This window comes from Citrobacter sp. Awk 2 (assembly GCF_028069815.1).
Classification (GTDB): Bacteria; Pseudomonadota; Gammaproteobacteria; order Enterobacterales; family Enterobacteriaceae; genus Citrobacter.
Genome location: NZ_JANEWL010000003.1, coordinates 1 through 57,671, shown reverse-complemented (window position 1 = coordinate 57,671; position 57,671 = coordinate 1). Strand labels below are relative to the sequence as shown.

The following is a 57,671-nucleotide window of genomic DNA, read 5'->3' as shown; positions in this document are numbered from 1 at the left end:
TCATAAAGCGGCGGGTAATACGACGAATCGCTTCCGGCATGGTAGCAGAGAACAGAGCAGTCTGATGACCTTCCGGGATCTGCGCCATAATCGTTTCGACGTCTTCGATGAAGCCCATACGCAGCATTTCATCAGCTTCGTCCAGTACCAGACCGCTCAGTTTGGAGAGGTCCAGAGTACCGCGCTTCAGGTGATCCAGCAGACGGCCCGGCGTACCGACGACGATCTGTGGTCCCTGACGCAGGGCACGTAATTGCACGTCATAACGCTGGCCGCCGTACAGGGCAACCACGTTCACGCCGCGCATGTGTTTAGAGAAATCCGTCATGGCTTCTGCAACCTGAACCGCCAGTTCGCGGGTCGGTGCCAGCACCAGAATCTGAGGTGCCTTCAGCTCAGGATCAAGATTGTTGAGCAGCGGTAAGGAGAACGCTGCAGTTTTGCCGCTACCTGTCTGGGCCATACCCAGAACATCGCGACCGCCCAGCAGATGCGGAATGCACTCTGCCTGGATTGGAGATGGTTTTTCGTAACCCAGATCGTTAAGGGCTTCAAGGATAGGAGCCTTCAGGCCCAGATCTGCAAAAGTGGTTTCGAATTCAGCCATGTAGTACGTGTGCCTCAAAATTAATGGCGGCCAGTCTACATAACTCATCATGAAATTGATCTGCAATTTTCATTGAAAAGTGTGAACCGGCTCAAAGTAGGTGTATTAACGAACAACAACGCCCTCACCCGTGAAGGTGATGGCAATCAAAAAGATTACGGGCTGATGTGTACGTCAGCTATTGCTGGTCCGATTCTGCCAGGTCATCTTGGTCCTGGCCCAGGAGCGATAATTCCAACAATGCGTATCGGTGCTCAACAAAGTTATGAACGTTGTTAGCCACCGCCAGTTTGAACAATGCCGTAGCGTTGTCCAAATCCCCCAGACTTAGGTAGTACTTACCTAAATAGAAGTTGGTTTCACTGAGATGCTCAGCGAGCGAGGTGTTATCCGTTGCGTCCGCCTTCAGGCGTTCCATCAGCGTTGCTTCGCTAATGTTGCCCAGGTAGAACTCGACAATGTTCCATCCCCATTGCTCTTTATCCGATTTTTCGAAACGTTGCTTTAACGCTTCTTTAGCCTGCTTCTCATCGAGCTTCTGCTCGGCGAGATAAAGCCACAGACTGCGGAAAGGATCATTGGGATCGTCTTGATAAAACGCCAGCAGATCATCTTGCGCTAACTTGTCACGACCGCCGTAATACAATGCGATACCGCGATTCAAGTGCGCGTAGTTGTAAGTTGGATCAAGCTCAAGTACAGAATCAAACGCTTCATAGGCAGCATCAAAATTGCCTGCCTGCGTTAAATATATACCTAAGTAATTGAATACTTCAGGCATATCTGGTCGGATAGCCAGCGCTTGTGAAAAATCATTTCGCGCCAGTGCCCTCAGACCGAGACTATCATACAACACTCCGCGCTCATATAAAAGCTGTGCGCGTTCGTCATCGGTTAAAGCCCGACTGGCAAGAATTTGTTCCATACGTGCCAGAATCACTTCCTGCTGCAAAGTCGGTTGCAGTGGTACTGCGAGGACTTCACTCTTACGCCAGGCGGAATTACTGCATCCAGCCAGCGTGAGTGCTGTCGCAACGAAACACCAGCGCAAAAAAGGCTTCATTTCCCACTCCCGAAGACAACGATTGAATGAACGTCCAGGTTCCCCGGTTGCTAACAAGGCATCCTGCCGGGTTAAAGGCCCCCCGCTCTCACGGAGGGCAATGGCAACCTTACTCGCCCTGGCTTGCCGGAGCTTCCGGTTCGCCTGCAGGCTGAGACTGCTCAGTTGCTTCTTTAATGCTCAGACGTACACGGCCCTGGCGATCAACTTCCAGAACTTTGACCGGTACTTCCTGGCCCATCTGCAGGTAATCAGTCACTTTCTCAACGCGCTTGTCAGCGATCTGAGAGATGTGCACCAGACCTTCTTTACCGCCACCGATGGCAACGAATGCGCCAAAGTCAACGATACGGGTCACTTTACCGTTGTAGATACGACCTACTTCGATTTCAGCGGTGATTTCTTCGATGCGACGAATAGCGTATTTCGCTTTCTCGCCGTCAGTCGCAGCAATCTTCACAGTACCATCATCTTCGATTTCAATGGTGGTGCCGGTTTCTTCGGTCAGGGCACGGATAACAGAACCGCCTTTACCGATAACGTCTTTGATCTTGTCCGGGCTGATCTTAATGGTATGGATACGCGGAGCAAATTCAGAGATATCGCCGCGCGGCGCGTTGATCGCCTGTTCCATCACACCCAGGATGTGCAGACGTGCACCTTTAGCCTGGTTCAAAGCGACCTGCATGATCTCTTTGGTGATACCTTCAATTTTGATATCCATCTGCAGTGCAGAGATACCGTCGCGGGAACCCGCCACTTTGAAGTCCATATCGCCGAGGTGGTCTTCGTCGCCCAGGATGTCAGACAGAACAACAAAGTTGTCGCCTTCCTTCACCAGACCCATCGCGATACCCGCAACGGCTGCTTTGATCGGCACGCCTGCGTCCATCAGCGCCAGGGAAGCACCACATACGGAAGCCATGGAAGAAGAACCGTTAGATTCAGTAATTTCAGAAACGACACGAACGGTGTACGGGAATTTATCCAGTTCCGGCATCACTGCCAGTACGCCACGTTTCGCCAGGCGACCGTGACCAATCTCACGACGCTTCGGAGAACCGACCATACCGGTTTCGCCTACACAGTACGGAGGGAAGTTGTAGTGGAACAGGAAGTTGTCGGTACGCTCGCCCATCAGTTCGTCGAGGTTCTGCGCATCACGGGTAGTACCCAGCGTTGCGGTAACCAGCGCCTGAGTTTCACCACGGGTGAACAGTGCGGAACCGTGAGTACGCGGCAGCACGCCAGTACGCACGTCCAGACCACGGATCATGTCTTTTTCGCGGCCATCGATACGCGGCTCGCCGGCCAGTACGCGGCTACGAACAACGTTTTTCTCGATAGCGTGCAGGATTTCACCCAGCTCGTTAGCGTCCAGGGTTTCATCTTCTGCAGTAAGCTGCGCGATGGTTTCAGATTTGATCACGTCAACCTGAGCATAACGCTCTTGTTTGTCAGTGATACGGTAAGCATCGCTCAGGCGCGCTTCTGCCAGTGCAGCAACGCGCGCGTTCAGCGCTTCGTTAACCGCTTCTGGCTGCCAGTCCCAACGTGGTTTGCCCGCTTCTTTAGCCAGCTCGTTGATGGCCTGGATAACAACCTGCTGCTGTTCGTGACCGAACACCACAGCACCCAGCATCTGGTCTTCACTCAGCAGTTCAGCTTCAGATTCAACCATCAGTACGGCAGCTTCGGTACCGGCAACAACCAGATCCAGTTTACTTTCTTTCAGCTCGTCCTGAGTCGGGTTCAGTACATACTGGTCATTGATATAACCAACACGCGCAGCACCGATCGGGCCGTTGAACGGAATACCAGACAGAGACAGCGCAGCGGATGCACCAATCATCGCCACGATATCCGGGTTAACCTGTGGGTTAACGGAAACGACGGTTGCGATAACCTGAACTTCGTTAACGAAGCCTTCCGGGAACAGCGGACGAACCGGGCGGTCAATCAGACGCGCGATCAGGGTTTCGCCTTCGCTTGGACGGCCTTCACGGCGGAAGAAGCTACCTGGGATACGACCAGCAGCGTAGGTACGCTCCTGATAGTTAACGGTCAGCGGGAAAAAGTCCTGGCCTGGTTTCGCTTTTTTCTGGCCAACAACGGTAACGAATACCGCAGTGTCATCCATGCTAACCATAACAGCGGCAGTCGCCTGACGCGCCATCATGCCGGTTTCCAGCGTAACGGTATGCTGACCGTACTGGAATTTACGAACGATCGGATTAAGCAAAATAATATCCTTTCTCTATTTTTTTGACGGCACATTTATGTGCCATCGTTAATACCCGATCTTCTGCGCATCCTCGCGACTAATGACAACCCTAACCCATGCGTATTGGGTAAAGCCTCTCATTAGCCGCGCGAACCTCTGCAACGGAAGATCATTCATAGCAACAATACATTAGTTTCCAGCGAATTGCTGCCATCTGCTGGAAAAAAGGGGCCATGAAGGCCCCCTCTTTCTGAAACTCGAAAGAATTAGCGACGCAGACCCAGACGCTCGATCAGCGCGGTGTAGCGTGCAACATCTTTACGTTTCAGGTAGTCGAGCAGTTTACGACGCTGAGAAACCATGCGCAGCAGACCACGACGGCTGTGGTGATCTTTTTTGTGCTCTGCAAAGTGGCCCTGCAGGTGGTTAATCTGTGCAGTCAACAGAGCAACCTGAACATCGGTAGAACCGGTGTCGTTTGCATCACGACCGAACTCAGAAACGATTTTAGCTGTAGCTTCAGTACTTAGAGACATTTTAAAACTCCAAAGTATTAAGAATGAAAGGATGCCGATCTCTAATTCAGCAATCCCAGTGTATACACTTTATCTTTCAAACTGACTCTGCGTTGGCTGCGTCCGCTCACTTCAGTCACCTACTTGAGTAAGCCCCTGAGGATTCCCAGACTTGCCGCCTTGATGCAGCTCGAAGGATATTGTGTACACGCCGCGCGAACTGTTAAATAATTAACGCGACGTTAAGCGGCAGTATTCTACTCGCAGCGCCTTCTTATCGCAAGACAGAGAGCGCTATGCAGGATATTCAACCACCAGTCGACGGGGGGCAACCCGACCTTCGTCATCCATTTCCCCCATGCCGATAAATTTACCGTCATCGCCTTCTGTCACACGCACCAGCCCTTCCAGTGGAGTGCCTGTCGTACGAACCGGATTACCATTTTTAAAGTAAACCGACGATGTTAAAGGCAGATTAACCACTGGATAATCCGATGCCGGACTGTCCATTGGCATCAGCAATGGATCAAGCAACTGCGCTGACGGAATGTTCTGTTGTTCAGCTTGTTCTACCAGCTCACGCAAATGTTCCAGCGTGACCATACGGTCAACCGGGTATTTGCTGACCGTCAGACGGCGCAGATACGTTACGTGTGCACCGCATCCCAGCTTCTCACCCAGATCGTCAATAATAGTACGAATATAGGTGCCTTTGGAGCAGTGAACTTCCAGCTCCAGTTCATTCCCTTCGTGGCGAATAAACAGCAGTTCATAAACGGTAATTGGGCGCGCTTCACGCGGCACCTCGATGCCTTGACGAGCATATTCGTACAGCTTCTTGCCCTGATATTTCAGCGCCGAGTACATCGATGGAATTTGCTCGATATCCCCGCGGAAAGTCTCCAGCGCACTCGCAAGCTGTTCCTCAGTAAAAGTCACCGGACGTTCCTGCACGATTTGGCCATCAGCATCAGAGGTATCCGTACGCTGACCCAGGCGGGCAATCACACGATAACGTTTGTCAGAGTCCAGCAGGTACTGTGAAAACTTAGTCGCTTCACCGAGGCAGATAGGCAGCATGCCTGTCGCCAGCGGATCCAACGCGCCAGTATGACCGGCACGGTTGGCATTGTAGATGCGCTTTACTTTTTGCAGTACGTCATTGCTGGACATGCCCTGAGGTTTGTCCAGCAGCAAAACACCATGAATGTCGCGACCACGACGACGAGGACGACTCATCAGTCCTCCTTGCTGTCGTCCGCTGGGTTCACACGACGTTCATCGTCATGCTTCACCACGCTGGTCACCAGGTTGGACATGCGCATCCCTTCGACCAGTGAGTTGTCGTAGAAGAAGGTCAGCTCAGGCACGATACGCAGGCGCATCGCTTTCCCCAGAAGAGAGCGGATGAAGCCAGAAGCTTCCTGCAGTGCCTTAATACCATTTTTAACGGCCGCTTCGTCCTGGTCGTTCAGGAACGTCACGAACACTTTGGCATAGGCCAGGTCACGGGACATCTCAACGCCCGATACGGTGGTCATCATACCAACACGCGGGTCTTTGATTTCGCGTTGCAGGATGAGCGCGATCTCTTTCTGCATCTCTTGCGCTACACGCTGCGGGCGACCAAATTCTTTCGCCATAATAAATTCTCCAGACAAAAAAGGGGCATTCAGCCCCTTTTGAAAATAATTCGGTGATTAGGCTGTAGGCCTGATAAGCGTAGCGCCATCAGGCATTACATTGCCGGATGTCGGCGTAAACGCCTTATCCGGCCTACACCCGAACAACCTTAAGCAATTGTACGTTTGATCTCGATGATCTCGAACACTTCGATCATATCGCCAACGCGAACGTCGTTGTAGTTCTTAACGCCGATACCACATTCCATGCCGTTACGGACTTCGTTGACGTCATCTTTGAAGCGGCGCAGGGATTCCAGCTCACCTTCATAGATAACCACGTTGTCGCGCAGAACGCGGATTGGGTTGTGACGCTTAATCGTACCTTCGGTAACCATACAGCCTGCGATGGCACCGAATTTCGGTGATTTGAACACATCACGAACTTCAGCCAGACCGATGATCTGCTGTTTCAGTTCCGGAGACAGCATGCCGCTCATCGCCGCTTTCACTTCGTCGATCAGATGGTAGATGACGGAGTAGTAACGCAGATCCAGGCTTTCAGATTCGATCACTTTACGTGCAGAAGCATCAGCACGGACGTTGAAGCCAACCAGAATCGCGTTGGATGCCGCAGCCAGCGTCGCGTCGGTTTCGGTGATACCACCCACGCCAGAACCGATGATCTTCACTTTGACTTCGTCGGTAGACAGTTTCAGTAAAGAGTCGGAGATCGCTTCTACAGAACCCTGAACGTCAGCCTTCAGTACGATGTTCACTTCGTGAACTTCGCCTTCGGTCATGTTAGCGAACATGTTCTCGAGTTTAGATTTCTGCTGACGGGCCAGTTTAACTTCACGGAATTTGCCCTGACGATACAGCGCAACTTCACGTGCTTTCTTCTCGTCACGAACGACGGTCACTTCATCACCTGCAGCCGGAACACCGGACAGACCCAGGATTTCCACCGGAATGGACGGACCTGCTTCCAGCACTTCCTGGCCCAGTTCGTTACGCATCGCACGAACGCGACCGTATTCGAAGCCACACAGTACGATATCGCCTTTGTTCAGGGTACCCTCGCGAACCAGGACAGTAGCAACCGGACCACGTCCTTTATCCAGGAAGGATTCGATAACCGCACCGCTCGCCATACCTTTACGTACGGCTTTCAGCTCCAGAACCTCGGCCTGCAGCAGGATAGCATCCAGCAGCTCGTCGATACCGGTACCGGCTTTTGCAGAAACGTGAACGAACTGGCTCTCGCCGCCCCACTCTTCCGGCATGATGCCATACTGGGACAGTTCATTTTTAACGCGATCTGGGTCTGCTTCTGGTTTATCGATCTTGTTCACTGCAACCACTACTGGCACACCTGCCGCTTTCGCGTGCTGGATAGCTTCGATGGTCTGCGGCATCACGCCGTCGTCTGCAGCAACAACCAGAACAACGATATCCGTTGCCTGAGCACCACGAGCACGCATAGAGGTAAATGCGGCGTGCCCCGGGGTATCCAGGAAGGTGATCATACCGTTACCTGTTTCAACGTGATACGCACCGATGTGCTGAGTAATGCCGCCTGCTTCGCCTGAGGCCACTTTCGTAGAACGAATGTAATCCAGCAAAGACGTTTTACCGTGGTCAACGTGACCCATGATGGTCACTACCGGTGCACGCGGTTCAGCCGCCGCACCAGTGTCACGGTCGCTCATTACCGCTTCTTCCAGTTCGTTTTCACGACGCAGGATAACTTTGTGGCCCATCTCTTCGGCAACCAGCTGTGCAGTTTCCTGGTCGATAACCTGGTTGATGGTCGCCATGGCACCCAGTTTCATCATCGCTTTGATGACCTGAGAACCTTTAACTGCCATCTTGTTCGCCAGATCGCCAACGGTGATGGTTTCGCCGATCACAACGTCACGGTTAACGGCCTGAGCCGGCTTCTGGAAGCCCTGCTGCAGCGCGGAACCTTTACGCTGTTTACCGCCTTTGCCGCCACGAACCGCTGCACGCGCTTCTTCACGGTCAGCTTTAGATTCGGCGTGTTTATTGCCTTTCTTCGCCGGACGCGCAGCTTTCGCACTGCGAGTACGACCACGACCGCCTTCAACTTCACGATCGTTTTCGTCTTCTGCCTGGCGAGCGTGTTGAGAGGTGGTGACGTGATAATCGCTGGTATCTTCAACAGGTTCAGCGTTATTCACACCATTCTTCTCGTTTTCTTCTGCCATACGACGGGCTTCTTCAGCCACACGGCGCGCTTCTTCTTCAAGCTTGCGACGTGCTTCTTCTTCCGCTTTACGCTTCAGTTCTGCGGCTTCGTTTTCACGGCGGGCTTTTTCGGCCTGGGCGGTTTTTGTCATATCGTCGGTCTGTTGATTGCTCACTTTGTCTTTTTCCGCAGCTTCACGTTTCGCTTTATCAGCGGCTTCACGTTTAGCTTGTTCTGCGGCCTCACGTTCGGCTTTTTGTTGCGCCTCGCGTTTGGCAGCTTCTTCTGCCTCACGACGGGCTTGCTCTTCCGCTTCACGCTGCGCCTGCTCTTCCGCGGCAAGGCGTTCAGCCTCTTGCGGATCGCGTTTCACAAAGGTGCGTGTCTTGCGGACTTCGATTTGTACCGATTTACTTTTTCCACCGGTACCTGGAATATTGAGAGTACTGCGCGTTTTACGCTGCAATGTCAACTTATCCGGCGCTGAGCCATTTTCACGGTTCAGGTGCGCCAGCAAGGTTTGTTTCTCTTGTGCGGACACAGAGTCATCAGCAGACTTAGGGATACCTGCATCAGCAAATTGCTGTACCAGGCGCTCCACGGAAGTCTGTATCTCTGCAGCCAGCGTTTTTACGGTTACATCTGTCATACTGTTCCTTCCTGCTACAGTTTATTACGCTTCGTCGCCGAACCAGCAAATATTACGGGCAGCCATAATCAGCTCACCGGCTTTCTCGTCGGTCAACCCTTCGATATCAGCCAGATCATCAATGCCCTGTTCAGCGAGATCTTCCAGCGTACAAACACCACGGGCAGCCAGTTTGAAGGCCATATCACGATCCAATCCTTCCAGATTCAGCAGATCGTCAGCCGGTTTGTTATCACCGAGGCTTTCTTCCTGGGCCAGTGCCAGAGTGGTCAGTGCGTTTTTAGCACGCTCGCGCAGCGCTTCAACGGTCTGTTCATCAAGGCCGTCAATTTCCAGCAGTTCTTTCATTGGCACGTAGGCCAGTTCTTCCAGCGTCGCAAAACCTTCTTCCACCAGAACTGTCGCGAAATCTTCATCGATATCGAGATATTTGGTGAAGGTATCGATGGCCGCATGTGCTTCAGCCTGATGCTTAGCCTGCAGATCATCAACGGTCATGACGTTGAGTTCCCAACCGCTCAGTTGTGAAGCCAGGCGGACGTTCTGACCATTACGTCCAATCGCCTGAGCCAGGTTACCGGCTTCAACCGCAATATCCATGGTGTGTTTGTCTTCATCCACCACGATAGAAGCGACGTCTGCTGGCGCCATTGCGTTGATCACGAACTGCGCCGGGTTATCATCCCACAGGACAATATCAATACGCTCGCCGCCCAGTTCGGTAGAAACTGCCTGAACACGCGCACCGCGCATACCAACACAGGCACCGACCGGATCGATACGCTTGTCGTTGGTCTTAACGGCGATTTTCGCACGAGAACCCGGATCGCGAGCCGCCGCTTTAATTTCAATCACTTCTTCGCCAATTTCTGGCACTTCAATGCGGAACAGTTCGATCAGCATTTCCGGCTTGGAACGCGTCACAAACAGCTGCGCACCACGCGCTTCCGGGCGCACAGAGTACAGAACACCACGAATACGGTCGCCAGGACGGAAGTTTTCACGCGGCAGCATGTCTTCACGCAGGATCACAGCTTCAGCATTGCTGCCCAGATCCAGGGAAATGTTGTCACGGTTGACTTTCTTCACCACGCCAGTGACGATTTCGCCTTCGTGTTCACGGAATTGATCGACAACCATCGCACGTTCAGCTTCACGTACTTTCTGTACGATAACCTGTTTCGCGGTCTGAGTAGTGATACGGTCAAAGGTGACAGATTCGATCTGATCTTCAACGTATTCACCAACGTTCAGACTTTCGTCTTCAAAGCGCGCTGCTTCCAGCGTAATTTCTTTAGTTGGCTGAGTGACTTCTTCTACGATAACCCAACGACGGAAGGTATCGAAATCACCGCTTTTACGATCGATCTCTACGCGGACATCGATCTCTTGTTCATATTTTTTCTTTGTTGCTGTAGCCAGCGCACTTTCCAGCGCTTCAAAAATTTTCTCGCGTGGCAGCGCTTTCTCGTTGGATACGGCTTCAACAACAGCCAAAATTTCTTTGTTCATCGCGGGCTTTTCACCTCAATCCAGACTGTTAAAAGTGGGGAACCAGGTTCGCCTTCTGGATATTACTCAGCGCGAACACTTCATCTTTACCTTCGACTGTGACCGTGATCATCTCACCGTCCACCGCTTTGATAACGCCCTGCCATTTACGACGGTTTTGTACCGCCATACGAAGAACCAGCGTGACTTCTTCACCCAGGAAACGCACGTAGTGTTCAGCCGTGAACAGAGGACGGTCGAGACCCGGAGAGGAGACTTCCAGGTTGTAGGCAACAGTGATTGGGTCTTCGACATCCATCACCGCGCTTACCTGATGGCTCACATCAGCACAATCATCAACATTGATGCCATCTTCACTATCAATATAGATGCGCAGTGTGGATGTGCGACCGCGAATAAATTCGATGCCGACCAGCTCGTACCCCAAGGCTTCAACTGGCGCTGTAATCATCTCTGTTAATTTTTGCTCTAATGTGGACAAGCCCACCCCCAAGACATAAAAAAAGGGCCTAAAGCCCAGTTATTCTGTAGTCAGATAACAAAAAACCCCGATAAATCGGGGCTTTAGATAACTGAACCCTATAACCGCACCTGCGGTTCGGAGAACCTTCCGAAAGAATTTTTTTCAAATCCAGCTACGAAGGCCTAAGTCTTCACAGTATATTTGAAAAAGAACTCTAAGGGAAAGTGGTTGCGGGGGCCGGATTTGAACCGACGACCTTCGGGTTATGAGCCCGACGAGCTACCAGGCTGCTCCACCCCGCGCCTGAAACGTGGCAAATTTTACTCGTTTTGGGTAAAAAATGCAAATACTGCTGGGATTTGGTACCGAGGACGGGACGTAAAATCTGCGCACAGTATATTGATCCTCTATACGTTATGTCAACCTTGTTACTACTATGCAAATGAATGAATGCTAACCAGCACAAATACGACGGAAGACAGGAAAGATAAATCAGCCATCTACAGCGTTATTTAACGAAATTATCACTAAACTCTTCCTGTCATCCTTAAAAGATGATTAAATGAAAACTCATTTATTTTGCATAAAAATGCAATAAACATAAAAAACCGACCTCTTCACCAGTCTATCAAGCAGGGTTTTATTTTATGACGACGATTCTCAAGCATCTCCCGGTAGGTCAACGTATTGGTATCGCTTTTTCCGGCGGCCTGGACACCAGTGCAGCACTGCTGTGGATGCGACAAAAAGGGGCTGTCCCATATGCATATACTGCGAATTTGGGCCAGCCGGATGAGGATGACTATGACGCTATTCCTCGCCGTGCAATGGAATATGGTGCTGAGAATGCTCGCCTGGTTGATTGCCGCAAGCAGTTGGTTGCCGAAGGGATCGCCGCTATTCAGTGTGGTGCGTTCCACAACACCACCGGCGGACTGACCTATTTCAATACCACCCCACTGGGCCGCGCAGTGACAGGCACTATGTTGGTTGCCGCCATGAAAGAAGATGGCGTAAACATTTGGGGTGACGGTAGTACCTATAAAGGTAACGATATTGAACGTTTCTATCGTTATGGCCTGCTAACCAACGCCGAATTGCAGATTTACAAACCCTGGCTGGATACCGATTTTATCGACGAACTCGGTGGTCGCCATGAGATGTCCGAATTTATGATCGCCTGCGGCTTCGACTACAAGATGTCTGTCGAAAAGGCGTATTCCACTGACTCCAATATGCTCGGCGCGACTCACGAAGCAAAAGATCTGGAATTCCTGAACTCCAGCGTCAAAATCGTTAACCCGATTATGGGCGTTAAGTTCTGGGATGAGAGCGTGAAGATCCCGGCTGAAGAAGTGACCGTACGCTTTGAACAAGGCCATCCGGTTGCGCTGAACGGTAAGACCTTCAGTGACGATGTTGAAATGATGCTGGAAGCCAACCGTATCGGCGGTCGTCATGGTCTGGGTATGAGTGACCAGATTGAAAACCGTATCATTGAAGCAAAAAGCCGCGGTATCTATGAAGCTCCGGGGATGGCACTTCTGCACATCGCTTACGAACGTCTACTGACCGGTATTCATAATGAAGACACCATTGAGCAATATCATTCTCATGGCCGTCAGCTGGGCAAACTGCTGTACCAGGGCCGCTGGTTCGATTCGCAGGCACTGATGCTGCGTGATGGTCTGCAACGTTGGGTCGCCAGCCAGATTACCGGTGAAGTGACGCTGGAGCTGCGCCGCGGCAACGACTACTCCATTCTCAATACCGTGTCCGACAACCTGACCTATAAGGCTGAGCGTCTGACCATGGAGAAAGGCGAGTCAGTATTCTCACCTGACGATCGTATCGGCCAGTTGACCATGCGTAATCTGGATATCACAGATACCCGCGAGAAGCTGTTCGGCTACGCGAAAGCCGGTCTGTTGACCGCCTCTTCAGCGACCGGCCTGCCGCAGGTTGAGAATTTGGAAAACAAGGCGAAGTAAACATTCATCATTTTAAGGCCGCGAAAGCGGCCTTTTTTATGCGCAGAATATAGGGATGCTCTGTAGGCCTGATAAACGTAGCTCAATCTGGCGTTGTAATAATGTCGGATGGCGGCGTAAACGCCTTATCCGACCTACAGACAACCATAAATAACAGACGAAAAAAAAGACGCTTTGCAGCGTCTTTTCTTTGGAATATTGGTACTGAGGATGGGACTCGAACCCACAAGCCCGTTAGGGCACTACCACCTCAAGGTAGCGTGTCTACCAATTCCACCACCTCAGCACAGATACAACTATTAATGTGGGATATCGCTGGTCGGCTGAGCCGGAGCAGCTGGCTGAGTTTGCTCGGTTTTCGCCGGTGCACTCAGATTTTCCCACTCACTTCCTTTATTGGTCTTATTGCTGTTCATGTTACCCAGCACCAGACTGATAATGAAGAACAGAGTCCCTAACACAGCTGTCATACGGGTCATGAAGTTACCAGAACCACTTGAACCAAACAGTGTACCAGAAGCGCCTGCGCCAAAAGAGGCTCCCATATCAGCGCCTTTACCTTGCTGCAGCATGATCAAGCCAACAAGGCCAATTGCTACAATAAGGAAAACTACCAAAAGAGCTTCGTGCATAATCAACCTGTTCCTTGCGGAGTTGCCGCGTACCAATGCTTCGACCAATAAAGCGGGAATTTCAACTGTTTCCCACTGAAGCGGGTGTGAATACTAACCAAAGCGAATAACCTTCGCAAGGGCAATTTGTTAGCATTGTATCAAGTGCGGAAAAAATCGCCACATCAATCAAAAACGCAGCAACTTATCCCAGCATCGCTGCATTACTGACCGCTGATCGTCAAGGTTTGCCCAAACAACAATAGGGATTTCACAAATCAGATCCGAATTTTCTGGCCAACAGTGAATGATTTCCTGATTTACCAACTCCTCAGCCACCATTGATTCGGGTAACCATGCCATTCCCATATGGCGCAGTACCATTTCTCGTATTGTTTCGCTTAGCCCAGTCTCAAATACTTTTTTCAACCGTGGGCGCACTCGTTGTTCTGCCGGATCAATAATACGTCTGACAAAGGTGTAGTCGCTGTAGCATAACCAGGGGATCGGGGTATGCGGATCATCCAGTCTGTCTGCGAGTTGCGCAGAAATCACCGGGATAAAACGCTCATATCGCCATAAAGAACGCTTCAGCCCTCCGGCAATCTCCAGCCCCGGTTGTGAAGAGGGTAAATCGTACGTCACCAGCATATCAATTTGCCGGTTTATCAGGGCATTAAAGTGATTATCAATCCCCTGAATGCTGGCATTTACCGTGAAGTTTAATTGCGGTTCACTCTGGCGCAGATAGTTGATCATATCAGGCAGGATATTGACTGACAGCGTATGCAGACTCACCATCACCAACGTATTGTCCGTCGCTGGCATCATCGCACACAGGTCATGGCGCGCCTCCGTGAGTGTGCTGAGGACTTGCCGGGCATAAGGTTCAAAACGTTCGCCATAACAGGTTAGCGTAACGGGCGTCGTGGTGCGGTCAAACAACGGGACCCCCAACATCTCTTCCAGCGCCTTTATACGTCGGCTTAACGCGGGCTGGGTGATATGCCGCTGTATCGCTGCCTGAGAGTAATTCCCATACTGACTCAACGCCAGAAAATCTTCTAACCACTTCGAATCCACGTCTCATTCCCCATCATGCCATAACCGTATCCACCGATAACAAATCGGCAATAGTCACAGTTATAGTAATGGCTTTAATGTGGACATCATAACAACAATATTCCGTTTCACCTGCCGACTCTCACCCTCGACGTTTGACAGGACCGATATGTTTACTTTACTGACCAATGCCCGCGTATTTTCCCCAGAGGATTTAGGCCTCTGCTCCCTGCTCATACATGCCGATCGCATTGTGGCTGTTGAAAAAGATATTGCACTCTTTGATGGCGTCAAAGAAGTCATCGATTGCCGCGGTAAGTGGGTAATTCCCGGAATTATCGATCAGCATGTCCATCTTACCGGCGGCGGCGGTGAAGCCGGCTTTGCCAGCCGGACGCCAGCCGTCAAACTGCGCGATCTGATTCAGGCTGGTATTACGACGGTCGTCGGCGTGCTGGGCACTGATGCGATATCCCGCTCCCCGAAAGATCTGTACGCCAAAATGCAGTCTCTCAACCTGGAGGGCCTGCGTGCGTATATGCATACCGGAGCCTACGCGGTACCCAGCCCGACAATTACACAATCTATTCGCGATGATATGGCATTTATCCCGGCAATCCTGGGTGTCAAAATCGCACTCGCCGATCACCGTGGCTCCTACCCCTCTTTCCAGGAGTTATTAAGAATAATCAGTGACATCCGCGTATCCTCACTTCTGGCCGGAAAAAAAGGGCTGCTGCACGTACACCTGGGCAATCTACCGGAAGGGATGTCACAGCTGATGGAACTGTGTGATGCCGGTATTCCGATTCACCACATTTCGCCGACGCATGTTGCGAGGACAGAGGCATTGTTCGAACAGGCTATCGCTTTCGCACATCGCGGTGGCCATATCGACGTAACATCTGGCGGCAGCCGATTTATGCCCCAGGAACAAGCGATTCTCCACGCGCTGGAATCACAGGTTCCTGCAGATCGCATCACCATTAGTTCTGATGGTAATGGCAGCGTGCCGCGCTTTAATGCGCAAGGCATCGTAGAAGGATTAAGCGCCGCGCCGGTAGCCGGCAACCTCAACCTGTTGCCTCGCCTGATTGATGTCGGTATTCCAGTGCCTCAGGCGATCGCGATGTTGACGGCGAACGTTGCACGCTCACTGGGTATTTCTGGCGGCGTACTTTGCGCAGGAGAACGTGCTGATATTTGCGTGCTCAATGACGACCTCTCCCTGGCCCACTTGTTTGCCGCCGGAAAACCGTTGCTGCGTGATGGTGAGTGTCTGGTCACCGGCAACTTTGAGTGAGGAGTTGAGAATGTCATTATTACTGGCGCTGGTCGCCATTATTTTTGCCGGGCGTCTGATCCTGAAAAAGTATCACCCTCAGTCGGTGTTGCTCTTAACCGGGATCGTACTCCTGCTTATCGCGCATTTTAGCGGGATGGCTACTCTCAGTAGCCTGGTAAAAAAAAGCACCGGATTTGGTCCCTTTGACGCCTTTGAGTTTATTCGCGATACCCTGAGCGTGCGTCTTGGCGGTCTTGGACTACAAATCATGCTGATAGGTGGCTTTGCCACCTATATGTCGGCTATTGGCGCAAGTCAGGTGCTGGTGCGCGTCACATCCCGCCCCTTGCAACGTCTGAACTCCCCTTATCTACTGCTCGGGCTGGCCCTGCTGCTGGGCCAATTTCTGTCGCTGTTTATCAGTAGCGCCACCGGACTGGGTCTGCTTTTGATGGCAACACTTTACCCCCTGCTGACCCGTCTTGGCTGCAGCCGCGCCGCCGTCGCTGCGGTTATCGCCAGTACCTGTGCCGTTGAATTTGGCCCGGGCTCCGGGAACTCGGTTCTCGCCGCCAAAACGGCAGGTATCGAGGTAGTTAACTATTTTGTTCAGGATCAGTTACCGATTGTCGTTCCGGTTATTCTTTTCATCGCTCTGCTTCATATCGTTGTACAACGCTTTTTCGATCGCCGGGAGAGTGGTGACAATGCCGCGCAGCAAATGCAGACATTAACCTCAACCGAAGAAGCCGAAGCGCCGGTTGCCTGGCTGTTCCTGCCAATGTTACCGCTGGTTTTAATGTTGGCGTGCAGTGATTTGCTGTTCAGCTCACTCAAAATTACGCTGGATACCGCCGTACTGATAAGCCTGGCCATTACTCTGATATGCGAATATTGCCGCCATCGTAAAGCTCGCGAAGTGATGGCTGGCGTACAAAAAGTTTTCGACAGTATGGGCAGTGTGTTTGCCACGGTAGTCACGCTGATTATCGCCGGTGAAGTTTTCTCCGCCGGTCTGAAAGCGATTGGCGCGGTTGATGCGCTGCTGTCACTCTCAGGAGAATTTGGCCTCAGCGCAGCGTCCATAATCTTGCTGATGACGCTAATCACCTTTGCGATTTCAGCGTTGATGGGCTCCGGGAATGCAGCATTTTTCTCCTTCGCCCCGATGGTGCCGGATATCAGCCGCCATATTGGCAGCGACGTGGCGGTTATGATGCTGCCGATTCAGATTTCAGCGGGCATTGGACGGACGTTGTCGCCTATTGCCGGCGTGATTATCGCCATCGCCGGGATCGCAGGTGTATCACCGGTGGATATCGTTAAACGCACCGCAATTCCGATGCTGGGAGGATGGTTGCTGATGATTGCACTGACATTCGCCCGATCCGGGCACTTGTTGGCGGTTCTCCCGTGGCTGGCCGTCCTCGTCCTATTGATGATCAGTGGCTACTTCTGGCAGCGCCGACGTAAACAACCGCTTGCAGTACAGTAAAAAAAAGCCGGAGTCTCTCAGACTCCGGCTTTTGCACTTATGGATAGGGTTAAACGGCTTTCACTGCATCCGCAATGCGGTGCGCAAACTCCGTAACCTGTGCTTCGTCTTCACCTTCAACCATCACACGGATTAATGGCTCAGTGCCCGACTTACGCAGCAGTACGCGTCCACGGTTACCCAGTGCCGCTTCAACCTCTGCCATCACCGCTTTCACGCTTTCATGTTCCAGCGGATCGCCACTGCCTGCGGTGTAACGTACGTTAACCAGCAGTTGCGGGAACATTTTCATGCCGCTGCACAGATCGTGCAAACTCATATGGTTACGCACCATCGCTGCCAATACCTGCAGACCCGCCACAATACCGTCGCCCGTGGTCGTTTTATCCAGCAGGATCACATGACCTGAGTTTTCCGCACCAATACGCCAGCCTTTTTCCTGCATTTTTTCCAGCACATAACGGTCGCCTACTTTCGCACGGGCAAACGGAATGCCCAGTTGTTTCAGCGCCAGCTCCAGTCCCATGTTGCTCATCAAAGTACCCACCGCGCCACCGCGCAGTTGCCCCTGGCGCAGCGCTTCACGAGCGATGATGTACATGATCTGGTCGCCGTCGACTTTATTACCTTCGTGATCAACCATAATGACGCGGTCGCCGTCACCGTCCAGCGCAATCCCCAAATCGGCTTTTTCCGCGATGACGCGCGCCTGCAGCGCACGAACATCGGTCGCGCCGACTTCTTCATTGATGTTTACACCGTTTGGCTCACAGCCAATCGCAATGACGTTAGCACCCAGCTCGCGCAGTACATTTGGCGCAATGTGGTACGTTGCACCGTTAGCGCAGTCCACCACAATTTTAAGCTCGTTCAGGCTCAGTTCATTCGGGAATGTGCCTTTGCAGAACTCAATATAGCGCCCGGCAGCATCGACAATACGACTGGCTTTACCCAGCTCAGCCGAATCCACGCAGGTGATTGCTTTTTCCATCTCCGCTTCAATGGCTTCTTCAACTGCATCCGGCAGTTTGGTTCCGTCGATGGAGAAGAATTTAATCCCGTTGTCATAAAATGGGTTGTGCGAAGCGGAGATAACAATCCCGGCTTCAGCACGGAAAGCACGCGTCAGATAAGCGACGGCAGGTGTTGGCATGGGGCCTGTGAAAGAAGCTGACAACCCCGCGGCAGCCAGGCCCGCTTCCAGCGCAGATTCCAGCATATAGCCGGAAATACGTGTATCTTTACCGATAATGATTTTACGTGAACCATGACGTGCCAGCACTTTTCCTGCCGCCCAACCCAGCTTGAGCACAAAGTCAGGGGTGATTGGAGCGTCGCCTACACGACCACGAATCCCATCGGTGCCAAAATATTTACGATTACTCATAGCGTTTGTTTTCCTTTGCAGACAATGTGGCTTCCACCACACGCATCGCTTCTACGGTTTCTTTGACGTCATGGACACGAATAATCTGCGCCCCTTGCATTGCGGCAATGACCGCGCATGCAAGGCTGCCGCTCAAACGCTCAGATGGACCCACATTGAGCAATTGGCCAACCATTGATTTTCGTGACATCCCTACCAGCAGCGGCAGATTAAAATGATGAAATTCCGCCAGACGTGCCAGCAATGTGTAGTTGTGAGTAAGATTTTTACCGAATCCGAATCCTGGGTCGAGTAGCAATTTATCTTTTGTGATTCCGGCCCGTTCACAACGTGCTATTTGCTCAACAAAGTAACGATTTACCTCAGCAAATACATCCTCATACTTCGGCGCTTCCTGCATAGTTTTCGGCTGTCCCTGCATGTGCATCAGGCAAACCGGCAATCCAGTTTCTGCCGCAGCTTCCAGCGCGCCCGGCTCCGAGAGCGAACGTATATCGTTAATGATATGCGCCCCTACTCTGGCGCACTCACGAATAACCTCTGGTTTTGAGGTATCTACCGAAATCCACACTTCAAAACGTTGCGCAATTGCCTCAACAACCGGGATTACACGCTGCAGTTCTTCCTCCACGCTCACATCGGCCGCGCCCGGTCGCGTAGACTCACCACCCACATCAATGATAGTCGCCCCTGCGTTAATCATCAGATTTGCGTGTTTTACCGCCTCAACCAGGGAGTTGTGCGCTCCACCATCAGAAAAAGAGTCTGGTGTGACGTTTAAAATCCCCATGACGTGGGGATGGCTGAGATCCAGCGAAGATCCCTGAGCAAAGAGTTTCATAGTGTTATCCCTGGTATATACCTATCGTCTTTCAAGCTGCATCTGCGTTAGCTTTATTCGGCCTTGGGCCTCACCCCTTCGGGGCCAGCGCAAGCGCTGGCCCCAGTCACGTGACTGGGGATTCCCTGCGTCGCCGCTTTGATGCAACTCGGAATTCCTTGGGTATAAGTTGATAAATAAAAAAACCCCGGAGCAAGCCCCAGGGTTTTCAATTAAAACATGGTCATCAGATTACGATAACTTATTTGTCGCCTAACTGCTCTGACATGTTGCCCGGGTTCGGCGTACGTGGCTCTTCAGCCGGACGCGGAGCACTCGGGGTGCCATTGTTGCCAGAGTTGTTAGATGAACCAGACTCTTCCCAACCCGCTGGCGGACGTACATCGCGGCGAGCCATCAGATCATCAATCTGCGGTGCATCGATGGTCTCATATTTCATGAGCGCATCTTTCATCGAGTGCAGAATGTCCAGGTTGTCGTTCAACAGACGGCGAGCACGGTCATAGTTGCGTTCAATCAGCAATTTCACTTCCTGATCGATAATACGCGCGGTTTCATCGGACATATGTTTAGCTTTCGCCACAGAACGACCGAGGAACACTTCGCCTTCTTCTTCCGCGTACAGCAACGGCCCCAGTTTGTCTGAGAAGCCCCACTGAGTGACCATGTTACGCGCCAGGTTCGTCGCGACTTTAATGTCGTTGGACGCACCGGTAGAAACATGTTCAGCACCGTAGATGATCTCTTCTGCCAGACGACCGCCGTACAGCGTGGAGATCTGACTTTCCAGTTTCTGACGACTGGCGCTAATTGCGTCGCCTTCAGGCAGGAAGAAGGTGACACCCAGCGCACGACCGCGCGGAATAATCGTCACTTTGTGCACCGGATCGTGCTCCGGTACCAGGCGACCGATAATCGCGTGGCCAGCTTCGTGGTACGCGGTGGATTCTTTCTGCGCTTCCGTCATCACCATGGAGCGACGTTCCGCACCCATCATGATTTTGTCTTTCGCTTTCTCGAACTCAACCATCGATACAACACGCTTGTTGCCACGCGCTGCAAACAGTGCCGCTTCGTTCACCAGGTTCGCCAGGTCCGCACCTGAGAAACCAGGCGTACCACGAGCAATGATTGCCGCATCGATATCCGGAGACAGCGGTACGCGACGCATATGCACTTTCAGAATCTGTTCACGACCGCGAACGTCCGGCAGACCAACAACAACCTGACGGTCAAAACGGCCTGGACGCAGCAGCGCAGGGTCAAGAACGTCAGGGCGGTTAGTTGCCGCGATAACGATAATACCTTCGTTACCTTCGAAGCCGTCCATCTCAACCAGCATCTGGTTCAGCGTCTGTTCACGTTCATCGTGACCGCCACCCAGACCAGCGCCACGCTGGCGACCTACGGCGTCGATTTCATCGATGAAGATGATGCACGGTGCCGCTTTCTTGGCTTGTTCGAACATGTCACGCACACGAGATGCGCCCACACCGACGAACATTTCCACGAAATCAGAACCGGAAATTGTGAAGAATGGAACCTTCGCTTCACCTGCGATAGCTTTTGCCAGCAGGGTTTTACCTGTACCCGGAGGACCAACCATCAGGACGCCTTTCGGGATCTTACCGCCCAGTTTCTGGAAACGGCTCGGTTCGCGCAGGTATTCAACCAGTTCAGCGACCTCTTCTTTCGCTTCGTCACAACCCGCGACATCAGCAAAAGTGGTTTTGATCTGATCTTCGGTCAACATGCGCGCTTTGCTCTTACCGAACGACATGGCACCTTTGCCACCACCGCCCTGCATTTGACGCATAAAGAAGATCCAGACACCAATCAGCAGCAGCATTGGGAACCAGGAAATGAAGATAGAAGCCAGCAGGCTCGGCTCTTCAGGCGGCTCGCCAACAACCTTGACGTTTTTGGTCAGCAGGTTATCAAGCAGCTTCGGATCGTTAACCGGAATGTAGGTCGTGTAACGGTTACTATCTTTCTTGGTAACGTTAATCTCACGTCCGTTGATACGCGCTTCACGAACCTGGTCCTGATTGACCTCTTGCAGGAAGGTAGAGTAATCAACCTTACGGCCATTAGACTCGCTGGGCCCAAAGCTCTGGAATACTGACATCAGCACAACGGCAATGACCAGCCAGAGTATTAGGTTTTTCGCCATGTCACTCAAGGGATTAACCTCATATTACAACTGTGTTAAAAACAGCGTCAGGATACTCTATATCCAGTGTCTTTCAAACTTTCGTTTGAAATCTACCGGTTATGGTTTACGCCCGGTCGCTACAATGTACACTTCACGCGAACGGGCGCGAGAAGAGTCCGGCTTACGAACTTTGACCTTCGTAAACAGGGAGCGAATGTCTCTTAGATACTCATCGAAGCCTTCGCCCTGGAACACCTTCACTACAAAACTACCACCTGGTGCTAATACATCACGAGCCATTCCAAGTGCCAGTTCAACCAGATACATGGCCCGGGGAATATCCACCGCCGGTGTTCCACACATATTTGGCGCCATATCAGACATGACAACTTGTACTTTACTGTCACCTACACGCTCAAGTAACGCTTTCAGGACTAATTCATCACGAAAGTCGCCCTGAAGGAAGTCCACACCAACGATTGGATCCATAGGTAAAAGATCGCAAGCGATAATGCGGCCGCTGTTTCCGATCTGCGTAACCGCATATTGCGACCAGCCACCGGGTGCAGCGCCGAGGTCAACAATCGTCATCCCCGGTTTAAAAATTTTGTCACTTTGCTGTATTTCATCAAGTTTAAACCAGGCGCGGGAACGTAACCCCTTTTTCTGTGCCTGTTGAACATATTTATCGCTAAAGTGTTCCTGAAGCCAGCGACTCGAGCTGGCAGAACGCTTTTTACCTGTCATTTCACTTTCCCATCGGGCAGTTCATCGTAACCAATGGTGTAAATATCTACACAGCTATTTGGCGATATATGGGAGATGGCGGTAGAATGACCCGTTTTCAATCCCAACGTAAGCAAAAATATACGATGAATCTGAGTACTAAACAAAAACAGCACCTGAAAGGTCTGGCACATCCGCTCAAGCCTGTAGTTATGCTTGGCAATAATGGTTTGACCGAAGGGGTACTGGCCGAGATTGAACAAGCGTTAGAGCACCATGAGCTTATCAAGGTGAAAATCGCCTCGGAAGATCGCGATACTAAAACCTTGATCGTGGAAGCTATCGTACGCGAAACCGGCGCCTGTAATGTACAGGTCATCGGCAAAACGCTGGTACTGTATCGCCCGACTAAAGAACGTAAAATCTCGCTGCCACGCTAAGAATATCCCAAAGTTGAACACGAAGTTTGTGTAAAACGCGGGAATTTCCGCTAGCAGGAGAGCAAAATGCCACGCTCTCTTCGTTGATAAAAGGCCGCTATGCGGCCTTTTTCCTTTCTTTACAATACATCAACATCTTACAGATACACTAAATAATTCGAGCACAGCCAACGCGTATGCAACGTGAACCAGGATGTGTGTATTGGGAAATTCTTACAGGTATTCGACCTTCGTCACTTCATACTCAACTTCACCGCCCGGCGTTTTGATAACCACCACATCATCCTGCTCTTTACCAATCAGGCCACGAGCAATAGGTGAGTTCACCGAAATCAGGTTTTGTTTAAAATCGGCCTCATCATCGCCCACAATGCGCCAGGTCTGCTCTTCATCGTTATCAAGATTCAGAACGGTAACCGTCGCACCGAACACAACGCGGCCGTTATTTGGCATTTTAGTGACGTCAATAACCTGCGCGTTAGACAGTTTGGCTTCAATATCTTTAATGCGACCTTCGCAGAATCCCTGCTGTTCACGAGCCGCGTGATACTCCGCGTTCTCTTTCAGGTCACCGTGTTCACGCGCTTCCGCGATCGCGGCAATAATTTCAGGGCGACGCACAGATTTGAGAAAATCCAGTTCTTCGCGCAGTTTTTCAGCACCGCGTAAGGTCATCGGGATAGCTTGCATTTGTTATACCTCTTGAACATTCCTGTAGGGGGTGGTTGTCCTCACCCCGGCTGCTAAGCCCACCCTGGCATACGCCATGCCAGAGTCAGAAGCAAAAAAATACCGACCCGGGGCACGAGGTCCCAGGTCAGCTACAATTCTCTATTTGATGTTCATTTTACCCTGGAGTTCCCTATGGGTCATCGTTTACTTTTTAGGGCGTTGCGCCGTAGTATGACGGCCTGTTTCCAGGTTGTTAGCGCGAGATTATGCGATTTCCCAGATTTGCCATTGGATTAACTGCCAGTATAGCGTTCAGCGTTCAGGCTGCGAATGTCGACGAGTACATCAACCAGCTTCCTGCCGGGGCCAACCTCGCCCTTATGGTACAGAAGGTTGGCGCGCCTGCGCCCACGATTGATTACCATAGCCAGCAGATGGCGCTCCCAGCCAGTACCCAGAAAGTGATCACCGCTCTGGCGGCATTGATTCAACTCGGACCTGATTTCCGTTTCACCACGACGCTTGAGACAAAAGGCAACGTAGAAAATGGGATATTGAAAGGTGACTTAGTTGCGAGATTTGGTGCCGATCCGACGTTAAAACGTCAGGATATTCGCAATATGGTAGCAACTCTGAAAAAATCAGGGGTGACGCAAATTGCCGGAAATGTCCTGATAGACACCTCCATTTTTGCCAGCCATGATAAAGCGCCCGGCTGGCCCTGGAACGACATGACGCAATGTTTTAGCGCTCCGCCAGCAGCGGCGATTGTCGACCGAAATTGCTTCTCTGTATCGCTCTACAGCGCACAAAAAGCCAACGATTTGGCGTATATTCGCGTGGCCTCTTACTACCCGGTGACCATGTTCAGCCAGGTTCGCACCCTCGCACGTGGTTCTGCGGAAGCGCAATATTGTGAACTGGACGTGGTACCCGGTGATTTGAACCGCTTTACGCTGACCGGGTGTCTGCCGCAGCGCGCCGAACCGTTGCCACTGGCGTTTGCTATTCAGGACGGTGCCAGCTATGCCGGAGCCATTCTTAAAGATGAGCTAAAACAAGCGGGTATTACCTACAGCGGTACGCTGCTGCGTCAGACTCAGGTCAACGAGCCGGGTACCGTCGTCGCCAGCAAACAATCAGCACCATTGCATGATCTGCTTAAGATTATGCTGAAAAAATCAGACAACATGATTGCCGACACCGTTTTTCGCATGATTGGCCATGCGCGATTTAACGTACCTGGCACCTGGCGGGCAGGTTCAGATGCCGTACGTCAGATCCTGCGTCAGCAGGCGGGCGTCGATATCGGCAACACGATTATTGCCGATGGCTCTGGCCTCTCTCGCCATAACCTGATTGCCCCCGCCACCATGATGCAGGTGCTGCAATACATCGCGCAGCATGACAATGAGCTCAACTTTATCACGATGCTGCCACTGGCTGGCCACGATGGCTCCCTGCAATACCGTGCAGGCCTGCATCAGGCTGGTGTTGATGGCAAGGTTTCCGCGAAAACAGGCTCACTGCAAGGGGTATATAACCTCGCGGGGTTCATCACCACCGCCAGCGGGCAACGCATGGCCTTCGTGCAGTACCTGTCTGGCTATGCGGTAGAGCCTGCAGACCAGCGCAACCGCCGTATTCCACTGGTACGCTTCGAGAGTCGGTTGTACAAAGATATATATCAGAATAACTGAGTGCATTATTGCCGGATGGCGACGCTAACGCGTCTTATCCGGCCTACAGCGCACCCTGGAAACAAAAACCCCGGCAACATGGCCGGGGTTTTTATTGGGATTAACGCTTGTAAATGAACTCAACGCCTTCTTCGTCGTCTTCGTCCCAATCATCATCCCAGTCATCTTCCGCTTCGTCTTCGACTTCAGCGAGCTGCTGACGGTGATAATCATCCCACATGAACTCAACTTTCTCCGGCTGTTTCGCTTCTTCAGCCTGAACGATTGGGTTCTCAATGATAAAGGTCATCACATCCCAGCAAAGATCCTTCACACCCAGCTGGCTGGCGGCAGAGATCAGGTAATATTTACCTTCCCAGCCCAGCGCTTCAGCGATAGTTTTCGCTTTTTCTTCCGCTTCAGCTTTGTCCATCAAATCAATTTTGTTGAACACTAACCAGCGCGGTTTAGACGCCAGATCCTGACTGTATTTTTCCAGTTCGCCAATAATGATACGGGCGTTTTCTACCGGATCGGAACCGTCAATCGGATCGATATCAATGAGATGCAGCAGCACGCGGCAACGTTCCAGATGCTTCAGGAAGCGGATACCAAGACCTGCGCCTTCAGCCGCGCCTTCAATCAGACCTGGGATGTCAGCAACCACGAAGCTCTTTTCGTTGTCCATACGCACAACGCCGAGGCTCGGTACCAGCGTGGTGAACGGATAATCCGCCACTTTCGGTTTCGCCGCAGATACCGCGCGGATAAACGTCGATTTACCGGCGTTTGGCATACCCAGCATACCGACATCGGCTAACAGCATCAGTTCCAGCATCAGGTCACGCTTATCGCCCGGTGTACCCATCGTTTTCTGACGCGGTGTACGGTTAACCGAGGATTTGAAACGGGTGTTGCCCAGACCGTGCCAGCCGCCTTTAGCGACCATCAGACGCTGACCGTGTTTGGTCATGTCGCCCATCGTTTCGCCCGTACCCTGGTCGATAACGCGTGTCCCTACTGGCACTTTGATGGTAACGTCTTTACCACGCTTGCCGGTGCAATCACGGCTTGCGCCATTCTGACCACGCTCCGCACGGAATGATTTTTCAAAACGGTAATCGATCAGCGTGTTCAGGTTTTCGTCGGCTTCCAGCCAGACGTCACCGCCATCACCACCGTCACCACCGTCCGGACCGCCTTTCGGGATGTATTTTTCGCGGCGGAAGCTGACACAACCGTTACCGCCATCGCCTGCAACGACCAGAATCGATGCTTCATCAACAAACTTCATTTTACTCTCCGTAAATCATTCGCCTGAGCGGGGTTGCGAAACCACCGTTTCATGCTTACGTAAACCGCCCCAAATTCGATGACCAATGGCGGAATACATCGCGCCCGCAACCACGATAAACGCACCGAGATAACCTAAAAGGTTTAGCATCGGTCTGGCGAAGAAATCGGGCCAGGCCAGTGATAATAAATCTGAAAATAACAACGTAAACAGCGGTGTGAGCGTAATTATGGCGCTCACCTGTGCCGCCTGCCAGCGAGCCATTGCTTCCGCAAGGGCACCGTATCCTACCAGTGTATTCAGGCCGCAGAACACGAGGCAGGCAAGCTGCCAGTCGCTGAGTTGCGCTATTACACCGGGTTTAGCCAGCGGCAACAACGCTATCGTACATAAAGTGTACAGTAAAAACAGGATCTGCGGTGATGCCAGGCGGCGCAATAACACCTTTTGCGCGACCCCATAACACACCCAAACCGTCGCGGCACCGACACCAAAGATCACGCCCCAGGTGTAATCGGTCAGCCGGGTAAAAATTTCGATCAGACTGGTATTAAAAAACAACACCAATCCGCTCAGAAGCATAATAGCGCCAATAATCTGCGTGCCGCGCATCTTCTCCTTCAGGATAAAGACGCTGGCGATCATCATGCCAACAGGTGACAGTTGACCGATAACCTGCGAAGCCGTTGGGCTCAAATATTGCAAAGACGAACTAAACAGAATGAAGTTACCGAACAGTCCACCCGTGGCAATAGCCAACAGCACCAGCCAACGCGCTTTGCGAAAAATACGCAATGGAGGGAGCTTTTTTTTAACCGCAAGAATAGCGCCAAGGCCAATGCTTGCCATTAAAAAACGGTAGAACACGACGGTAGGAGGTTCCATCACCTCCAGCACTTGCTTCATCGCTATTGGTAAAGCCCCCCAACAGACAGCTGTCGTGAGTGCTAAAAGAATACCAATACCTGCCTGCTGCTTCATGCCGTATTCCCTGCAAGGGCTCGTTTCCGGGTTATCACGGCGCGACGAGCATATTTACCGGTCGTCGAATGTAAAAAGCCCCGCAACGTGTTGCGGGGCTTTTATCCGTTACCGGGACGCGAAAAACTTATTCAGCAACAATGCTGATGAATTTACGGTTTTTCGGGCCTTTCACTTCAAATTTCACTTTACCGTCTGCTTTAGCAAACAGAGTGTGGTCTTTGCCGCAACCAACGTTGGAGCCAGCGTGGAATTTAGTACCACGTTGACGAACGATGATGCTACCAGCCAGAACTGTTTCACCGCCGAAGCGTTTTACGCCCAGACGTTTAGCTTCTGAATCGCGACCGTTACGAGTCGAGCCGCCAGCCTTTTTATGTGCCATTTAATCTGCTCCCCTTAACTTAAGCGCTGATGCCAGTGATTTTCACATCAGTGAACCACTGACGATGGCCCTGCTGCTTACGGTAGTGTTTACGACGACGAAACTTAACAATTTTAACTTTCTCGCCACGACCGTGAGCAACGACTTCAGCTTTGATAACGCCGCCATCAACGAAAGGAACGCCGATTTTGACTTCTTCACCGTTTGCGATCATCAGAACTTCAGCGAATTCAACAGATTCGCCAGTTGCGATGTCCAGCTTTTCCAGGCGAACGGTCTGACCTTCGCTTACTCGGTGTTGTTTACCACCACTTTGGAAAACCGCGTACATAAAAAACTCCGCTTCCGCGCACACCTTTTTGATGATTCAGAGTGCGCTATAAATATTCACAATAGGGCGCGAATATTACGCAAAACGCGAGCCTTTGACAAGTGCTACCGTCAATACATGAAGAAAAAAAACACAACGTGTACCGTAACGTTTATCTGCGGCGTTTTTTCAGTACAATCAGCATATATTTCTAACCCTAAACCCGACGTTACCTTCTCAAATAGTGAGGTAATCGGGGCGAGAAGCCCGGCTTTTGCGATGAATTTAGAAAAAATCAATGAGTTAACCGCGCAAGATATGGCGGGGGTCAATGCGACAATCCTTGAACAGCTCAATTCCGACGTCCAGTTGATCAATCAATTGGGGTACTACATCGTGAGCGGCGGCGGAAAACGCATTCGCCCAATGATCGCCGTACTCGCGGCGCGTGCCGTTGGTTATCAGGAAAATGCCCACGTCACGATCGCTGCCTTAATCGAGTTTATCCACACCGCAACCCTGCTTCATGACGATGTTGTGGATGAATCCGATATGCGCCGTGGGAAAGCCACGGCAAACGCAGCGTTTGGTAATGCTGCCAGCGTTCTGGTCGGCGATTTTATCTATACCCGTGCCTTTCAGATGATGACCAGCCTCGGCTCCCTGAAAGTGCTGGAAGTGATGTCTAAAGCGGTCAACGTCATTGCTGAAGGCGAAGTCCTGCAGTTAATGAACGTCAACGACCCGGATATCACCGAAGAAAACTATATGCGTGTTATCTACAGCAAGACGGCTCGTCTGTTTGAAGCCGCGGCCCAATGCTCAGGTATCCTTGCAGGTTGTAGCGATGAGCAAGAGAAAGGCTTACAGGATTATGGCCGCTATCTCGGAACAGCTTTCCAGCTTATCGACGATTTACTGGATTACAGCGCAGATGGCGAGCAGTTGGGTAAAAACGTGGGTGATGACCTCAACGAAGGTAAACCTACGCTACCGCTGCTGCATGCGATGCGCCACGGCACTCCTGAGCAGGCGCAAATGATTCGCCAGGCGATTGAGCAAGGTAATGGTCGCCACCTTCTGGAGCCGGTTCTGGAAGCGATGAACGCTTGCGGGTCACTGGAATGGACTCGTCAGCGCGCCGAAGAAGAAGCTGATAAAGCCATCGCGGCACTTCAGGTACTTCCAGATACTCCGTGGAAAGAAGCCCTGATTGGCCTGGCGCATATCGCCGTACAGCGCGACCGTTAATTTCCCTCATCTCACTTCCCAGCACCCCGTGCAGTACATGGGGTGCTCTTATAAATTCCAATAAGATCTACAAAACAGAAAATCCACTCGCATAATCTTGGCATATTCTGAATATACAAGCACTTTAAGAGAACATTTTAGAACATTCGTTCTCGAGGCGTATAGTAACTCCACAGGCTGATTGTGAAACCGTAACTGGTTAACCAAAGGAGATGTGGAACTATGGAAAGCAAATTCATTGACTGGCATCCGGCTGACATCATCGCGGGGCTACGTAAGAAAGGTACGTCAATGGCCGCTGAGTCACGTAAGAATGGCTTAAGTTCATCAACGCTGGCAAATGCGTTAACCCGACCGTGGCCGAAAGGTGAATTGATTATCGCGAAAGCACTGGGAACAGACCCGTGGGTAATTTGGCCGTCACGCTACCATGACGCCAGGACGCATGAATTCATCGACAGAACGCGAATGATGAGAGTACGGAAAGAAAAAGAGAGTCTTGAGTAACGGTACAGCAGTAACCCCCGGATCAACGATCCTGGGGGTTACAAAACGCGTTGGCGATTACTCGCCTTTAATGCGCTCAATGTTTGCGCCCAGCGCACGCAATTTATCCTCGATGCGCTCATAACCGCGATCGATGTGATAAATACGGTCAACGACCGTTGTGCCTTCAGCGATACATCCCGCTAACACCAAACTTGCTGACGCACGCAGATCGGTCGCCATTACCTGTGCACCGGAGAGCGTTTCAACGCCGTGACAAATCACAGTATTGCTTTCGATTTCCGCGTGGGCACCCATACGGCTCAGTTCAGGCACGTGCATAAAGCGATTCTCAAACACGGTTTCCGTAATGAAGCCGGTACCTTCGGCGACCAGGTTCAACAGTGTGAACTGGGCCTGCATGTCAGTCGGGAAAGCCGGATGTGGCGCAGTGCGCACATTCACTGCTTTAGGACGTTTGCCGTGCATGTCGAGGCTAATCCAGTCTTCACCGACTTCGATATCCGCACCGGCATCACGCAGCTTCGCCAGAACGGCATCCAGTGTGTCTGGTTGTGCATTACGGCAGATAATTTTGCCGCGAGAAATCGCCGCCGCCACCAGGAACGTCCCGGTTTCAATACGGTCTGGCAGAACGCGATACACACCGCCACCGAGACGTTCAACGCCTTCAATGGTGATACGATCGGTACCCTGCCCGGTGATCTTCGCACCCAGCGCAATCAGGAAATTAGCGGTATCCACAATTTCCGGTTCGCGAGCGGCGTTTTCGATGATGGTGGTGCCTTCTGCAAGCGTTGCCGCGCACATAATGGTAACCGTTGCACCGACACTCACTTTGTCCATGACAATGTGTGCGCCTTTCAGTCGTCCCTCAACGGACGCCTTCACATAGCCTTCTTCCAGCTTGATGGTAGCACCTAACTGCTCCAGACCGGTAATATGCAGGTCAACCGGGCGCGCGCCGATAGTACAGCCGCCCGGCAGAGATACCTGACCCTGACCAAAACGAGCGACCAGTGGCCCCAATGCCCAGATAGACGCACGCATGGTTTTCACCAGATCGTACGGTGCACAGAAGACGTTAACGTCACGCGCATCAATGTGCACAGACCCATTACGCTCGACTTTCGCCCCCAACTGGCTCAGCAGCTTCATGGAGGTATCTACGTCCTTCAGTTTTGGGACGTTTTGAATTTCTACAGGTTCTTCAGCCAGCAGCGCCGCAAAAAGGATCGGCAGTGCGGCGTTTTTAGCGCCTGAAATAGTGACTTCGCCCTGGAGCTTGGTTGGCCCCTGAACACGGAATTTATCCATTATTCTGTTCTCTGTTAAGAATTCATCTTCGCTACCGGCATATCACCCGTAGCTCAAAAACCATTAAGTTTGCGATCGCGCGCCCATTCCGCTGGGGTAAACGCTTTAATCGATACAGCATGAATGCGGTTATCCGCAATATACTCCATCAATGGGCCATAGACCGATTGCTGCTTCTTGACCCGGCTCATGCCGTCAAACATCTCACCCACGGCAATAACCTGAAAGTGACTGCCGTCACCAGAAACGTGGACTTCCTGGAGGGAGAGTGCGTTCATCAGCACGCTCTGAATTTCATTATTTTCCATGGGCTCTTCATTCGTCAGATAGTGAAAACAGCCCAACATCTTAGAGCAAAGTGGCGCTGTCATAAATAAGCAAAAAGCCTCGCTGATAAATCAGACAAGGCTTTGGTGGCAGATCCCCTTCAGGAGTTTTGCCGGATGGCGGCACAAGGCCTTATCCAGCCTGGAAAAATTAACGCGGAAGGACGTCGTCAGGCAAATTGTAAAGCTGTGCCAGGGTATAAACCTTATCGTTAACACCGGTAAGCGAAACGCGATTCCCCTGTTGCTTGCCCTGGTCAACCAGGTGCAACAGCAATGCCAGACCACCGGTATCAACCCGGGAAACCTGGCTCAGATCGATGCAGGTTACCCCTTTCATCGCCTCAACGCGTGCATCCCATAACGGATTTAACACGTCCTGATCCAGCTCTCCCGCGAGCATCAGCTTGTCACCTTCACGCGTCCAGGTGAGTGACTGCGTCATTATTTCTTCTCTTCCAGAGTAATTTTCTGCTGAGAGATAGATTTCAGCTGTGCAGTCAGGCCATCAATACCTTTCGTGCGCAGCAGGTCGCTCCACTCATTCTGTTTAGTCGTGATCATACTGACGCCTTCGGCAATCATGTCATATGCCTGCCAGTTACCGGTCTGGGAGTTCTTACGCCACTGGAAATCCAGGCGCACTGGAGGACGACCGTTTGGATCGATAATCGTCACGCGGATCGGCACAATCGTCGCATCACCCAGCGGCTGTTCCGGCGCGATCTGATAGGTCTGACCGTGGTACATTGCCAGCGCCTGACCGTAGGCTTGCTTCAGGTATTCACGAAACGCGGCGAAATAAGCGTCACGCTGCGCAGGCGTAGCTTCTTTGTAGTAGCGCCCTAATACCAGCGCCCCCGCATATTTCACTTGCACATACGGCAGCAGTTCCTGATCGACAACATCACGCAGATAATCCGGGTTAGAACGGATCTTCGGCTGTTCGTTTTTCAAACGATCGAACGTTTTCTGCGCCGCCTCATTCATCAGTTTATACGGATTCGTCTGGTCCGCTGCGGTTGCCACGCTAAGTGGGGCAATGACCAGCATAGCCACCATCATCAATCGTTTAAACATACGTCGATTCTCCTGAGATTATTTCGTTGCGCCCGCAGGCGTAGTGGCTTCATTATTGCCTTCAGTTGCGGCTGGCGCATCGCCAGAATTCTTATTGTCATCACCTTTACTGTTACTGTTGTAGAGGAATTGACCAATCATGTCTTCCAGCACCATCGCGGATTTCGTGTCCTGAATCGTACTGCCATCTTTGAGGATAGACGTTCCCAGCTCAGGATCTTCAAAACCCACGTTTAATGCCAGATACTGCTCACCCAGCAGACCAGAGGTGCGGATGCTCAGCGAGCTGGTGTCCGGGATATGGTTAAAGCGCGATTCGATGTCCAACGTTACGCGTGGCAGGTATGTTTTGGGATCTAACGAGATATCCGAAACTCGCCCCACAACAACCCCACCAATCCGCACGGGAGAGCGCTCTCTCAGGCCGCCGATATTATCAAAGGTCGCATAAACCGTGTAGGTTGGTTCAGTACGCATGGAGGTCACATTAGCCGCTTTCAGGCAGACAAATAGCGCCGCCAGCAGCGCAACCAGCAGGAATACCCCGACCCAAATTTCATTTTTTTTCGTTTGCATGAACTCAATTCCCAAACATCAGTGCGGTCAGCACAAAATCCAGCCCCAGAACGGCAAGAGATGCGTGCACAACGGTGCGTGTTGTAGCCCGGCTAATACCGGCTGAGGTCGGAATCGCATCATAACCATTGAACAATGCGATCCATGTGACCGTAATGGCGAACACCACGCTCTTAATCAAACAGTTGACCAGATCCAGACGCCAGTCGACGGCATTTTGCATAGCCGACCAGAAAAAGCCTGCATCAATCCCCTTCCAGCTAACGCCGACCAGCGAGCCACCCCAAATCCCCACCGCGACAAAAATAATCGTCAGCAGCGGCAATGAAATGACACCCGCCCAAAAACGCGGAGAGACCACTCGACGCAGAGGATCAACCGCCATCATTTCCAGGCTGGAAAGCTGCTCGGTTGCCCGCATCAGGCCGATTTCCGCGGTTAACGCCGATCCGGCTCGCCCGGCGAACAGCAGCGCCGCAACAACCGGCCCCAGTTCTCGCAGCAAGGACAGCGCCACCAGCATACCGAGACTGGTTTCTGCGCTGTAGGTTGTCAGGACCAGGTATCCCTGCAATCCCAGCACCATCCCGATGAACACGCCAGAAACAATAATGATCAGCATCGACAGGACACCGACATTATAGAGCTGGCGGATCAGCAGCGGCGCATGTTTGCGAAACTCCGGCTTGCCGACTACCGCATTGAACAACATTAATCCGGCTCGCCCGAACGTCCTGAGGGTTTTTATCCCTCGATGTCCGAGTGATGCCAGCGCATTTAACAACATGGGTGGCTTAACTCCCTGTTTTGAGTAAATCGGTGTGGTAATCGCCCGCCGGGTAGCGGAACGGAACCGGCCCATCGGCAATACCATCGAGGAACTGACGCACGCGCGGATCGGCATTTTCTTGTAGTGCCTGAGCACTACCGTAGGCCACTATCTTTTTGTCCGCCATAATATAGGCGTAATCCGCAATACTCAGTACCTCTGGCACATCGTGAGAGACCACCACGCAGGTGACGCCCAGCGCGTTATTCAGCTCTGAAATCAGCTTCACCAGCACGCCCATGGTGATAGGATCCTGCCCGACGAACGGTTCATCAAACATGATGAGATCTGGCTCCAGCGCAATGGCGCGTGCTAATGCCGCACGTCGCGCCATCCCACCGGATAATTCAGAAGGCATGAGTTTTGCCGCACCACGCAGGCCGACAGCTTCCAGTTTCATCATCACCGTGCTCTTGAGCAACGCCTTGGGCAGCGTCGTATGCTCACGCAGTGGATAAGCGACGTTGTCAAACACGTTCATGTCGGTAAACAGCGCCCCGGACTGAAACAGCATACTCATGCGCTTACGCACGGTGTACAAACGTGAACGAGACATGGCTGGGACGTTTTCGCCGTCAAACAGGATTTCGCCCTTATCTGGCGGGATCTGCCCGCCAATCAGACGTAACAGCGTCGTTTTGCCGATGCCTGATGGCCCCATGATCGCCGTCACCTTACCGCGCGGCACCGTCAGGGAAATATTATCAAAGATGCAGCGGTCACCTCGGGAAAAGCTGACATCGCGCATATCGACTAGATTCGCCACAGACTGACCCATTGATTCATCCTTTACTATTGCCTCGTTGATCGAAGAGTTGGCGCTCAATTTAGCCCTGAACTCGACATATTTACAGATTATTGCCTGTCCTGGTTAGCGAAAGCTGGCATTTGTTTTACTTTTTAGCCGCATAAAGTCAAAATTAAGAATTCGTTACGGCTTCCAGAAGATCCTTCACGTGGACCGGCGAGTATACCTGAAGAAAGGACTTTAGATGCTTTTAGCGACGGCACTGTTAATAATTGGTTTACTTCTGGTGGTCTACGGTGCCGACCGTCTGGTATTTGCTGCATCCATTTTATGCCGCACCTTCGGTATCCCCCCCATCATTATTGGAATGACGGTCGTCAGCATCGGCACATCCCTACCTGAGATTATTGTCTCTGTTGCAGCATCAATGAATGGGCAGCTCGATTTAGCCGTCGGTACCGCCATCGGCTCCAACATCACCAATATTCTTCTTATTTTAGGCCTGTCAGCACTCATTCATCCTTTTACCGTGCATTCCGATGTTCTGCGTCGTGAATTACCGTTAATGTTGCTGGTAAGCATTTTGGCCGCGTCCGTGCTGTATGACGGGCAGTTAAGCCGCAGTGATGGCCTCTTTCTTCTGCTTCTGGCCGTGCTATGGCTGCTATTCATTGTTAAAATCGCCCGTCTGGCAGAACGCCAGGGCAATGACAGCCTGACCCGGGAGCAAGTAGCGGAACTGCCTCGCGAAGGCGGATTGCCTGTCGCATTTTTATGGTTGGGGATAGCGCTGATCATCATGCCAATGGCAACGCGTATGGTGGTTGATAACGCCACTGTACTGGCAAATTACTTTGCCATGAGCGAACTCACCATCGGGCTGACGGTGGTCGCCATTGGTACCAGCCTGCCAGAACTGGCAACCGCCATTGCAGGTTTGCGTAAAGGTGAAAACGATATTGCCGTTGGTAACATCATCGGCGCGAACATTTTTAATATAGTTATCGTTCTTGGGTTACCTGCACTGATTACACCGGGCGAGGTCAACCCGATGGCCTTCATCCGTGACTATAGCGTCATGCTGCTGGTGAGCGTTATTTTTGCATTACTCTGCTGGCGACGTCCGCGCCAGATTGGTCGTGGCGCGGGGGCGCTTCTGACCAGCGGTTTTATCATATGGCTGGCGATGCTGTATTGGTTATCGCCACTTCTCGTTGGATAACTGGAAACGCATTATGTCGCACTTAGAGTTGCAACCGGGTTTTGACTTTCAGCAAGCAGGCAAGGAAGTCCTGACAATTGAACGTGAAGGCCTGGCGGAGCTTGATCAGTACATCAACCAGAACTTTACCCTCGCCTGTGAAAAGATTTTCAGTTGCCCGGGTAAAGTCGTGGTGATGGGAATGGGAAAATCAGGGCATATCGGGCGCAAGATGGCCGCCACGTTTGCCAGTACCGGCACGCCCTCATTTTTTGTGCATCCTGGCGAAGCCGCACACGGCGATCTGGGTATGGTGTCACCGCAGGACGTCGTGATTGCCATTTCTAACTCAGGTGAATCTAATGAGATTGCAGCGTTAATTCCGGTGTTAAAACGCCTGCACGTCCCCCTTATTTGCATGACGGGTCGTCCGGAAAGCAGTATGGCGCGTGCAGCAGATGTCCATCTGTGTGTTAAAGTGCCCAAAGAAGCCTGCCCATTAGGTCTGGCACCGACCAGCAGTACGACCGCAACGCTGGTCATGGGCGATGCGCTTGCCGTTGCGTTACTCAAAGCACGCGGCTTCACCGCAGAAGATTTTGCGTTATCTCATCCTGGTGGCGCACTGGGGCGTAAGCTTTTGTTGCGCGTAAACGATATTATGCATACGGGAGACGAAATCCCGCATGTGACTAAAAGCGCCAGTCTGCGTGATGCCTTACTGGAGATCACGCGGAAAAATCTCGGCATGACCGTCATTTGCGATGACGCGATGAAGATTGACGGCATCTTTACGGATGGCGATTTACGTCGTGTCTTCGATATGGGCGTTGATGTACGCCAGTTAGGCATTGCCGATGTGATGACCCCTGGGGGCATTCGCGTGCGTCCAGGGATTCTTGCCGTTGATGCCCTGAACTTAATGCAGTCCCGCCATATCACCTCGGTAATGGTTGCTGATGGCGACCAGTTACTGGGTGTGTTACATATGCATGATCTGCTGCGTGCAGGTGTAGTGTAAGAAACTCAAGGATAAAGAAAATGAGTAAAGCAGGTGCGTCGCTTGCGACCTGTTATGGACCCGTCAGCACTGACGTCATCACCAGGGCAGAAAACATCCGTCTGCTGATCCTTGATGTGGATGGCGTGCTGTCTGATGGTCTGATTTATATGGGCAACAACGGTGAAGAGCTGAAGGCGTTTAACGTCCGCGATGGCTACGGAATTCGCTGCGCGCTCACTTCCGGTATTGAGGTTGCCATTATTACCGGACGAAAGGCTAAACTTGTAGAAGATCGCTGTGCCACATTAGGGATCACACATCTGTATCAGGGGCAGTCGGACAAACTGGTTGCCTTTGGCGATCTGCTTAGCAAACTGGCAATCGCGCCTGAGAATGTGGCGTATGTCGGCGATGACCTGATCGACTGGCCGGTGATGGCAAAAGTGGGATTAAGCGTCGCGGTAGCGGATGCTCATCCGTTGCTGATCCCGCGGGCCGATTACGTCACCCGTATCGACGGGGGGCGCGGCGCAGTGCGCGAAGTCTGCGACTTATTACTCCTGGCGCAGGGCAAACTGGATGAGGCCAAAGGGCAATCGATATGAGCAAAACCAGACGTTGGGTTATCATTCTACTGTCGCTGGCTGTCCTTGTGATGATTGGTATTAACCTGGCAGACAAAGACGACACCGCCCAGGTTGTCGTTAATAACAACGAGCCAACCTATAAGAGCGAGCATACCGACACCGTCGTGTACAGCCCTGAGGGCGCGCTGAGCTATCATTTGATCGCGCAACACGTTGAATATTATTCAGATCAAGCAGTTTCGTGGTTCACCCAACCGGTGTTAACCACGTTTGATAAGGACAAAGTACCGACCTGGTCGATCAAGGCCGATAAGGCCAAGTTGACCAACGATCGGATGCTGTACCTGTATGGCCATGTTGAGGTTAACGCGCTGGTGCCTGACTCTCAACTACGCAGAATTACTACCGATAACGCGCAGATCAACCTTGTGACGCAAGATGTCACTTCCGATGATCTGGTCACGTTGTATGGAACAACATTTAACTCCAGCGGACTGAAGATGCGCGGCAACTTACGCAGCAAGAACGCCGAGCTGATTGAAAAGGTTAGAACCTCATATGAAATCCAAAACAAACAAACTCAGCCTTAATCTTGTGCTTGCCAGCTCACTTCTGGCCACCAGCATTCCGGCATTTGCCGTCACTGGCGATACCGAGCAACCGATTCACATTGAATCGGACCAGCAGTCTCTGGATATGCAGGGCAACGTGGTGACGTTTACCGGCAATGTCATCGTGACTCAGGGCACGATCAAAATTAATGCCGATAAGGTCGTCGTCACGCGTCCGGGCGGTGAAGACGGTAAAGAAGTGATTGATGGATATGGCAATCCGGCGACCTTTTACCAGATGCAGGACAATGGTAAACCGGTTAAAGGCCACGCCTCACAGATGCACTATGAGCTGGCAAAAGATTTCGTCGTCCTTACCGGTAAGGCTTATCTGGAACAGCTCGATAGCAACATCACGGGCGATAAGATCACCTATCTGGTAAAAGAACAGAAAATGCAGGCCTTCAGTGAGAAAGGCAAACGCGTCACCACCGTTCTGGTTCCGTCGCAATTGCAGGACAAAAACAAGACCAAGGCTCCGGCAGAGAAAAAAGGTAACTGATTCGTTATGGCAACATTAACTGCAAAGAATCTTGCAAAAGCCTACAAAGGCCGTCGTGTGGTGGAAGATGTCAGCCTGACCGTCAACTCCGGGGAGATCGTCGGTCTGCTCGGTCCTAACGGTGCGGGCAAAACCACAACCTTTTACATGGTAGTCGGCATTGTGCCGCGCGATGCTGGCAACATTATCATTGATGACGAAGATATCAGTCTGTTACCTCTGCATGCGCGTGCCCGTCGCGGTATCGGGTACTTACCGCAGGAAGCCTCTATTTTTCGTCGCCTGAGTGTATTTGATAACCTGATGGCGGTTCTGCAAATTCGTGACGATCTTTCCAGCGAGCAGCGTGAAGATCGCGCCAATGAGCTGATGGAAGAATTCCATATCGAACATCTGCGTGACAGCCTTGGACAGGCACTCTCCGGTGGGGAACGCCGCCGTGTGGAGATCGCCCGCGCACTGGCAGCTAATCCCAAATTTATCCTGTTGGATGAACCCTTTGCCGGTGTTGACCCGATTTCCGTCATTGACATCAAACGTATTATTGAACACCTGCGCGACAGCGGGCTTGGCGTGCTGATTACCGACCATAACGTGCGCGAAACGCTGGCTGTTTGTGAGCGCGCCTACATTGTGAGCCAGGGACACCTGATCGCACACGGTACGCCGACAGAAATCCTGCAGGACGAGCACGTTAAACGCGTATACCTTGGGGAAGACTTCAGACTCTGATAGGGTAGTAGACTTCACGTCACCGCAGGAGACAACAACTCTGAACATGAAGCAAGGTTTGCAACTCAGGCTTAGCCAACAACTGGCGATGACGCCTCAGCTACAACAGGCTATCCGTCTGTTGCAGTTGTCCACGCTGGAACTTCAGCAAGAACTTCAGCAAGCGCTGGAAAGTAACCCACTGCTCGAGCAAACCGATCTTCACGACGAAATTGATACCCAGGAAAAGCAGGATAGCGAATCCCTCGATACGGCTGACGCACTCGAACAAAAAGAGATGCCGGAAGAGCTACCGCTGGATGCCAGTTGGGATGAGATTTACACCGCAGGTACGCCGTCTGGCACCAGCGGGGATTACATCGACGACGAACTGCCTGTGTATCAGGGTGAAACCACGCAATCGCTGCAAGATTACCTGATGTGGCAGGTGGAACTGACGCCATTCTCAGATACCGATCGTGCTATTGCCACGTCAATTGTGGATGCAGTCGACGAAACGGGCTATCTCACCGTCACGCTGGACGACATACTCGACAGCATGGGCGATGACGACGTCGGTATCGATGAAGTCGAAGCCGTGCTTAAACGCGTTCAGCGTTTTGATCCCGTGGGTGTGGCAGCAAAAGATCTCCGCGATTGCTTACTGATCCAGCTTTCGCAGTTTGACAAAGCCACTTCATGGTTGGAAGAAGCACGTCTGATCATCAGCGATCACCTTGATCTGCTCGCCAACCACGACTTCCGCACCCTGATGCGCGTAACCCGACTGAAAGAAGATGTGCTGAAAGAAGCCGTCAATCTTATCCAGTCGCTTGACCCAAGACCTGGACAATCTATCCAGACCGGTGAACCAGAGTACGTCATCCCGGATGTGCTGGTGCGTAAGCATAACGATCGCTGGGTAGTCGAACTCAACAGTGACAGCATTCCGCGTTTACAGATCAACCAACACTACGCCGCCCTGTGCAATAACGCGCGCAATGATGCTGACAGCCAGTTCATTCGTAGCAACCTTCAGGATGCAAAATGGCTGATTAAAAGTCTGGAAAGCCGCAATGACACGCTATTGCGCGTTAGCCGCTGTATCGTTGAGCAACAGCAAGCCTTCTTTGAGCAAGGCGAAGAGTATATGAAACCGATGGTGCTGGCCGATATCGCCCAGGCCGTCGAAATGCATGAATCGACCATTTCCCGAGTGACCACGCAAAAGTATCTGCACAGTCCGCGCGGCATTTTTGAATTGAAGTATTTCTTCTCCAGTCACGTCAACACTGAAGGCGGAGGCGAAGCCTCTTCTACAGCTATCCGCGCACTGGTGAAGAAATTAATTGCGGCCGAGAACCCTGCGAAACCGCTGAGTGACAGCAAGTTAACCTCTATGCTGTCAGAACAAGGTATCATGGTGGCGCGCCGCACCGTTGCGAAGTACCGAGAGTCTTTATCCATTCCGCCGTCTAACCAGCGCAAACAGCTGGTTTGACCCAACCGATAAGGAAGACACTATGCAGCTCAACATCACTGGAAATAACGTCGAAATCACTGAGGCCCTGCGCGACTTTGTCACCACAAAGTTCGCCAAGCTTGAACAATATTTCGACCGGATTAATCAGGTCTATATTGTGTTGAAAGTGGAGAAGGTCACACATATCTCGGATGCAACACTGCATGTGAACGGTGGCGAAATTCATGCCAGCGCGGAAGGTCAGGATATGTACGCCGCCATTGACGGTTTAATTGATAAACTGGCTCGGCAGTTAACAAAACATAAAGATAAACTGAAACAGCACTAACTTGTCCGGGCAGTTAGCGGGTGCAGGACGGCCTGTTGTGCAGCACAACGGGCCATTTGTACAGTTAGCGCTTAGGTGAAATTATGACAAATAACGATACGACTCTACAACTGAGCAATGTTCTTAACCAGGAATGTACGCGCGCGGCCGTTCACTGCCAAAGCAAGAAACGCGCACTGGAAATCATCAGTGAACTGGCGGCAAAACAACTCAGCTTGCCTCCTCAGGTGGTATTTGAAGCCATTCTGACGCGTGAAAAAATGGGCAGTACCGGTATTGGCAATGGTATTGCCATTCCGCATGGAAAGCTGGAAGAAGACACCCTGCGTGCGGTTGGTGTATTTGTTCAACTTGAAACGCCAATCGCGTTCGATGCCATTGATAATCAGCCAGTCGATCTGCTTTTCGCCCTGCTGGTCCCGGCGGACCAAACCAAGACGCATTTGCATACGTTGTCACTGGTCGCAAAACGTCTGGCAGATAAAACCATCTGTCGTCGCCTGCGCGCCGCGCAGAGTGACCAGGAGTTGTATCAAATCATCACTGACACCGAAGGTGGACAGGATGAAGCATAACAACCCAATGGCATCCTTTTCTGTCGTTGTGAGGAGAAACAGTACATGGTACTGATGATCGTCAGCGGTCGTTCAGGGTCAGGTAAGTCTGTCGCCCTGCGCGCGCTGGAAGATATGGGTTTTTACTGCGTGGATAACCTTCCCGTCGTGTTGTTGCCCGAACTGGCTCGAACCCTCGCCGATCGCCAGATATCTGCGGCTGTCAGCATTGATGTGCGCAACATGCCCGAGTCCCCGGAGATTTTTGAGCAGGCCATGAGTAACCTGCCTGAAGGCTTCTCACCGCAACTGCTGTTCCTTGATGCCGACCGTAACACGCTGATTCGCCGCTACAGCGATACGCGCCGTTTACACCCGCTGTCCAGCAAGAACTTGTCCCTGGAAAGCGCTATCGATAAAGAAAGCGATTTACTGGAGCCGTTGCGTTCGCGCGCTGACCTGATCGTAGACACCTCTGAAATGTCTGTGCACGAGCTGGCGGAAATGTTACGTACCCGACTGCTGGGCAAACGTGAACGTGAATTAACGATGGTATTTGAGTCCTTTGGCTTTAAACACGGAATCCCTATTGATGCGGATTACGTCTTTGATGTCCGCTTCCTGCCTAACCCGCACTGGGATCCAAAGCTACGCCCGATGACCGGTCTGGACAGGCCCGTCGCGGCCTTCCTCGACAGACACACAGAAGTACACAATTTTATCTACCAGACTCGCAGCTATCTTGAGCTATGGTTACCCATGCTGGAGACCAACAACCGCAGCTACCTCACTGTAGCCATCGGCTGTACCGGCGGGAAACACCGTTCGGTGTATATTGCAGAGCAACTGGCAGACTACTTCCGCTCACGCGGTAAAAACGTGCAGTCACGCCATCGTACGTTGGAAAAACGCAAATCATGACCGTGAAGCAAACTGTTGAAATCACGAATAAGCTGGGCATGCATGCCCGGCCGGCAATGAAACTGTTTGAGCTAATGCAGGGTTTTGAAGCAGAAGTTCTGCTGCGTAATGATGAAGGAACGGAAGCCGAGGCAAACAGCGTTATCGCTCTGCTGATGCTGGATTCCGCCAAAGGACGCCAGATAGAAGTTGAAGCCACGGGTCCGCAGGAAGTTGAGGCCCTGGCCGCGGTAATTGCCCTGTTTAACTCGGGATTTGACGAGGATTAGTGAAGTGCCTGATGCGCTACGCTTATCAGGCCTACACGGCAATGACCTACTCCAGTAGGCCGGATAAGGCGTTTACGCCGCATCCGGCGATAACCCCGTTAATACAGCTTATTTTCACGCATAAACGACTCACCGCCCAGCTGGCGCATTTGGCGCATGATCCACGCCTGACGACTGCGCACATAGCCGGAAGGCGCACTCGCCTTAAAACGTAACGGATTGGGCAGAACCGCCGCCAGCAATGCCGCTTCAGACGGGCTAAGACGGCTGGCGGGTTTATGGAAATAGCGCTGTGATGCAGCCTCTACACCGAATACTCCATCACCAAACTCCGCAATATTCAAATAAACCGTCAGGATGCGCTTCTTGCTCCAGACTGTTTCTATCCCCAGCGTTAACCCGGCCTCGAGCCCTTTGCGCACCCAGCTACGCCCATCCCACAAAAAGAGGTTTTTTGCCGTTTGTTGCGATAACGTCGAGGCACCCCGAATACGGTTTTCATTACGTTCGTTATGCGCCAACGCTTTCTCTATCGCAGAGACATCAAATCCCCAGTGGTCGGGAAATTTCTGGTCCTCAGCGGCAATGACCGCCAGCCCCATCCATGGTGATATCTCATCCATACTGACCCAGTCAGAATGCGCCACATAACCGAAATCACCCTGTATCCAGGCGCCAAGCTGCCGCTCAATCATGACCGCCGAGAAAGGAACGGGCATCACGCTGAAGAGCGCTATACCCCCGCCCCAGAACACGGCGAGGACAATAACTGCCCGCAGAAATAGACGTCGCAGAAAGGCGGTAGCCCCTTTTCTCATTCAGCCAGTACCAGAACACGTGAGACCAGTTTGTCGATCCCACTCGCCGCCTGGGCGATATCCTGCGCCAGCATGTAAGCAGGCGTGGTGACAACTTTATTATCTTCATCAACCACAATGTCATCGACCGGGCAAGGCACATGTTCAGCACCCATCTCTTCCAGCACTTCCGCTGTATCGATGTCAGTGCCAATGGTCAGACGCAGCGGGAAGTCAAAAATCTTGGGTAACATAGCAGGAGCAATACACATGAATCCCAGGGGTTTTCTGGCCTGATGCAGCGCCTTCGCCAGCGCGGCTAAGTCGCTATCAACCCGGCATTCACTGCCCTGGCTGGCAAAATTGCTCAGATTTTTTGCTGCGCCAAACCCGCCCGGCACAATTAGCGCATCCAGCTCCGTTGCAACCGCCTGGGCCAGGGGGCGAATATCACCACGCGTAATACGCGCAGCTTCAATCAGGACATTGCGCGTTTCCGGCATCGGCTCGCCCGTCAGATGATTAATCACATCCGCCTGCTGTTTATCTGGCGCAAAGCAGATAGCCTGAGCGCCATTGCGGGCAATAGCCAGCAGCGTGAGTACGGCTTCGTGGATTTCTGTACCGTCATACACGCCACATCCGCTGAGCACTACGCCAACTTTTTTCATCGTGATACTCCTTTCGCAACTGACTGAAGCATATTAATAATTCTGATTAGAATGCCACGCTTCACACATTTAACTGATTCATGTAACAAATTATTTAAGATTTGCTATCTTAACTGCGTGCGGCCTGAAAATTAGGGCTGCGCCCTTGTAAACAATGATAATAATTTACGGCGCAGCCACGATTTCCCTGGTGTTGGCGCAGTATTCGCGCACCCCGGTCAAGCCGGGGTCATTTTTTTTCCACGCTCGCAACCCAGGCTCTTAATACCGCCACGTCGTGCTGCCACTCCTGCTTCATCTCTTCAATCCATTCAGCCACGTTATCTTCCCAGGCAGGAAGGTCGGGTGATTGAATTTGCTGCCCCAACTGTTGCAGGTGCCGCAGACCGACAGATCCAGCCGCACCTTTAATTTTATGACCTTCCTCAACCACGCCTTTTTTATCACGGGCAGTCAGATTAGACTCCAGCACGCTCAAATATCCCGGCATCATTTTCTCAAACACCGCCAGACCGTCGGTGATCAACTTCGGCCCGACCAGTTCGAGGTATTGTTCCAACATGGGAATATCTAACAGCGCTTGCGATTTACTGCTTTCTTCAGATGTCACAGTGCTCTCCTCTTCGTTTCGGGTATCCCAGTATTTTTTGATCATGGCGGTTAACGCCGGAACTGACAGCGGCTTACTCAGCACGTCGTCCATTCCTGCATCCAGATATTCTTTTTTATCTTTCAGTACGTTGGCGGTGAGAGCCACCAGCGGTGGGAGATCCTCGCGCGCATATTTTTGGGTCAGCTCGCGGGAGATATCGAGCCCTGTCATATCCGGTAGCTGAATATCCAGCAGCACCAGGTCATATTCACCCGGTTTGAACATATCCAGCGCGGCTTGCCCGGTCATCGCGACATCCACGCTATTGCCCAGTTTTTCCAGCACCGAACGTGCTACGATGACGTTCAGTTCAATGTCTTCCACCAGCAGCACATTCAGGGCGGGTAACGGCATTTCATCGTCTTCAAAAGCATCTTCAATCTCTTCCGCCACGGCAGGAGCATGCACGGTTAGCGTAAAGATGGAGCCTTTTCCGGCCTGGCTGGAAACCGTAATATCACCGCCCATATTTTTCGCCAGACGCTTCGATACGGCCAGTCCAATCCCGGTTCCCGTTGCCGGTTTACCACCATGGCTGTCCTTCACCTGATAGTACATGGCGAAGATTTTATCCTGCTCATCCTGTGGAATACCGATCCCGGAATCCTCCACTTCAAAATGCAGTATGTCTCCCTCGTCATAGCGCGCCCGCACGGTCACCTGCCCTTGCTGGGTAAATTTCACGGCATTGCTGATCAGATTCCACAGAATTTGACGCAGACGCGTTCCGTCTGTGATGACCTTATGTGGCAGCGGTAGCGTCGGCTCAAGAACAAAGCGCAATCCTTTTTGTTGCGCCTGCAAGCCGGAGAGGTTTTCCAGATCCGCCATAAAGCTGGTGAAATCGATTGGCTGGTTATCGAGCTGGACTTTGCGCCGCTCCATCTTATCCATATCGATAATATCGTTGAAAATGTTCCCCAACGTCACGGCGGAAACATGGATAGTTTTGAGATATTTTTCCTGCTCAGCGGTTAAATCTGTATCCAACAGGATCCGACTTAAACCGACGATACCGTTAAGCGGCGTACGCAGCTCGTGGCTGATCGTAGAGATAAAGGTGGTCTTGTCACGGCTGGCGCGCTCAAGAGCGTCCTGATAGCGCTTACGCTCGGTAATATCACGACCAAAGCCCATCAGACCGTGTCGCTTCCCGACGCGGTCGTAGTAAGGCACTTTACGTATCTCAAAGCAGGCTTTGCGCCCGTCCGGATAGTCGAGCCATTGCTCATAGGTCAGCGAAACGTTATGGCGGAATACCTTCTCGTCGGTTTCAATAACTTTTTCCGCCGCTTCTGGCGAATACACATCAGCCGGTTTTAGATTCACCAGTTGCTTTTCGCTCTTACCGGTCAGCAGCTCCATAGCACGGTTACAGCCGGAAAACTCTTTATCTTCATTGCGATAAAAAACCAGATCCGGTGAAGCATCAAGGAAAGAACGTAAAAATGAAGATTGCTGCTCAAGCTGGATCTGCGCTTCTTCACGCTCTTTGATTTCGACCTTCAGTTGTTCAAACGTCTCCTGCCGCTCCGCTTCCGCCTTTTCACGTTCGACAATCTCCTGATTGAGTTGGGCGATATTATCCTTCAACTGCACGTTGAGCTTGAGATCGCGCTCGCGCATCTCTTCCAGCTTCTGTACCAGTCGTGAAAGGCGTTGCCGGGACTCCTCCAGTTGTTCAACCACCACCGACAAGAAGTAGACGGCCCACGGGGTAATTAACAGGCCAAAAAAGATAGAACGGATGACATCAATGCTTTCTACCTGGCCATGCAGCACCATAGTGACAGCCATCTGCACCACAATTGCCAACACAACCAAAGCCAGCGCCAACAGCAGCGAAAAGCGCACCAGACCTAACTTCATCATTAGGTCGACATAGTATTGCGCCAGCATACGAATTTGCTTCATAGAGGGTTCCTTCACGACAACTTGGCACAATAATACTCAATTCTCAGCGTGACGTTTAAGATTGTGCAAGAAATGCGGGGGTTATCGGTGAAATGACTGGGGAGTGGTTCATCATAGGCCTGATAAGCCAGGCACCATCAGGCAAGCAGGCGCAGATTGCCGGATGTCGCTTCGCTAATCCGGCCTACGACCTACAGAAGGTTAGTTCCCCGGCTGAATCCACGGCGTACCCAGCGCCGAGCCTTGCACGCCGTGCTCGTTAAGGTACTTATCCAGTTCGACCATCCCGGTCCAGCGGTTTTCACACCATAGCGGTGCCAACAGCGTTGGGCGGCGCGCGCTGGCGGAAATACGGTGATAAATCACCTCGGGTGGCGTATGGCGAATCATCTCACCTGCTGTGACCGTGTACGCATCCAGTTCGATGCCGTGCAACCGTCCGGCCTCCCAGGCTTTCGCCATCGTACTGCCCTTCACGATATGCAGCGGATGCAGCTTAATACCGTCGACGCCTGTCTCGACCACACGTTCCATCGTTTGCAGGCATTCCGCTTGCCCTTCTCCCGGCAAACCGACAATAAGGTGTGAACATACTTTCAGCCCACGCTCCCGTGCCAGTTGGGTGGTACGTTGATAGCAGGCAAAATCATGCCCACGATTAATGCGATGCAGCGTCTTGTCATGGGCCGTTTGCAAACCCAGTTCCAGCCACACTTCGTAGCCCTGATCCTTGTACTCGCATAGCAGATCGAGCACAGCATCCGGCACACAGTCAGGGCGCGTGCCAACACACAGCCCGACGATGCTGGCCTGACTAACCGCCTGTTGGTACATCGAACGCAGCACCTGTACTTCCGCAAAGGTACTGGTGTATGCCTGAAAATAGGCCAGATAGCGCTTCGCGCGATTCACTAATTGCGCCTGATGCTCAAGTTGTTCAGCGATAGAATGATGCTGCTGCGCTTCGTCAGCAAAGGAGGCAACATTACAGAAGGTACATCCGCCACGTCCAATGGTGCCATCGCGATTTGGGCAGCTAAACCCGCCGTGTAGCGTGAGTTTATGAACCTTTTGCCCATAACGGCGAGAAAGATCCCCACCAAACATATTGACTAATTTCTGTAACTGCATAATCTGATAGACCGCGCCTTGAAAAGAGGCCAAAGCCTGCCATTTTTTGCCCCAGTCGGCGATGACCTGGATCAATCGCCCTGGCGAGCCTTTATTCATTGAATAATCATTCAAAATAATCGAAATTTCATTCAATCAAAAAGTCATTATTTTTCCTTATATCTCGCTATTTTTTTTATCTTCTGATGGCTCTCATATAAAAACAGTATCTTTAAGACGCCGAAAGTCTACAAACCAGCATAAAATACCAAATATTGAGATAAACAAAGGGAGGACGGGAGATAACCGGCCTTTCTGACAGTGAGACAGATCACACTTCACCAGCGATCTCACTCAGGTTAAATCAATGTAAAAACACCTTTATTTTCAATGCTTTCATAAAGTTAATCGCCCTATAGCACATTTTTGCATAAATAAGATTGCCATTTGACCTGTGTGTGGATTCCCGATAACTTGGAAATCCGCTGGAAGCTTTCTGGATGAGCAGCCTGCTCATCATATTTATGCAGTAATTGAGATTCCCTCTGAAGCAAGTCCTCAAACTTGTTTGACCTATGCGAAAAGGATAAAGAGGGCGAATGCGAGGTGAGCGAATGAAACGCAAACCCCGTCGCCATGCTCTTGGTGTGCCCGCGCGCAAACGGTATCGGAGAGGTGTCCCGCAGAGCCTGGGGAGGTTCACTGATATGTTGTACGATAAATCCCTTGAGAAGGATAACTGTGGTTTCGGCCTGATCGCCCACATAGAAGGCGAACCTAGCCACAAGGTAGTGCGTACCGCCATACACGCGCTGGCCCGTATGCAGCACCGTGGCGCAATTCTTGCCGATGGCAAAACCGGCGATGGTTGCGGCTTGCTGTTACAAAAACCTGACCGCTTTTTCCGCATTGTTGCGCAAGAGCGCGGCTGGCGTTTAGCTAAAAACTACGCCGTTGGCATGATCTTTTTAAATAAAGACCCTGAACTGGCGGCGGCATCTCGTCGCATTGTTGAAGAAGAATTACAGCAGGAGACTCTGTCGATCGTAGGCTGGCGCGACGTGCCAACCAACGAAGGAGTTCTCGGTGAAATCGCCCTTTCCTCCCTGCCTCGTATTGAGCAAATTTTTGTCAACGCCCCTGCGGGCTGGCGTCCACGCGATATGGAACGCCGCCTGTTCATCGCACGCCGTCGTATCGAAAAACGCCTCCAGAACGATAAAGACTTCTACATCTGTAGCTTGTCTAATCTGGTTAATATCTATAAAGGTCTGTGTATGCCGGCAGATTTGCCGCGCTTTTACCTGGACCTCGCGGACCTGCGCCTGGAGTCGGCCATCTGCCTGTTCCACCAACGCTTCTCCACCAACACCGTGCCGCGCTGGCCGCTGGCACAACCGTTCCGCTACCTGGCACACAACGGTGAAATCAACACCATCACCGGCAACCGCCAGTGGGCACGCGCACGTACCTATAAATTCCAGACGCCGCTGATCCCTGACCTGCACGACGCCGCGCCGTTCGTCAACGAAACCGGCTCCGATTCAAGTTCTATGGATAACATGCTGGAACTGCTGCTGGCGGGGGGCATGGACATCATCCGTGCTATGCGCCTGCTGGTACCGCCAGCCTGGCAGAACAACCCGGATATGGACCCGGAACTGCGCGCGTTCTTTGATTTTAACTCCATGCACATGGAACCATGGGACGGTCCGGCAGGTATTGTCATGTCAGACGGTCGCTTCGCCGCCTGTAACCTTGACCGTAACGGCCTGCGCCCGGCGCGCTATGTCATCACCAAAGACAAACTCATCACCTGCGCTTCTGAGGTTGGGATCTGGGATTATCAGCCGGATGAAGTGGTCGAGAAAGGTCGCGTCGGCCCGGGCGAACTGATGGTTATCGATACCCGCAGCGGACGCATTCTGCATTCAGCCGAAACTGATGACGATCTGAAAAGCCGCCACCCGTATAAAGAGTGGATGGAGAAGAACGTCCGCCGACTGGTGCCGTTTGAAGATCTGCCAGACGATCAGGTCGGCAGCCGCGAACTGGACGATGATACCCTCGCCAGCTACCAGAAGCAGTTTAACTACAGCGCCGAAGAGCTGGACTCCGTCATTCGGGTCCTGGGAGAGAACGGCCAGGAAGCCGTTGGGTCAATGGGTGATGACACCCCGTTTGCCGTGCTCTCCAGCCAACCACGCATTATTTATGACTACTTCCGTCAGCAGTTCGCGCAGGTCACAAACCCGCCTATCGACCCGCTGCGTGAAGCGCACGTGATGTCGCTGGCCACCAGCATCGGTCGTGAGATGAACGTCTTTTGCGAAGCAGAAGGCCAGGCACACCGCCTGAGCTTCAAATCGCCGATTCTGCTGTACTCCGATTTCACCCAGCTCACCACCATGAAAGAAGAGCACTATCGCGCCGACCGGCTGGATATCACCTTCGACGTGACGGAAACCACGCTGGAAGAAACGGTCAAAGCCCTGTGCGATAAAGCCGAACAGATGGTACGTAACGGTACGGTACTGTTGGTGCTCTCTGACCGTAATATCGCGAAAAACCGCTTACCGGTTCCTGCCCCCATGGCTGTCGGGGCGGTACAAACCCGTCTGGTAGAACAAAACCTGCGTTGCGATGCCAACATCATCGTCGAAACCGCAAGCGCCCGCGATCCCCACCATTTTGCTGTGCTGCTGGGCTTTGGCGCGACGGCTATTTATCCGTATCTCGCCTATGAAACGTTGGGACGTCTGATCGATACCCAGGCGATCGCCAAAGATTACCGGACCGTGATGCAGAACTACCGTAACGGCATCAACAAAGGTCTGTACAAAATCATGTCCAAAATGGGCATTTCGACCATCGCCTCTTACCGTTGCTCCAAGCTGTTCGAAGCCGTTGGCCTCCACGACGATGTCGTTGCGCTGTGTTTCCAGGGCGTGGTTAGCCGCATCAGTGGTGCAGGTTTTACTGACTTCCAGCAGGATCTGCTAAACCTCTCCAAACATGCCTGGCTGGCACGCAAACCCATTAGCCAGGGCGGGCTGCTGAAGTACGTTCATGGCGGTGAGTATCACGCCTACAACCCTGACGTAGTGCGCACACTGCAACAGGCGGTACAAAGTGGCGAATATAGCGACTATCAGGAATATGCCAAGCTGGTGAATGAGCGCCCGGCAGCCACGCTGCGCGATCTGCTGGCGATCACACCTGGTGATGAAGCCGTAAGCATTGACGAGGTAGAACCCGCAACCGAGCTGTTTAAACGCTTTGATACTGCCGCCATGTCTATCGGCGCATTAAGCCCGGAAGCACATGAGGCGCTGGCGGAAGCGATGAACAGCATCGGCGGTAACTCCAACTCCGGCGAAGGTGGTGAAGATCCGGCGCGCTATGGCACGAATAAAGTGTCACGCATTAAGCAGGTCGCATCCGGTCGCTTTGGTGTGACCCCGGCATACCTGGTCAACGCCGATGTTATCCAGATTAAAGTCGCTCAGGGTGCGAAACCGGGTGAAGGGGGTCAGTTGCCAGGTGACAAAGTGACGCCGTACATAGCGAAGCTTCGCTATTCCGTACCTGGCGTGACGCTGATCTCCCCGCCGCCGCACCACGATATTTACTCTATCGAGGACTTAGCGCAGCTGATTTTCGACCTGAAACAGGTCAATCCGAAAGCAATGATTTCCGTGAAGCTGGTTTCCGAACCCGGCGTCGGCACTATTGCCACTGGCGTGGCGAAAGCCTACGCGGATCTGATCACCATCGCGGGCTACGATGGCGGCACCGGCGCAAGCCCGCTGTCATCGGTGAAATACGCGGGTTGTCCGTGGGAGCTGGGCCTGGTGGAAACTCAACAGGCACTGGTCGCTAATGGCCTGCGTCACAAGATTCGTCTGCAGGTCGATGGCGGTCTGAAAACCGGTGTCGACATCATCAAAGCGGCCATCCTCGGCGCAGAAAGTTTTGGCTTCGGCACCGGCCCAATGGTCGCGCTGGGCTGTAAATACCTGCGTATTTGCCACCTGAACAACTGCGCAACCGGTGTGGCAACGCAGGACGACAAACTGCGTAAGAATCACTATCACGGCCTGCCGTTCAAAGTGACAAACTACTTTGAATTTATTGCCCGTGAAGTTCGCGAGCTGATGGCACAGCTGGGCGTGAAGCGTCTGGTGGATCTGATTGGCCGCACCGACCTGCTGAAAGAGCTGGAAGGATTTACCGCCAAACAGCAGAAGCTGGAACTGTCTCGCTTGCTGGAAACCGCCGAGCCACATCCCGGAAAAGCGCTGTTCTGCACCGAGAACAACCCGCCGTTTGATAACGGTGTGCTGAACGCGCAGTTACTGCAACAGGCAAAACCATTTGTCGATGAGCGCCAGAGCAAAACCTTCTGGTTTGATATTCGCAACACCGACCGTTCAGTTGGCGCGTCGTTATCAGGTTATATTGCCCAGACACACGGCGATCAGGGCCTGGCGTCTGACCCGATCAAAGCGCACTTCAGCGGTACCGCAGGCCAGAGCTTCGGCGTATGGAATGCGGGTGGCGTAGAACTGTATCTGACCGGCGATGCCAACGACTATGTCGGCAAAGGCATGGCGGGCGGTTTGCTGGCGGTGCGCCCTCCGGTCGGTTCTGCCTTTCCGAGTCATAAAGCGAGCATCATCGGTAACACCTGCCTGTATGGTGCCACCGGTGGTCGTCTGTTCGCCGCAGGTCGCGCGGGTGAGCGCTTTGCTGTGCGTAACTCGGGTGCGATTACCGTGGTAGAAGGCATTGGTGATAACGGCTGTGAATATATGACCGGCGGCATCGTCTGTATTCTTGGGAAAACTGGCGTTAACTTCGGTGCAGGTATGACAGGCGGCTTTGCCTACGTGCTGGACGAAGACGGCGAATTCCGCAAACGCGTGAATCCGGAACTGGTTGAAGTATTGAACGTGGACTCTTTGGCTATCCACGAAGAGCATCTGCGCGGTTTAATTACCGAACACGTACAGCATACCGGCTCTTCGCACGGCGAAGAGATTCTGGCGAACTGGCCAGCGTTCTCAGCGAAATTCGCGCTGGTAAAACCAAAGTCCAGTGATGTGAAAGCACTGTTGGGTCACCGTAGTCGTAGCGCAGCTGAGCTGCGTGTGCAGGCGCAGTAAGGGGTAGCAGCAATGAGTCAGAACGTATACCAATTTATCGACCTGCAGCGCGTTGATCCGCCAAAGAAACCGCTGAAGATCCGTAAGATCGAGTTTATCGAAATTTACGAGCCATTTTCAGAAGGTCAGGCTAAGGCACAGGCAGACCGCTGCCTGTCCTGCGGTAACCCGTACTGTGAGTGGAAATGCCCGGTACATAACTACATCCCGAACTGGCTGAAGCTGGCTAACGAAGGGCGTATCTTTGAAGCAGCAGAGCTGTCTCACCAGACCAACACGCTGCCGGAAGTGTGCGGCCGTGTCTGTCCGCAGGACAGGCTGTGCGAAGGTTCATGTACGCTGAATGACGAATTCGGCGCAGTGACCATCGGCAATATCGAGCGCTATATCAACGATAAAGCCTTCGAAATGGGTTGGCGTCCGGATATGACCGGCGTTCGTCAGACAGACAAACGTGTCGCCATTATTGGTGCGGGTCCGGCAGGTCTGGCCTGTGCGGATGTGCTAACCCGTAACGGCGTGAAGGCCGTTGTGTTTGATCGCCACCCGGAAATTGGGGGTCTGCTGACCTTCGGCATCCCGGCTTTCAAACTGGAAAAAGAGGTGATGACCCGCCGTCGTGAAATTTTCACCGGCATGGGCATCGAGTTCAAACTCAACGTCGAAGTGGGCCGTGACGTGCAGCTCGAAGCGTTACTGAAGGATTATGACGCCGTGTTCCTGGGCGTCGGCACCTATCAGTCAATGCGTGGTGGGCTGGAAAACGAAGATGCTGATGGCGTCTTTGATGCCCTGCCGTTCCTGATCGCCAATACCAAACAGTTGATGGGCTTTGGCGAAAGCAGCGACGAGCCATACATCAGCATGGAAGGTAAACGCGTTGTCGTACTGGGTGGTGGTGACACCGCGATGGACTGCGTGCGAACCTCCGTTCGTCAGGGTGCGTCACACGTTATCTGCGCCTATCGCCGCGATGAAGAGAATATGCCGGGTTCGAAACGCGAAGTTAAAAACGCGCGTGAAGAAGGCGTTGAATTCCAGTTCAACGTCCAGCCTTTAGGTGTTGAGGTGAATGCTAACGGCAAAGTGTGTGGTGTGAAAATGGCGCGCACTGAGATGGGCGAGCCGGATGCGAAAGGTCGCCGTCGCGCGGAGATCGTCGCCGGTTCCGAGCATATAGTACCGGCTGATGCCGTCGTACTGGCGTTTGGCTTCCGCCCGCACAGCATGGAATGGCTGGCTAAGCACAGCGTTGAGCTTGATTCGCAGGGGCGTATTATTGCTCCGGAACGCAGCGATAACGCCTTCCAGACCAGCAACCCGAAAATCTTCGCCGGTGGCGACATCGTGCGTGGTTCAGACCTGGTTGTCACAGCCATTGCCGAAGGCCGTAAAGCGGCTGACGGGATCCTGAATTACCTGGAAGTGTAAGTCAGCCTCTTCAGGCATCTCATCTGCCCTGGTGGATGAGATGCCAAATTCCTGCCGTAATACCGCCAAACCTGCCGAATAAGCCAGCCTGACAACACGTTTTGTAAACAAGGCAAATAGCCTTAACACCCGAAACACATAAATATCATGAATAATAACCATGTAAAAATCAGACGTAAACGTTTGCTTTATTCTGAGAAGTGTTTATGATGCGGCGGATTTTTTGGGCAAAATTCAAGGAGGCGTTGTGTCGCAGGACAACAATTATAGCCAGGGCCCTGTCCCTCTGGCAGCGCGGAAAGGCGTGATACCACTGACGTTTGTGATGTTGGGGTTAACATTCTTTTCAGCCAGTATGTGGACCGGAGGCACACTCGGTACCGGTCTTTCCTATAATGATTTTTTCCTGGCAGTTCTCTTCGGTAATCTCCTCCTCGGTATTTACACTGCATTTCTCGGTTATATTGGCGCAAAAACAGGTCTCTCTACCCACCTCCTCGCACGTTACTCATTTGGCATAAAAGGTTCGTGGCTTCCCTCAATGCTATTAGGTGGCACACAGGTAGGCTGGTTTGGCGTCGGCGTGGCAATGTTCGCCATCCCGGTGGGTAAAGCGACGGGTATTGACGTCAATATCCTGATTGCAGTTTCCGGTCTGCTGATGACCATGACCATCTTCTTTGGTATCTCGGCACTCACCATTTTGTCCATCATCGCCGTTCCCGCTATCGTCATTCTTGGCAGCTACTCTGTCTGGCTGGCAGTGAGCGATGTAGGGGGGTTGGATCATTTAAAAGCAATTGTGCCGCAGACACCGCTGAATTTTTCCACGGCACTGGCGTTGGTCGTCGGATCGTTTGTCAGCGCAGGCACCTTAACCGCCGACTTCGTCCGCTTCGGGCGAAATGCCAAAGGCGCAGTGTTGATTGCCATGGTGGCTTTTTTCCTTGGCAACTCGTTGATGTTTATCTTCGGCGCCGCCGGAGCCGCCGCGGTAGGACAGGCAGATATCTCAGATGTGATGATCGCGCAAGGGCTGCTGCTACCCGCAATTGTCGTACTCGGCCTGAATATCTGGACAACCAATGACAACGCGCTGTACGCCTCCGGTCTGGGCTTTGCTAACATTACCGGCCTTTCCAGCCGCACGTTGTCCGTGGCCAACGGCATTATTGGAACACTGTGCGCATTATGGCTTTACAATAACTTTGTTGGCTGGCTGACATTCCTGTCGTCGGCGATCCCTCCTATTGGCGGAGTGATTATTGCCGATTATCTGTTAAACCACCGCCGGTACACCAACTTCAACACAGCACAGTTTATTCCCGTCAACTGGATAGCTATTCTGTCCGTCGCGCTGGGAATCGCCGCCGGACACTACATCCCTGGTATTGTGCCGGTCAACGCCGTACTTGGCGGCGTATTCAGCTATATCCTGCTGAATCCCCTTTTCAATCGTAGCCTTGCAAAATCCCCAGAGGTCAGTCATGCAGAATAACACCATCACCCTAACTCAAACCCGTCTGCAGGGGCGTGAAGGATTGTGGCAAATCACGATTGAAAACGGGCGTTTTAGCCGTATTGATCCCCAGGAAACAGCAGCTGCGCCACAGGGCGAGGTGCTTGATGCTGAAGGCGGGCTGGCCATTCCCCCTTTCGTTGAACCACACATCCACCTGGACACAACGCAAACTGCAGGGGAGCCCAGCTGGAACCAGTCGGGTACGCTGTTTGAAGGTATTGAGCGCTGGGCCGAACGCAAGGCGATGCTCACCCACGAAGACGTGAAAACCCGCGCCATGCAGACCCTCAAGTGGCAGGTGGCCAACGGCATCCAGTATGTCCGAACTCACGTAGACGTTTCCGACCCTACGCTCACGGCGCTGAAAGCCATGCTGGAGGTGAAGCAGGAAGTGGCACCGTGGGTGGAGCTGCAGATTGTAGCGTTCCCACAGGAAGGTATTCTTTCTTATCCCAACGGCGAAGCGCTATTAGAAGAGGCTGTGCGTTTGGGTGCCGACGTCATTGGCGCAATCCCTCACTTTGAATTCACGCGTGAATATGGCGTTGAGTCGCTGCACAAAACTTTCGCCCTGGCGCAGAAGTATGACCGACTTATCGATGTGCACTGTGACGAGATTGATGATGAGCAATCGCGCTTTGTTGAAACCGTCGCGGCGCTGGCGCATCGTGATGGCATGGGAGCGCGCGTGACAGCCAGCCACACCACGGCGATGCATTCCTATAACGGCGCATATGCTTCCCGCCTTTTCCGTCTGTTGAAAATGTCAGGTATTAACTTCGTTGCGAATCCGCTGGTGAATATTCACCTGCAGGGACGATTTGACACCTATCCTAAGCGCCGTGGCATCACCCGCGTCAAAGAGATGCTGGAAGCGGACATCAATGTTTGCTTTGGGCATGATGACGTTTTTGACCCGTGGTACCCGTTGGGAACCGCGAATATGCTGCAAGTTCTGCATATGGGATTACACGTGTGTCAGTTGATGGGGTACGGACAAATCAACGATGGGCTAAATCTCATCACCACCCACAGCGCGAAAACCCTGCACTTACAGGACTACGGTTTGAGTATTGGGAACTCCGCTAACCTGGTGATTTTACCTGCTGAAAATGGGTTTGATGCGGTTCGTCGCCAGACACCTGCACGTTATTCCATCCGTCATGGGCGGGTTATTGCCGAGACGGTGCCAAGCCAGACAACACTCCACCTGGCGCAGCCAGAAGCGGTAACGTTTAAGCGCTAGATTTTCTTTTCGGACATGGCCGCAGACTCACAGCCTGCGGCAAAAACGTATGGCGAAATATTTTCTGTCAGGCTGCTAATCTGCAACACATCTGTTCAAGTTCTCCCTCAACCATTTTCGACAGTTTTTTACGCGCCAGCGGGCGGCTGCGTAATGGATATGCTCATACAGATGA

The 57,671-nt window shown here is 52.2% G+C and carries 54 protein-coding genes, 2 tRNA genes and 1 pseudogene (1 of these 57 running past the window's edge); 22 read left to right on the top strand and 35 right to left on the bottom strand.

Going from position 1 to position 57,671, the window contains the following annotated elements; genetic code table 11:
• The 11 genes from NNO02_RS01805 to NNO02_RS01755 all read right to left on the bottom strand — a co-directional run.
• Nucleotides 1–607: the beginning of a DEAD/DEAH family ATP-dependent RNA helicase gene (locus NNO02_RS01805; protein ID WP_137382414.1), read on the bottom strand. It extends 1,322 nt beyond the left edge of the window; the window shows 607 of its 1,929 coding nt (coding positions 1–607); it begins with the start codon at nt 605–607; its stop codon lies off the left edge, out of view.
• Nucleotides 600–680: a protein YrbN gene (yrbN, locus tag NNO02_RS01800; protein WP_010723222.1), complete on the bottom strand. Its 81-nt coding sequence runs from the start codon at nt 678–680 to the stop codon at nt 600–602. The genes NNO02_RS01805 and yrbN overlap by 8 nt, the downstream gene beginning before the upstream one ends.
• A 105-nt stretch (nt 681–785) precedes the next feature.
• Complete coding sequence (nlpI, locus tag NNO02_RS01795) at nt 786–1,670, bottom strand: lipoprotein NlpI (RefSeq protein ID WP_003024982.1); 885 nt, start codon at nt 1,668–1,670, stop codon at nt 786–788.
• A 109-nt stretch (nt 1,671–1,779) separates the two neighbouring features.
• On the bottom strand, nt 1,780–3,912 hold the full coding sequence (gene pnp, locus NNO02_RS01790; RefSeq protein WP_271440738.1) for a polyribonucleotide nucleotidyltransferase: 2,133 nt from the start codon (nt 3,910–3,912) through the stop codon (nt 1,780–1,782).
• 248 nt (nt 3,913–4,160) lie between these two features.
• Nucleotides 4,161–4,430, bottom strand: coding sequence for a 30S ribosomal protein S15 (gene rpsO / locus NNO02_RS01785; protein WP_000059465.1), 270 nt, complete (start codon nt 4,428–4,430; stop codon nt 4,161–4,163).
• A gap of 273 nt (nt 4,431–4,703) precedes the next feature.
• Nucleotides 4,704–5,648: a tRNA pseudouridine(55) synthase TruB gene (truB, locus tag NNO02_RS01780; RefSeq protein ID WP_271454102.1), complete on the bottom strand. Its 945-nt coding sequence runs from the start codon at nt 5,646–5,648 to the stop codon at nt 4,704–4,706.
• Nucleotides 5,648–6,052 (bottom strand): 30S ribosome-binding factor RbfA, encoded by a 405-nt coding sequence (rbfA, locus tag NNO02_RS01775; RefSeq protein ID WP_003024988.1) that lies wholly within the window; start codon nt 6,050–6,052, stop codon nt 5,648–5,650. The genes truB and rbfA overlap by 1 nt, the downstream gene beginning before the upstream one ends.
• A gap of 149 nt (nt 6,053–6,201) precedes the next feature.
• A complete protein-coding gene (infB, locus tag NNO02_RS01770) occupies nt 6,202–8,892 on the bottom strand; it encodes a translation initiation factor IF-2 (protein WP_271440740.1) in 2,691 nt (896 codons plus the stop codon).
• 24 nt (nt 8,893–8,916) lie between these two features.
• Nucleotides 8,917–10,404 (bottom strand): transcription termination factor NusA, encoded by a 1,488-nt coding sequence (gene nusA / locus NNO02_RS01765; RefSeq protein ID WP_260861734.1) that lies wholly within the window; start codon nt 10,402–10,404, stop codon nt 8,917–8,919.
• Nucleotides 10,405–10,432: 28 nt separating this feature from the next.
• A complete protein-coding gene (rimP, locus tag NNO02_RS01760; protein WP_003024996.1) occupies nt 10,433–10,885 on the bottom strand; it encodes a ribosome maturation factor RimP in 453 nt (150 codons plus the stop codon).
• A gap of 207 nt (nt 10,886–11,092) precedes the next feature.
• A tRNA-Met gene (locus NNO02_RS01755) sits at nt 11,093–11,169 on the bottom strand.
• A gap of 345 nt (nt 11,170–11,514) precedes the next feature.
• Here NNO02_RS01755 and argG point away from each other — a divergent pair.
• Entirely contained in the window at nt 11,515–12,858 is a 1,344-nt protein-coding gene (argG, locus tag NNO02_RS01750) for an argininosuccinate synthase (RefSeq protein ID WP_267438712.1), read from the top strand.
• 199 nt (nt 12,859–13,057) lie between these two features.
• Here argG and NNO02_RS01745 read toward each other — a convergent pair.
• The 3 genes from NNO02_RS01745 to NNO02_RS01735 form a co-directional block, all read right to left on the bottom strand.
• Nucleotides 13,058–13,144 (bottom strand) — tRNA-Leu (locus NNO02_RS01745).
• A 13-nt stretch (nt 13,145–13,157) separates the two neighbouring features.
• Nucleotides 13,158–13,490 carry a preprotein translocase subunit SecG gene (gene secG, locus NNO02_RS01740; RefSeq protein WP_006687886.1) on the bottom strand — a complete coding sequence of 111 codons (333 nt, stop codon included), beginning with the start codon at nt 13,488–13,490 and terminating at the stop codon, nt 13,158–13,160.
• 168 nt (nt 13,491–13,658) lie between these two features.
• Nucleotides 13,659–14,552, bottom strand: a complete 894-nt coding sequence (locus NNO02_RS01735) for a LysR family transcriptional regulator (RefSeq protein WP_271454101.1) — start codon at nt 14,550–14,552, stop codon at nt 13,659–13,661.
• A 148-nt stretch (nt 14,553–14,700) separates the two neighbouring features.
• Here NNO02_RS01735 and iadA point away from each other — a divergent pair, with 148 nt between their 5' ends.
• Together iadA and dcuC are read left to right on the top strand one after the other, a co-directional pair.
• Complete coding sequence (gene iadA, locus NNO02_RS01730; RefSeq protein ID WP_271454100.1) at nt 14,701–15,834, top strand: beta-aspartyl-peptidase; 1,134 nt, start codon at nt 14,701–14,703, stop codon at nt 15,832–15,834.
• A gap of 10 nt (nt 15,835–15,844) precedes the next feature.
• Complete coding sequence (gene dcuC, locus NNO02_RS01725; RefSeq protein ID WP_271454099.1) at nt 15,845–17,311, top strand: C4-dicarboxylate transporter DcuC; 1,467 nt, start codon at nt 15,845–15,847, stop codon at nt 17,309–17,311.
• Nucleotides 17,312–17,360: 49 nt separating this feature from the next.
• Here dcuC and glmM read toward each other — a convergent pair whose 3' ends face one another.
• The 4 genes from glmM to rlmE form a co-directional block, all read right to left on the bottom strand.
• Entirely contained in the window at nt 17,361–18,698 is a 1,338-nt protein-coding gene (gene glmM, locus NNO02_RS01720; RefSeq protein WP_101741911.1) for a phosphoglucosamine mutase, read from the bottom strand.
• A complete protein-coding gene (gene folP / locus NNO02_RS01715) occupies nt 18,691–19,539 on the bottom strand; it encodes a dihydropteroate synthase (protein ID WP_048213410.1) in 849 nt (282 codons plus the stop codon). The genes glmM and folP overlap by 8 nt, the downstream gene beginning before the upstream one ends.
• A gap of 241 nt (nt 19,540–19,780) precedes the next feature.
• Nucleotides 19,781–21,712, bottom strand: coding sequence for an ATP-dependent zinc metalloprotease FtsH (gene ftsH / locus NNO02_RS01710; protein ID WP_271449027.1), 1,932 nt, complete (start codon nt 21,710–21,712; stop codon nt 19,781–19,783).
• A gap of 99 nt (nt 21,713–21,811) precedes the next feature.
• Nucleotides 21,812–22,441, bottom strand: a complete 630-nt coding sequence (gene rlmE, locus NNO02_RS01705) for a 23S rRNA (uridine(2552)-2'-O)-methyltransferase RlmE (RefSeq protein WP_137382431.1) — start codon at nt 22,439–22,441, stop codon at nt 21,812–21,814.
• Between the two features lie 125 nt (nt 22,442–22,566).
• Between rlmE and yhbY the strand changes: the two genes are divergently transcribed.
• Nucleotides 22,567–22,860 carry a ribosome assembly RNA-binding protein YhbY gene (yhbY, locus tag NNO02_RS01700; RefSeq protein WP_003025016.1) on the top strand — a complete coding sequence of 98 codons (294 nt, stop codon included), beginning with the start codon at nt 22,567–22,569 and terminating at the stop codon, nt 22,858–22,860.
• Nucleotides 22,861–23,073: 213 nt separating this feature from the next.
• Here yhbY and greA read toward each other — a convergent pair whose 3' ends face one another.
• A complete protein-coding gene (gene greA, locus NNO02_RS01695; RefSeq protein ID WP_003025019.1) occupies nt 23,074–23,550 on the bottom strand; it encodes a transcription elongation factor GreA in 477 nt (158 codons plus the stop codon).
• A 248-nt stretch (nt 23,551–23,798) separates the two neighbouring features.
• On the opposite strand from greA, the gene dacB reads away from it, so the two are divergent.
• On the top strand, nt 23,799–25,232 hold the full coding sequence (dacB, locus tag NNO02_RS01690) for a serine-type D-Ala-D-Ala carboxypeptidase (protein ID WP_271449026.1): 1,434 nt from the start codon (nt 23,799–23,801) through the stop codon (nt 25,230–25,232).
• 100 nt (nt 25,233–25,332) lie between these two features.
• Here dacB and cgtA read toward each other — a convergent pair whose 3' ends face one another.
• The 4 genes from cgtA to rplU form a co-directional block, all read right to left on the bottom strand.
• Complete coding sequence (gene cgtA, locus NNO02_RS01685) at nt 25,333–26,505, bottom strand: Obg family GTPase CgtA (protein WP_271454098.1); 1,173 nt, start codon at nt 26,503–26,505, stop codon at nt 25,333–25,335.
• A 15-nt stretch (nt 26,506–26,520) separates the two neighbouring features.
• Complete coding sequence (locus NNO02_RS01680; protein ID WP_048213413.1) at nt 26,521–27,486, bottom strand: DMT family transporter; 966 nt, start codon at nt 27,484–27,486, stop codon at nt 26,521–26,523.
• Between the two features lie 127 nt (nt 27,487–27,613).
• Nucleotides 27,614–27,871, bottom strand: a complete 258-nt coding sequence (gene rpmA / locus NNO02_RS01675; RefSeq protein ID WP_003025030.1) for a 50S ribosomal protein L27 — start codon at nt 27,869–27,871, stop codon at nt 27,614–27,616.
• 19 nt (nt 27,872–27,890) lie between these two features.
• Nucleotides 27,891–28,202: a 50S ribosomal protein L21 gene (gene rplU, locus NNO02_RS01670; RefSeq protein ID WP_003025032.1), complete on the bottom strand. Its 312-nt coding sequence runs from the start codon at nt 28,200–28,202 to the stop codon at nt 27,891–27,893.
• 258 nt (nt 28,203–28,460) lie between these two features.
• Here rplU and ispB point away from each other — a divergent pair, with 258 nt between their 5' ends.
• The gene (ispB, locus tag NNO02_RS01665) at nt 28,461–29,432 is read left to right on the top strand and encodes an octaprenyl diphosphate synthase (protein WP_048213414.1); all 972 of its coding nucleotides are present in this window, start codon (nt 28,461–28,463) and stop codon (nt 29,430–29,432) included.
• Between the two features lie 222 nt (nt 29,433–29,654).
• The gene (gene sfsB / locus NNO02_RS01660; RefSeq protein ID WP_271454097.1) at nt 29,655–29,939 is read left to right on the top strand and encodes a DNA-binding transcriptional regulator SfsB; all 285 of its coding nucleotides are present in this window, start codon (nt 29,655–29,657) and stop codon (nt 29,937–29,939) included.
• A gap of 57 nt (nt 29,940–29,996) precedes the next feature.
• Here the strand turns inward: sfsB and murA are convergent, their stop codons facing one another.
• From murA to mlaF, 7 genes are all read right to left on the bottom strand, one after another.
• On the bottom strand, nt 29,997–31,256 hold the full coding sequence (murA, locus tag NNO02_RS01655) for a UDP-N-acetylglucosamine 1-carboxyvinyltransferase (RefSeq protein ID WP_040234132.1): 1,260 nt from the start codon (nt 31,254–31,256) through the stop codon (nt 29,997–29,999).
• A gap of 53 nt (nt 31,257–31,309) precedes the next feature.
• Nucleotides 31,310–31,564, bottom strand: coding sequence for a BolA family iron metabolism protein IbaG (gene ibaG / locus NNO02_RS01650; protein WP_005121314.1), 255 nt, complete (start codon nt 31,562–31,564; stop codon nt 31,310–31,312).
• Nucleotides 31,565–31,733: 169 nt separating this feature from the next.
• The gene (gene mlaB / locus NNO02_RS01645; protein WP_137382434.1) at nt 31,734–32,027 is read right to left on the bottom strand and encodes a lipid asymmetry maintenance protein MlaB; all 294 of its coding nucleotides are present in this window, start codon (nt 32,025–32,027) and stop codon (nt 31,734–31,736) included.
• Nucleotides 32,027–32,662: a phospholipid-binding protein MlaC gene (gene mlaC, locus NNO02_RS01640; RefSeq protein WP_271454096.1), complete on the bottom strand. Its 636-nt coding sequence runs from the start codon at nt 32,660–32,662 to the stop codon at nt 32,027–32,029. The genes mlaB and mlaC overlap by 1 nt, the downstream gene beginning before the upstream one ends.
• Before the next feature lie 18 nt (nt 32,663–32,680).
• A complete protein-coding gene (gene mlaD / locus NNO02_RS01635; RefSeq protein WP_048213507.1) occupies nt 32,681–33,238 on the bottom strand; it encodes an outer membrane lipid asymmetry maintenance protein MlaD in 558 nt (185 codons plus the stop codon).
• Between the two features lie 4 nt (nt 33,239–33,242).
• Nucleotides 33,243–34,025: a lipid asymmetry maintenance ABC transporter permease subunit MlaE gene (mlaE, locus tag NNO02_RS01630; RefSeq protein ID WP_048213419.1), complete on the bottom strand. Its 783-nt coding sequence runs from the start codon at nt 34,023–34,025 to the stop codon at nt 33,243–33,245.
• A gap of 7 nt (nt 34,026–34,032) precedes the next feature.
• Nucleotides 34,033–34,845 (bottom strand): phospholipid ABC transporter ATP-binding protein MlaF, encoded by an 813-nt coding sequence (mlaF, locus tag NNO02_RS01625; RefSeq protein ID WP_048213420.1) that lies wholly within the window; start codon nt 34,843–34,845, stop codon nt 34,033–34,035.
• A 214-nt stretch (nt 34,846–35,059) separates the two neighbouring features.
• Here mlaF and NNO02_RS01620 point away from each other — a divergent pair, with 214 nt between their 5' ends.
• The 11 genes from NNO02_RS01620 to npr all read left to right on the top strand — a co-directional run bounded on the left by NNO02_RS01620 (nt 35,060) and on the right by npr (nt 42,985).
• Nucleotides 35,060–36,037, top strand: a complete 978-nt coding sequence (locus NNO02_RS01620) for a calcium/sodium antiporter (protein WP_271440746.1) — start codon at nt 35,060–35,062, stop codon at nt 36,035–36,037.
• Nucleotides 36,038–36,050: 13 nt separating this feature from the next.
• On the top strand, nt 36,051–37,037 hold the full coding sequence (kdsD, locus tag NNO02_RS01615; RefSeq protein WP_048213422.1) for an arabinose-5-phosphate isomerase KdsD: 987 nt from the start codon (nt 36,051–36,053) through the stop codon (nt 37,035–37,037).
• Nucleotides 37,038–37,057: 20 nt separating this feature from the next.
• On the top strand, nt 37,058–37,624 hold the full coding sequence (gene kdsC / locus NNO02_RS01610; protein ID WP_005121322.1) for a 3-deoxy-manno-octulosonate-8-phosphatase KdsC: 567 nt from the start codon (nt 37,058–37,060) through the stop codon (nt 37,622–37,624).
• Nucleotides 37,621–38,196 carry an LPS export ABC transporter periplasmic protein LptC gene (gene lptC, locus NNO02_RS01605; RefSeq protein WP_048213423.1) on the top strand — a complete coding sequence of 192 codons (576 nt, stop codon included), beginning with the start codon at nt 37,621–37,623 and terminating at the stop codon, nt 38,194–38,196. The genes kdsC and lptC overlap by 4 nt, the downstream gene beginning before the upstream one ends.
• Nucleotides 38,165–38,719: a lipopolysaccharide ABC transporter substrate-binding protein LptA gene (gene lptA, locus NNO02_RS01600; protein ID WP_271454095.1), complete on the top strand. Its 555-nt coding sequence runs from the start codon at nt 38,165–38,167 to the stop codon at nt 38,717–38,719. The genes lptC and lptA overlap by 32 nt, the downstream gene beginning before the upstream one ends.
• A 6-nt stretch (nt 38,720–38,725) precedes the next feature.
• Nucleotides 38,726–39,451 (top strand): LPS export ABC transporter ATP-binding protein, encoded by a 726-nt coding sequence (lptB, locus tag NNO02_RS01595; RefSeq protein ID WP_048213425.1) that lies wholly within the window; start codon nt 38,726–38,728, stop codon nt 39,449–39,451.
• A gap of 46 nt (nt 39,452–39,497) precedes the next feature.
• Nucleotides 39,498–40,931 carry an RNA polymerase factor sigma-54 gene (rpoN, locus tag NNO02_RS01590; RefSeq protein WP_271454094.1) on the top strand — a complete coding sequence of 478 codons (1,434 nt, stop codon included), beginning with the start codon at nt 39,498–39,500 and terminating at the stop codon, nt 40,929–40,931.
• A gap of 22 nt (nt 40,932–40,953) precedes the next feature.
• On the top strand, nt 40,954–41,241 hold the full coding sequence (hpf, locus tag NNO02_RS01585; RefSeq protein WP_005121327.1) for a ribosome hibernation promoting factor: 288 nt from the start codon (nt 40,954–40,956) through the stop codon (nt 41,239–41,241).
• Nucleotides 41,242–41,324: 83 nt separating this feature from the next.
• The gene (gene ptsN, locus NNO02_RS01580; RefSeq protein ID WP_048213427.1) at nt 41,325–41,816 is read left to right on the top strand and encodes a PTS IIA-like nitrogen regulatory protein PtsN; all 492 of its coding nucleotides are present in this window, start codon (nt 41,325–41,327) and stop codon (nt 41,814–41,816) included.
• A gap of 45 nt (nt 41,817–41,861) precedes the next feature.
• Nucleotides 41,862–42,716, top strand: a complete 855-nt coding sequence (gene rapZ, locus NNO02_RS01575; protein ID WP_048213428.1) for an RNase adapter RapZ — start codon at nt 41,862–41,864, stop codon at nt 42,714–42,716.
• Nucleotides 42,713–42,985, top strand: a complete 273-nt coding sequence (gene npr / locus NNO02_RS01570; RefSeq protein WP_003828770.1) for a PTS phosphocarrier protein NPr — start codon at nt 42,713–42,715, stop codon at nt 42,983–42,985. The genes rapZ and npr overlap by 4 nt, the downstream gene beginning before the upstream one ends.
• Nucleotides 42,986–43,083: 98 nt before the next feature.
• On the opposite strand, the gene mtgA is transcribed toward npr, so the two are convergent.
• The 4 genes from mtgA to NNO02_RS01550 form a co-directional block, all read right to left on the bottom strand.
• Nucleotides 43,084–43,803 carry a monofunctional biosynthetic peptidoglycan transglycosylase gene (gene mtgA / locus NNO02_RS01565; protein WP_271454093.1) on the bottom strand — a complete coding sequence of 240 codons (720 nt, stop codon included), beginning with the start codon at nt 43,801–43,803 and terminating at the stop codon, nt 43,084–43,086.
• Nucleotides 43,800–44,453, bottom strand: a complete 654-nt coding sequence (gene elbB / locus NNO02_RS01560; protein WP_271454092.1) for an isoprenoid biosynthesis glyoxalase ElbB — start codon at nt 44,451–44,453, stop codon at nt 43,800–43,802. The genes mtgA and elbB overlap by 4 nt, the downstream gene beginning before the upstream one ends.
• A 229-nt stretch (nt 44,454–44,682) precedes the next feature.
• Nucleotides 44,683–47,019, bottom strand: a complete 2,337-nt coding sequence (gene arcB / locus NNO02_RS01555; RefSeq protein ID WP_137382439.1) for an aerobic respiration two-component sensor histidine kinase ArcB — start codon at nt 47,017–47,019, stop codon at nt 44,683–44,685.
• A gap of 201 nt (nt 47,020–47,220) precedes the next feature.
• Nucleotides 47,221–48,150, bottom strand: a complete 930-nt coding sequence (locus NNO02_RS01550; RefSeq protein ID WP_271454116.1) for a TIGR01212 family radical SAM protein — start codon at nt 48,148–48,150, stop codon at nt 47,221–47,223.
• A 686-nt stretch (nt 48,151–48,836) separates the two neighbouring features.
• Between NNO02_RS01550 and gltB the strand changes: the two genes are divergently transcribed.
• The 4 genes from gltB (at nt 48,837) to NNO02_RS01530 (ending at nt 57,496) form a co-directional block, all read left to right on the top strand.
• Nucleotides 48,837–53,297 (top strand): glutamate synthase large subunit, encoded by a 4,461-nt coding sequence (gltB, locus tag NNO02_RS01545; RefSeq protein WP_271454115.1) that lies wholly within the window; start codon nt 48,837–48,839, stop codon nt 53,295–53,297.
• Nucleotides 53,298–53,309: 12 nt separating this feature from the next.
• Nucleotides 53,310–54,728 carry a glutamate synthase small subunit gene (locus NNO02_RS01540; protein ID WP_271454091.1) on the top strand — a complete coding sequence of 473 codons (1,419 nt, stop codon included), beginning with the start codon at nt 53,310–53,312 and terminating at the stop codon, nt 54,726–54,728.
• A 247-nt stretch (nt 54,729–54,975) separates the two neighbouring features.
• On the top strand, nt 54,976–56,226 hold the full coding sequence (gene codB / locus NNO02_RS01535) for a cytosine permease (RefSeq protein WP_271454090.1): 1,251 nt from the start codon (nt 54,976–54,978) through the stop codon (nt 56,224–56,226).
• Complete coding sequence (locus tag NNO02_RS01530; RefSeq protein ID WP_271454089.1) at nt 56,216–57,496, top strand: cytosine deaminase; 1,281 nt, start codon at nt 56,216–56,218, stop codon at nt 57,494–57,496. The genes codB and NNO02_RS01530 overlap by 11 nt, the downstream gene beginning before the upstream one ends.
• A gap of 79 nt (nt 57,497–57,575) precedes the next feature.
• Here the strand turns inward: NNO02_RS01530 and NNO02_RS01525 are convergent.
• Nucleotides 57,576–57,650 (bottom strand): annotated as a pseudogene (locus NNO02_RS01525) (hypothetical protein); the annotation flags it as partial.
• Nucleotides 57,651–57,671: the final 21 nt, after the last annotated feature.

Coding starts and splice junctions, on each gene's coding strand:
- yrbN (WP_010723222.1), bottom strand. CDS start 680: ATGAAAATTGCAGATCAATTTCATGATGAGTTATGTAGACTGGCCGCC.
- nlpI (WP_003024982.1), bottom strand. CDS start 1,670: ATGAAGCCTTTTTTGCGCTGGTGTTTCGTTGCGACAGCACTCACGCTG.
- rpsO (WP_000059465.1), bottom strand. CDS start 4,430: ATGTCTCTAAGTACTGAAGCTACAGCTAAAATCGTTTCTGAGTTCGGT.
- truB (WP_271454102.1), bottom strand. CDS start 5,648: ATGAGTCGTCCTCGTCGTCGTGGTCGCGACATTCATGGTGTTTTGCTG.
- rbfA (WP_003024988.1), bottom strand. CDS start 6,052: ATGGCGAAAGAATTTGGTCGCCCGCAGCGTGTAGCGCAAGAGATGCAG.
- infB (WP_271440740.1), bottom strand. CDS start 8,892: ATGACAGATGTAACCGTAAAAACGCTGGCTGCAGAGATACAGACTTCC.
- nusA (WP_260861734.1), bottom strand. CDS start 10,404: ATGAACAAAGAAATTTTGGCTGTTGTTGAAGCCGTATCCAACGAGAAA.
- argG (WP_267438712.1), top strand. CDS start 11,515: ATGACGACGATTCTCAAGCATCTCCCGGTAGGTCAACGTATTGGTATC.
- secG (WP_006687886.1), bottom strand. CDS start 13,490: ATGCACGAAGCTCTTTTGGTAGTTTTCCTTATTGTAGCAATTGGCCTT.
- iadA (WP_271454100.1), top strand. CDS start 14,701: ATGTTTACTTTACTGACCAATGCCCGCGTATTTTCCCCAGAGGATTTA.
- dcuC (WP_271454099.1), top strand. CDS start 15,845: ATGTCATTATTACTGGCGCTGGTCGCCATTATTTTTGCCGGGCGTCTG.
- glmM (WP_101741911.1), bottom strand. CDS start 18,698: ATGAGTAATCGTAAATATTTTGGCACCGATGGGATTCGTGGTCGTGTA.
- folP (WP_048213410.1), bottom strand. CDS start 19,539: ATGAAACTCTTTGCTCAGGGATCTTCGCTGGATCTCAGCCATCCCCAC.
- ftsH (WP_271449027.1), bottom strand. CDS start 21,712: ATGGCGAAAAACCTAATACTCTGGCTGGTCATTGCCGTTGTGCTGATG.
- rlmE (WP_137382431.1), bottom strand. CDS start 22,441: ATGACAGGTAAAAAGCGTTCTGCCAGCTCGAGTCGCTGGCTTCAGGAA.
- yhbY (WP_003025016.1), top strand. CDS start 22,567: ATGAATCTGAGTACTAAACAAAAACAGCACCTGAAAGGTCTGGCACAT.
- greA (WP_003025019.1), bottom strand. CDS start 23,550: ATGCAAGCTATCCCGATGACCTTACGCGGTGCTGAAAAACTGCGCGAA.
- dacB (WP_271449026.1), top strand. CDS start 23,799: ATGCGATTTCCCAGATTTGCCATTGGATTAACTGCCAGTATAGCGTTC.
- cgtA (WP_271454098.1), bottom strand. CDS start 26,505: ATGAAGTTTGTTGATGAAGCATCGATTCTGGTCGTTGCAGGCGATGGC.
- NNO02_RS01680 (WP_048213413.1), bottom strand. CDS start 27,486: ATGAAGCAGCAGGCAGGTATTGGTATTCTTTTAGCACTCACGACAGCT.
- rpmA (WP_003025030.1), bottom strand. CDS start 27,871: ATGGCACATAAAAAGGCTGGCGGCTCGACTCGTAACGGTCGCGATTCA.
- rplU (WP_003025032.1), bottom strand. CDS start 28,202: ATGTACGCGGTTTTCCAAAGTGGTGGTAAACAACACCGAGTAAGCGAA.
- ispB (WP_048213414.1), top strand. CDS start 28,461: ATGAATTTAGAAAAAATCAATGAGTTAACCGCGCAAGATATGGCGGGG.
- sfsB (WP_271454097.1), top strand. CDS start 29,655: ATGGAAAGCAAATTCATTGACTGGCATCCGGCTGACATCATCGCGGGG.
- murA (WP_040234132.1), bottom strand. CDS start 31,256: ATGGATAAATTCCGTGTTCAGGGGCCAACCAAGCTCCAGGGCGAAGTC.
- ibaG (WP_005121314.1), bottom strand. CDS start 31,564: ATGGAAAATAATGAAATTCAGAGCGTGCTGATGAACGCACTCTCCCTC.
- mlaB (WP_137382434.1), bottom strand. CDS start 32,027: ATGACGCAGTCACTCACCTGGACGCGTGAAGGTGACAAGCTGATGCTC.
- mlaC (WP_271454096.1), bottom strand. CDS start 32,662: ATGTTTAAACGATTGATGATGGTGGCTATGCTGGTCATTGCCCCACTT.
- mlaD (WP_048213507.1), bottom strand. CDS start 33,238: ATGCAAACGAAAAAAAATGAAATTTGGGTCGGGGTATTCCTGCTGGTT.
- mlaE (WP_048213419.1), bottom strand. CDS start 34,025: ATGTTGTTAAATGCGCTGGCATCACTCGGACATCGAGGGATAAAAACC.
- mlaF (WP_048213420.1), bottom strand. CDS start 34,845: ATGGGTCAGTCTGTGGCGAATCTAGTCGATATGCGCGATGTCAGCTTT.
- NNO02_RS01620 (WP_271440746.1), top strand. CDS start 35,060: ATGCTTTTAGCGACGGCACTGTTAATAATTGGTTTACTTCTGGTGGTC.
- kdsD (WP_048213422.1), top strand. CDS start 36,051: ATGTCGCACTTAGAGTTGCAACCGGGTTTTGACTTTCAGCAAGCAGGC.
- kdsC (WP_005121322.1), top strand. CDS start 37,058: ATGAGTAAAGCAGGTGCGTCGCTTGCGACCTGTTATGGACCCGTCAGC.
- lptC (WP_048213423.1), top strand. CDS start 37,621: ATGAGCAAAACCAGACGTTGGGTTATCATTCTACTGTCGCTGGCTGTC.
- lptA (WP_271454095.1), top strand. CDS start 38,165: ATGAAATCCAAAACAAACAAACTCAGCCTTAATCTTGTGCTTGCCAGC.
- lptB (WP_048213425.1), top strand. CDS start 38,726: ATGGCAACATTAACTGCAAAGAATCTTGCAAAAGCCTACAAAGGCCGT.
- rpoN (WP_271454094.1), top strand. CDS start 39,498: ATGAAGCAAGGTTTGCAACTCAGGCTTAGCCAACAACTGGCGATGACG.
- hpf (WP_005121327.1), top strand. CDS start 40,954: ATGCAGCTCAACATCACTGGAAATAACGTCGAAATCACTGAGGCCCTG.
- ptsN (WP_048213427.1), top strand. CDS start 41,325: ATGACAAATAACGATACGACTCTACAACTGAGCAATGTTCTTAACCAG.
- rapZ (WP_048213428.1), top strand. CDS start 41,862: ATGGTACTGATGATCGTCAGCGGTCGTTCAGGGTCAGGTAAGTCTGTC.
- npr (WP_003828770.1), top strand. CDS start 42,713: ATGACCGTGAAGCAAACTGTTGAAATCACGAATAAGCTGGGCATGCAT.
- mtgA (WP_271454093.1), bottom strand. CDS start 43,803: ATGAGAAAAGGGGCTACCGCCTTTCTGCGACGTCTATTTCTGCGGGCA.
- elbB (WP_271454092.1), bottom strand. CDS start 44,453: ATGAAAAAAGTTGGCGTAGTGCTCAGCGGATGTGGCGTGTATGACGGT.
- arcB (WP_137382439.1), bottom strand. CDS start 47,019: ATGAAGCAAATTCGTATGCTGGCGCAATACTATGTCGACCTAATGATG.
- NNO02_RS01550 (WP_271454116.1), bottom strand. CDS start 48,150: ATGCAGTTACAGAAATTAGTCAATATGTTTGGTGGGGATCTTTCTCGC.
- gltB (WP_271454115.1), top strand. CDS start 48,837: ATGTTGTACGATAAATCCCTTGAGAAGGATAACTGTGGTTTCGGCCTG.
- NNO02_RS01540 (WP_271454091.1), top strand. CDS start 53,310: ATGAGTCAGAACGTATACCAATTTATCGACCTGCAGCGCGTTGATCCG.
- NNO02_RS01530 (WP_271454089.1), top strand. CDS start 56,216: ATGCAGAATAACACCATCACCCTAACTCAAACCCGTCTGCAGGGGCGT.